This is a genomic window from Mycobacterium simulans (assembly GCF_900232995.1).
In the GTDB taxonomy this organism is placed as follows: Bacteria; Actinomycetota; Actinomycetes; order Mycobacteriales; family Mycobacteriaceae; genus Mycobacterium; species Mycobacterium simulans.
This window is the reverse complement of record NZ_OCVX01000003.1, coordinates 656,412-714,082: the sequence shown is the minus strand read 5'-3', so window position 1 is coordinate 714,082 and position 57,671 is coordinate 656,412. Positions and strand designations below refer to the sequence as shown.

Genomic DNA, 57,671 nt, shown 5'->3' with positions numbered 1-57,671 from the left:
TCCAGCAGCACCGGGTCGGCTTTCATTGCTTGAGTGCTCGCATCGAGCTGCGCGAGGGCGACCACCCGCTCGACGGGCAGATGCCCGTAGGGGGTCATCGCGGCCTGCCAGCCGTCGTCGACGACGGTGGTCGCGTTGGCCTCAGCGATGATGGCCGGGCCGGTCACGGTATGCCCAGTCTTCATCCGATCTCGATGGCGCAGCGGGGCTTCGCGCCACGATCCGCCCGCGTAGACCCGCACCGTTTCCGGTGAGTCGGGGTCGTCGGCGCCCCGGTCGCCGAGATGGGATAGGTCGGGTTGCTCGGTGAGCCCGGTTGCCTCGACTGAGACCGCTCCGGCGATCAGCGGACGGTCCATCAGGAAGGAATACGTCGCATGGTGACTCGCCTCGAACGCCGCTGTCATTGCGTCGAGGTCTGCAAGTTGGACAGGGACCGCTGTGTCGGTTCCGTCGTAGCGTAGGTGCACTCGGCGAACGACCCGGATCCGCTCAGCCGGGATGCCCTCATCGACCAGCTCGGTACGAGCTGTCTGCTCGAGGGAATCCGCGACGGCGGCCAACCTCTCCAAGGCGGCGGATTCGAGCCGGATCTCGACGGACTGCTCGCGCATCGCGGTCGTGTCTGCCAGACCGATCCCCAATGCGGAAAGCACACCAGCCATGGGCGGGACGAGCACCGTGCGGATACCCAGCGCATCCGCAACCGCGCACGCGTGTTGCCCGCCGGCGCCGCCGAATGTGGTCAGCACGTACCGCGTCACGTCGTGTCCCTTTTGGACGGAGATTTTCTTGACCGCGTTGGCCATGTTCGCCACCGCGATCCGCAGAAACCCCTCGGCGACCTGCTCCGGCGACCGGTCGTCACCCGTGCGCGCCCGGATGTCGGCACCCAGTTCGGCGAAGCGGCGCCGCACGATCTCCGCATCCAGCGGCTGGTCGCCGCCGGGACCGAACACGGCCGGGAAGTGCGCGGGCTGGATGCGGCCGAGTATCACGTTGGCATCGGTGACGGTGAGTGGACCGCCGCCGCGGTAACAAGCCGGGCCGGGGTCGGCCCCCGCCGAGTCCGGGCCGACCCGGTATCGGCTGCCGTCGAAATGCAGGATCGACCCGCCGCCCGCGGCCACCGTGTGGATGTCCAGCATGGGAGCGCGCAACCGGACCCCAGCCACTTGCGCGGTGAACACACGCTCGTACTCGCCGGCATAATGCGACACGTCGGTGGAGGTGCCGCCCATGTCGAAGCCGATGACGTGATCGAATCCGGCCAGGGCTGACATCCGCACCATGCCGACTATGCCGCCGGCCGGGCCGGACAGAATAGCGTCCTTGCCGCGGAAATGCCCGGCCTCGGCGAGGCCTCCGTTGGACTGCATGAACATCAGTCGCACGCCAAGCATCTGGTCTGCCACCTGGTTGACGTAGCGGCGCAGCACCGGGGACAAGTACGCGTCGACCACGGTGGTGTCCCCGCGCGGGACCAGCTTCATCAACGGGCTGACCTCGGACGACAGCGAGATGTGGGCAAAGCCGATCTGCTCGGCCAGCTCGCCGATCTCTCGTTCGTGTGTCGGGTACAGGTAACTGTGCGCGCACACCACCGCGACCGAACTGATCCCATCGGCATGGGCCTGCCGCAGTTGCGCGCCCAGTGCCTTGAGATCGGCTCCCCGCAGCACTGTGCCGTCGGCGGTGATCCGCTCGTCGACCTCGACGACGCGCTCGTACAGCATCTCGGGCAGCACGATGTGTCGGTCGAAGATGCGTGGCCGATTCTGGTAGGCGATGCGCAGCGCGTCGTGGAAACCGCGGGTTATCACCAGCAGCGTGCGCTCACCCTTACGCTCCAGCAGGGCGTTGGTTGCGACGGTGGTGCCCATCCGCACCGCGTTGACTTGTGCGACCGAACCGGGCACGCCCTCGGCGGTTCCGAGCAGCTGACGGATTCCGGCCACCGCTGCGTCGCGGTAGCGTGCCGGGTTCTCCGAGAGCAGCTTGTGCGTAAGCAAGCGTCCGTCCGGTCGGCGCGCCACGATGTCGGTGAACGTGCCGCCCCGGTCGACCCAGAACTGCCATCCCGCAACAGCCACCCGCACTCCCTTTCCCGGCTCCTCACGCTACGTTAGGAGGCTCCTGTAGGTGTTAGCGGTGGACGCTGCCGGTGAGCATGACTGGGCCAAGCACGGTCATGTCGCGTTTGCGCGGGTTGATGGCGTCAGCGGGAGTCGAACAGAGCGCCTGCCAGCTTCCAAGTGAAGGCCATCATCGCTGCCCCGCAGCTCGGACACGCCGTGTGACGATTCAGGGCGCGGAGAAAGTTTAGTGCTCAATGCCCCGCGGCTCAGCTCGCGTTACCTCGGCCACGGGCTGTAATCGGCGATCAACTCCTCCTGCGGCGGACGCTCGCCGGCCGGTACGTGCTGCAGATTGATCCTGATCCGGTACCAGATCGAACTCGGCCCACGCATGCCGTCGACGAGGACATCGGCGGGCTGCAGCCGATCGGCCACGGCGGGGTAGCGGTCGCGCCAGGTGTCCAGCGCCGCCATCGCCTCGTCCTTGGTCTTGGTGCGGGCGATCTCGATGAGCGGCATCTTGGATTGGCGGCGTCCGGTCTTTGGGCCGGCTCCTCTGGGAGCCTTTTCAGGCGGACCCATTTCCTCGGCGAGGGTCAGCAACCGATCAAGTTCACCGACGGCGTCATCCATCCCGTCCCAGGGGTCACCCATTTCGGCGAACCGAGAGGGCACGGTGGCGATGGTGAACGCCTCCGGACTGCAGTCGGCGACCTCATCCCAATGCAGCGGTGTGGATACTCGCGCATCCGGGGTGGCGCGCACCGAGTAGGCGGATGCGACGGTGCGATCTTTGGCGTTCTGATTGAAGTCGACAAACACCCCTTCGCGTTCTTCTTTCCACCAGCGGCTGGTTGCCGCGTCGGGCAGGCGCCGCTCGACCTCACGTGCAACGGTTTGGGCGGCCAGCCGCACCTGGCGGAACGACCAGCGCGGAGCGATCCGGGCATAGACGTGAAAGCCTCGTGAGCCGGAGGTCTTGGGCCACGCGACCAGCCCGTAGTCTTCCAGCACCTCGCGGGCTACCAGCGCGACCTCGATGATCCGCTGCCAGGTGACCCCGGGCATCGGGTCCAAGTCGATCCGCAGTTCGTCGGGGTGGTCGAGGTCGCTGGCGAGCACCGGATGCGGATTGAGGTCGACGCACCCCAGGTTGATCACCCACGCCAGTCCGGCCGCGTCATGGATGACGGCCTCTTTGGCCGATGTGCCGGATGCGTACCGCAGTTCGGCAACGTCCACCCAAGCGGGCCGTTTCTCCGGTGCGCGCTTCTGAAACACCGCCTCTTCCGAGATGCCCTTGACGAAGCGCTTCAAAATCATCGGCCGGCCGGATACGCCGCGCAGCGCCCCGTCGGCGACGGACAGGTAGTACCGGACCAGGTCCAGCTTGGTTCGACCGGCCCGGCCGTGGCCACCACCTGGATTGGGAGCGGCGGGGAAAATCACCTTGTCCGGATGGGTAACCGTGACCTCGCGTCCGGCCACCTCCAGTGACACCGGATCGGACATAGGAGTCCATCGTAATTCCGGGGACACTTCCTGACCGCATTGCGACGGCCGTCACATATTGTGTGGCTATGCCTAACCTCAGTGACCTGCCCGGGCAAACTGTCGCCAAGATTCAGCAGTATGTCGAACGTGGCGCCGCCGAACTGCACTATCTGCGCAAGATCATCGAATCGGGCGCGGTCGGGGTGGAACCGCCGCTGAACTACGCCGCGATGGCAGCCGATATGCGCAAGTGGGGCGAGTTCGGCATGCTGCCGGCGCACAACGCCAGGCGCAACCCCGACGGCTTGGCTCTCATCGATGAAGAGGGCACGCTCACCTACAAGGAGTTCGACGACGCCGCCCACGCGTTGGCCAATGGCCTTCTTGCCAAGGGCGTTCGCGGCGGCGACGGCGTCGCCATCCTGGCACGTAACCACCGCTGGTTCATCATCGCCAACTATGGCGCCGCCCGGGTTGGCGCCCGCATCATCTTGCTCAACAGCGAATTCTCCGGCCCGCAAATCAAAGAGGTCGCCGAGCGCGAGGGCGCCAAGGTGATCATCTACGACGATGAGTACACCGACGCCGTCAGCAAAGCCGAGCCGAAGCTGGGTAAGCTGCGGGCGCTTGGCGTCAACCCCGACGCCGACCAGCCGTCCGGCAGTACCGATGAAACGCTGGCCGAGCTGATCGCGCGCAGCAGTAGCGCACCCGCCCCGAAAGCCAGCAAGCACGCGTCGATCATCATCCTGACCAGCGGCACGACCGGCACGCCGAAGGGTGCTAACCGCAGCACCCCGCCGACGCTGGCGCCGATCGGCGGAATCCTGTCGCACGTTCCGTTCAAGGCCGGCGAGGTGACGTCGCTGCCGTCGCCGATGTTCCACGCACTGGGTTATCTGCATGCCACGCTCGCGATCTTCCTGGGTTCGACGCTGGTGCTGCGGCGCAGGTTCAAGCCGCCGCTGGTGATTGAAGACATCGAGAAGCACAAGGCGACCTCCATAGTGGTGGTGCCGGTGATGCTGTCGCGAATCCTCGACGCGGTCGAGAAGATGAAGAAGAAGCCCGATCTGTCCAGCCTGAAGATCGTGTTTGTATCCGGATCGCAATTGGGCGCCGAGCTGGCTACCCGCGCGCTCAAAGATATAGGCCCGGTCGTCTACAACATGTACGGCTCGACCGAGATCGCCTTCGCCACCATCGCCGGGCCCAAAGACCTGCAGCTCAACGCCGCGACGGTCGGACCGGTCGTCAAAGGTGTCAAAGTCAAGATCCTCGACGACAACGGCAAGGAGCTCCCGCAAGGGGAGGTCGGCCGGATCTTCGTCGGCAACGCCTTCCCGTTCGAGGGCTATACCGGCGGTGGTCACAAGCAGATCATCGACGGGCTGATGTCGTCGGGTGATGTCGGCTACTTCGATGAGCACGGCCTGCTATACGTCAGTGGCCGCGACGACGAGATGATCGTCTCCGGCGGTGAGAATGTGTTCCCGGCCGAGGTCGAGGACCTGATCAGCGGGCATCCCGACGTGGTCGAGGCCACCGCGATCGGTGTTGACGACAAGGAGTGGGGTGCCCGGCTGCGGGCATTCGTGGTCAAGAAGAAGGGCGCCAGCATCGATGAGGACACGGTTAAGCAGTACGTGCGCGATCACCTGGCCCGCTACAAGGTGCCGCGGGAAGTGATTTTCCTCGACGAGCTGCCGCGTAACCCTACCGGCAAGATCCTGAAGCGCGAGCTTCGCGAGATCGACGTCGACTAGCGCTCGGCAATTTGCTGTACATGCGCAAATAGCATCTGCTGATCATAAAGTTTGGCGTTGACTGCATACTGTAATCAGAGCGTACTGACATACGCAAATTTGTATATCAGTACAGCAGTATATGCGCTTTATCGTCGTAATACTGAGACACGCAGCTACTGAATGCAGTATCTCCTGGTTTTTGATCTGCCTAGAATTATTGTGCGCATATATCGCGCATTACTAGACGGATTAAAGGGGCTACTCTAGTAGCTATGAATGCTATTCTTGGATAGAGGATTATTGGAATTAGTGACCATTGCTTTCGAGTCGGTTTCAACATCGTGGAAGGGAGCTGGCACATGTTGATTTCACTGTCTTCGGTTCGTAGCGCGGCAGCTGCTGCGGTGAGCGCCGGCGTGCTGACGGGAGCGGCCCTGTTCGGCGCCGTCCCTGTGGCGCAGGCTGCCCAGCCGCCTACGCCGGCGCCGGGGGTCGCAGCGACCGAGACGCCTACTGGCGCGCCGGTCGTCCCCGCCGTGCTCCCGACCGATCCACAGCACCCGGCCGACCTCGGGCGAGTCGCCGCAATGGACGACTGGTGGGGTCCCTGGGGGCCGAAGTGGCCCAATTGGCCCAATTGGCCCAACTGGCCGAAGTGGCCCGGATGGCATGGTGGCCCCGGATGGCATGGTGGCCCAGGTTGGCACGGCGGGCCCGGTTGGCATGGTGGCCCTGGGTGGCATGGCGGCCACGGGGGCCATGGACGCTGAGCTGATGCGCGGCCTGCGGCTAGGGATCGCGCGGCAGGCCCAGTAGCCGTTCGGCGATGATGTTCAGCTGCACCTCTGACGTGCCGCCGTAGATGGTGGTGGCGCGGCTGGCCAGCAGGTACTCGCCCCACTTGCCCGGCAATTGGTCGGTGTCACCGATCGCGGCGTCGGTGCCGAACGAGGACACTGCGAACTCGGCGTAACCCTGGCCGGTGCGCATCGACAAAAGCTTTGAGATCGCTGCCGACGGCATCGCCCGATCTTTTGGACCACCGGCCAGCGTCAGCAGCGTGGAGCGCAGGTTGAGCAATTTCGCGGCGTGCCCCTCGGCTATCAAATGGCCGGCGCGATGTTGCGCGACCTGGTCGAACTGGCCGTCCCGAACGAACTCGACGAACTCGGGCAGGGTGGCGAGGAAGTTCGAGTCGCTGCTACCGATCGATACGCGTTCGGCCGTCAGGGTGTTGCGGCTGACCTCCCAGCCCCGGTTCACCTCGCCGAGCACGTACTCGTCAGGGACGAACACGTCGTCGATGTAGACCGTGTTGAACATCTCGTGACCGGTTAGCTCACGCAGCGGCTTTACCTGTACGCCTGCGCTTTTCATGTCGAGCAGGAAGTACGTGATGCCGTTGTGTTTCGGAGCGCTCGGGTCGGTTCGCGCCAGCAGTGCACCCCATTGGGAGTACTGCGCCGCCGTCGTCCAGATCTTCTGGCCGGTGATGCGCCAACCCCCATCAACTCGGGTCGCCTTCGTGGTCAGCCCTGCCAGGTCGGAGCCGGCGCCCGGCTCGGAGAACAGTTGGCACCAGAAGATGTCGCCACGAAAGGTCGGCGGCAGGAAGCGCTGTTTCTGTTCCTCGGTACCGAACGCCACTATCGACGGCACGATCCATGCCGCGATCGCGATCTGCGGCCGCTTGACGCGCCCGGTGGTGAACTCCTGGGCGATGATGATCTGCTCGACCGGGCTGGCCGCGCGCCCCCAGGGCTTGGGTAGATAGGGCAGCACCCAACCCCCTTCGGCGATGGCGACCTTGCGCTGTTCGCGCGGAATCGCCTTCAGCGCGGCCACCTCGGCCCGAATCTCGGCCCGCAGCTTCTCGCTCTCTGGGTCCAGGTCGATGTCCACCGCGCGCATGCCGGTGCTCGTGGCGGTGTCCACCACGCGCTGTGGGTGCTCGGAGGCGCGGCCGAAGCACGCGGCCAGCAGCAGCGCCCGTCGGTAGTAGACGTTCGTGTCGTGTTCCCAGGTGAAACCGATGCCGCCATGTACCTGAATGCAGTCCTGCACGCATCGCTGGGCGGCGGTCGGCGCCAGCGTCGCCGCCACAGCTGCGGCGAACTCGACATCGGCGCTGGCCTCGTCGATCGCGCGCGCGGCGTCCCATACCGCAGCGGTGGCGCGCTCGGTGTCGGCGATCATCTCCGCGCACTTGTGCTTGATCGCCTGGAACTGGCCGATCGGCCTGCCGAACTGTTCGCGGATCTTCGCGTATGCCGACGCGGTGTCGGTCGCCCAGCGCGCCACGCCGACGGCCTCGGCCGACAGCAGGGTGAACATCAGGGCGTGGGCGGTTGTCATGCTCAGGTTGGTCAATACGGCGTCGTCGCCGACCTCGACGGCATTGGCCCGAACGTGAGCGATCGGCCGCAGTGGATCCAGGCTGGCGATCGGCTCGATCTCGAGCTGGTCGGCCCGCAGCACAACCCACTCCTCGCCGCTGTCGATGGCCACCGGCAGCACCAGCACGGATGCCTGAGCCGCCGCGGGAACGGCGCGGACCTCTCCGCGGATCACCAGTGCTTCTTCCCTTGGGCCATGCCGGGTCGCGGTCAGCCCGGAATCCAGCGCGTAGGCGGCGATGGCCGACCCGGACGCCAGTTCGGCGAGCACTTTGGCGTCGGCGTCATGCGCGGAGATCAGCGCGCTGGCGATCGCCGACGGCACGAACGGCCCGGGTACCGCGCCGTAGCCGAATTCGGCCAGCACCACGGCCAGTTCAAGAATGCCGAATCCTTGTCCGCCGACGGACTCGGCCAGATGCACGCCCTGCAGGCCTTGCTCGGCCGCCGCCTGCCAGTACGGCGGTGGGTTAGTGACCTGCGTCTCCATCGCCTCGTGCAATACCTCGGACGGCGCTACCCGCGCCACCAGGGATCGCACCGAATCGGCGAGGTCTTGATGTTCAGGGGTAATCGCGATCGGCATTGGTCGCCTTCCCTTGCTACTGCTCGGTTCACACCCAAGCTAACAACCGGCCGGTTGGTTAACCACCGGGGTCACGGCCACCGCTCGGCTATCCAGCTGACGATGGTGTCGGCCTGCTCGTCGCGCGCGCCGGGCGTGGTGAAGTAGTGGTCGGTGTCGATCGAGGCTTGCCGCTTGTCGGTGCTCGCTAACCCGTCGTAGATCCGTTGGGCGTCAGAAGGGAACACTCCGGTATCGGCCTCGGCGTTGATCACCAGTGCCGGGCAGCTGATGCGGGCCAGGTGCGGCTCGGCCCGGGTTTGAGCGACCCGCAGGCTCCACATGCCCAGCCAGTTGCGCAGCGTGCAGGCCGCCGCGATGCCGTGCGCGGATCGGTTCGCCTTGGCAGGCGTTCCGGCATAGCACTGGTTGGGCGCCCGCTTGGTCGGTTCGATGCTGGCGTCGACCATGCGCGGATCGGCCCAGGTGCGCATCACGCTGAATGGGCGGTCCGAAAAGCCAGCAGCGCGAACGCGTTTGAGCTCAGCTGCGGCCCAGTCCGTGATGGCGTGGTTGCGCGCGACCTGAGCGGTGCGGTAGCGGCCGACGAACTCCGATGAGTACGGCGGTCCGTTTGTCTCGTTGAACAGGTCAAGGTCGGGATCGGTTGCCAGCGGGTCGTTTTCGTCGACAACGGCGGCGTCCATCCAGGAGGTGAGTACGTCCGGGCGCCCCGGATGAGCGGCGGTGACGACATATCCGTCGGCGGCGAGCAACTCCGTCACGCCAGCGGCGGGCCGCATGCCTTCCAAGGGGGTCACGTTCGGGGCGACGGCCCGCGACTGATAAGCGGCCATCAATGAACCGCCTCCCGAATTACCCAGCAGCACAATCGTTTCTACACCTTGAACCTCACGCAGCCAGCGGACCCCAACACCGATGTCGACCAGTGCGTGGTCGAGCAGGAAGCTGCTTTCGAATCCGCGAAATCTGGTATTCCAGCCAAGAAAACCGACGCCGCGGATGGCAATGTAGTCGGCGAGATAGTGCTCAGAAAAGTCGATCTGGTAGTGGGTGGCGATCATCGCTACCTTCGGTTTGCGTCCGGCGCCATGATGGTAGAGCCCCTGGCAAGGGTGCCCGCCGGCACCGGCGCGCCCGGCCGTTGGCGAAGGCAGCCCGACAAACTCTCGAGCAACCCCAGGCGCTGCAGCATGACCAGTCAATTTGAGCGGTCCTCCTCGTTGTAGATGGCCCGGTAGTAGATGTTGGCCAGTGTCTGGATGCAGGCCTGGTCGTCTGGCTCGCGTCCCCCGCTGAGCTGGATGTAGCAGAACTGGTTGAACATCGCCACGATCGCTTCGGCGATCAGCTGCGGGTTGTCGCCAGGGCAGTAGCCCTGCGCTTGGGCGCGTCGAACCGTATCGGCGATGAAAGAAATTGGACCCGAGCACATTTCGGCCCAATGTCGTGCAAAGTCGTCGTTGACCATGGCCAACTGCGACACGCTGATCACCTCCGCGAGGCGGTGGCGGTAGGTGTGCCAGTGCGCGGCCGCGGCCTCATACGCTCGTTCGCGATTGGACAGGCCGTGCCTGGTAACCGAAAGCGCGCGCTGGTTGGCCTCATTGCGAAAGCGCAACGCCCACTGGCGGACCATCGCCTCTTTGGAGTCGTAGTAGTTGTAAAAGGATGCCGCCGAGCGGCCGGCCTCGGCGGTGATGTCGGCGATGGTGGTCGCCAGGATGCCCTTGCGCGCGATGACGGTTCGCGCTGCGATATCGATCGCGGCCTGCGTCCGCCGGCCGCGATGGGTAGGGCACTCGGATGCGGTCGACACATTGCACCTCCTGGAACAAAACTGAATCTGATGTTAGATTCAGATTCAGATCCTGGCCAGTACCTGGGATCGATGGGAGTCAACGAATGATCAAGCCGCACAACACCAACAACGAGTTCGAGCTAAGTGGGATCAACCACGTGGCCCTGGTGTGTTCGGATATGGAGCGCACCGTGGACTTCTACAGCAACATCCTCGGCATGCCCCTGATCAAATCGCTGGACCTTCCCGGCGGGCAGGGGCAGCACTTCTTCTTCGACGCTGGCAACGGCGACTGCGTCGCGTTCTTCTGGTTCGCCGACGCACCCGACCGGGTGCCGGGCATCTCGTCGCCGGATGCCATTCCTGGCATCGGGGACATCACCAGCGCGGTGAGCACCATGAACCACTTGGCGTTTCACGTGCCGGCCGAGAAGTTCGACGCCTACCGGAAGCGGCTGAAAGAAAAAGGAGTTCGGGTCGGCCCGGTGCTCAACCATGACGAGAGCGAAATGCAGGTGTCCGCGACCGTGCATCCCGGGGTATACGTGCGTTCGTTCTACTTCCAGGACCCCGATGGCGTAACCTTGGAATTCGCTTGCTGGGTAAAGGAATTCACCGATGACGACACTCGGGCCGTACCCAAGACCGCGGCCGATCGACGACCTCCGGTGGGCGCGGGTCGCTAGCTCCCAAAGCGAATCGTGACCGAAGGCATTCTGACCGACGAGCAGATCGCGGCGCTTACTCCAGCGCAGCGGCGAGAACTGATTACCCGGCTGGAGCAGCCGTTGCACGACTTGGTTGACCCAGTGTCGCTCGCCCGGATGCGCCGCCTCCGTCTAGGCCTCATCATCGCCGGCTCGATTGGGCTGATCCCTTGGATCGGATACCTCGCGTTGACGTTGCCGCAAGACTACGTTGCCCACAACTGGACGGCCACCTGGGTCGGCTTCGACCTTCTCTTGGTCGGATTCATGGCGGCAACGGCCGTGCTGGGATGCCTACGCCGCCAGCTGCTGCTGCTCACCGCATTCACCAGCGGCGTGTTGCTGATCTGCGACGCTTGGTTTGACCTGATGACCGCCGGGCCCAATGACTTTTGGTTGTCGGTGAGCTCAGCGCTGCTGGTCGAGGTGCCGTTGGCGTTGCTGATGATCACCGGCGCGCAGCGCATCTTGCGCATCACCCTGATGCGCCTGTGGCTGCTGCATCCGGGTATGCGGCTGTGGCAGATCCCGCTGCTGCCGTGATGCGCGAGCCGTACAGGCTTGGGTCGGTGAGTTCGTCGAGCAGCGACGCCAGTAGATCGACGAGCTGCTCTGGTTCCATGCGCACATCCCCGGCCAGCCAGGCGCTGATGGTCTGCCCTACGCCGCCGACCGCGAAGTGGGCGGCCGCCTTGATGCGGTCGTTTGCCGGTGCCCGCAATACGTCGACGGCATATTGGCCGGACAACATGGCGAACAGTCCGCTGGATTCCGCGCGCTTGCGCACGATAACCGGGTTTGCCAGCTGTGTGCTGAATAGCAGGCGTCCGATGCGGACGTCGCCGGCGATGGTACGCACGACGTTGGCCATTCCGGCGCGGCTTTGCTCGTGCGCCGGGACCGCCGCCACGGCCGCCTGCGTGGTAGCGGCCAGCTCGGCCACCACCCAATCGAAGACGCCGCTGACGAATTCGTCCTTGTCGGTGAAGCTTTCGTAGAAGTAGCGGGAAGCCAGGCCGGCGTGGCGGCAAATCCCGCGGACGGTTAGCTCGGAGAGGTCGGGCCGGTCAGACCCCAACAGGTCCAGGCCGGCGGCTAGCAGCCGGCCGCGACGCTCGGCCAGCCGCTCGGCGGCCTCGACGCCGCGGTACCGACGCACGCTGCGGGTTTCGCTAGGACTCATGCCACCACCTTGACACCAGAGCAGGATACCGCCAGAATCAGGAAACAAGTGTTCTCACAATTAGCCGGCGAGCGCTGAACCGGTGCTGGGGGAGTCCAACGATGGCAATTGACGAGACGATCCGCTCGCGCCTTCCTCATGTCGAGCGCCCGATCTCCGACCCGGCTCGTCCGCAGCGGGTCAGGCGCCGGCTACCGGTTGGCAGTGACGGCGAGCTGATGGGCGTGGCGCTGCTTGCCGGTCCGGCCAACGTGATCATGGAGTTGGCGCGTCCCGGCGTTGGCCATGGCGTGATGGAAAGTCGCGTGGAGAGCGGCCGCATTGACCGTCATCCCATTAAGCGGGCGCGCACCACCTTTACCTACATCGCGGTGGCGGCTGCCGGTACCGATGCCCAGAAGGCGGCCTTCCGCCGTGCCGTGGACCGAGTGCACGCGCAGGTGTACTCGACGCCCGATAGCCCGGTGGCGTACAACGCGTTTGATCCCGAGCTGCAGCTGTGGGTGGCGGCCTGCATCTATAAGGGCGGCGTCGATATCTACCGCACCTTCGTCGGCGAGATACCCGAGGAGGACGCCGAGCGTCTTTACCGCGAGGGCATGTCGATAGGCACCACGCTGCAGGTGCCGCCGGAGATGTGGCCGCCGGATCGGGCGGCGTTCGACCGGTATTGGCGGGAGTCGCTGGAGAAGGTGCACATCGACGACGCCGTCCGCGAATACCTGTATCCCATCGCCGTGTCCCGAATTCGGGGTGTGCGTCTGCCGCAATGGCTACGCAACCGATCGGAGAGTTTTAATCTCCTGATCACCACGGGCTTTCTGCCGCAACGGTTTCGCGACGAGATGGGGTTGCCGTGGGACGCGACCAAACAACGGCGCTTCGACCGGCTGATGGTGGTGTTTCGCACGGTGAATCGCCTGCTGCCGCGGATTGTCCGGCAGTTCCCGTTCAACTTCATGCTTTGGGATTTGGACCGACGGATCAGGACGGGTCGCCCATTGGTCTAGCCGCAACGTGCAATATTGAAAATGGTTTTCACGTTCAGTAAGCTCCGAAGCTAGCGAATCGCCAGCGGAGGAGTTGCGTTGTATGACGTCGGTGTGGATGGCGTCGCCGCCTGAGGTGCATTCGGCGTTGCTCAGCAGTGGCCCGGGGCCCGGGTCGCTGCTGTCGGCCGGGGCTGCGTGGTCGTCGTTAAACACTGAGTACGCCGCGGTGGCGGACGAACTCATCGCGCTGCTGGGTGCGGTGCAGGGAGGGGCCTGGGAGGGGCCCAGTGCGGAGGGGCCCGGGGGGGGCCCAGTGCCGAGCAGTACGTGGCCGCCCACGCGCCATATCTGGCGTGGTTGATGCACGCCAGCTCGGCCAGCGCGGAGGCGGCGGCGCGGCACGAGGCCGTGGCCGCGGCCTACAGCGCGGCGCTGGCGGCCATGCCAACATTGCCCGAGCTGGCGGCGAACCACATCATCCACGGGGTGTTGGTGGCGACGAATTTCTTTGGCATCAACACGATTCCGATTGCGATTAACGAGGCCGACTACGTGCGGATGTGGATTCAGGCCGCGACCACGATGGCGACCTACGAAGCGGCCTCCGGCGCGGCGGTGGGGTCGACACCACAGACCACCCCTGCGCCTCAGATCGTGACAGCCGAAGCGGCCGACGACGACCACGAGGACGACCATGACCACGAACATGGGGGCAACCCGACCCCAATCGATTACCTCGTTGCGGAGCTGTTGCGCATCATCAGTGGTGGCCGCCTGATCTGGGATCCCGCCGAAGGCACAATGAATGGGATCCCCTTCGAGGACTATACGAACGCGGCCGAGCCGATCTGGTGGGTTGTTCGTGCCCTCGAATTCAGTCAGGACTTTGAAACATTTGTCCAGGAACTGTTTACAAATCCGGTGGAGGCTTTCCAGGCCTATTTTGAACTTCTGTTGTTCGACTACCCGACACACCTACTGCAGATCGTTCAAGCGCTAAGCCAGTCCCCGCAATTGCTTGCGGTCGCACTCGGCTCGGCCATCTCCAACTTGGGAGCGGTGACCGGCTTCGCGGGGCTGGCGGGTCTGGCGGGCATTCACCCCGCGGCAATCCCCGCGGTGGCGCCGCCAGCGGCCCCGCCCGCAATGTTGCCGGCGGTCGCGATGGCACCGATTGCCGCAGCACCGGCCGCGCCCGTGTCGACGGTGGCTCCCGCGCCCGCGCCCGCGGCGAGCGCTGTCGCCAGTGCGCCGACACCGCCGCCGACGACCGTCAGCAGCGTCGCGGGCTTCGGCTACCCGTACGCCGTCGGTCCTCCCGGCATCGGATTGGGCTCGGGTATGGGCTCCAGCGCAAGTGCCAGCGCTAAGAAGAAAGCGCCGGAGCCCGATAGCGCCGCACTGGCGGCCGCGGCCGCCGCACGAGAGCAAGCACGGGCGCGGCGGCGACGCCGCGCCACGCGGCGGGGCTACGGCGACGAGTTTATGGATATGAACGTCGACGTTGACCCCGACTGGGGCGTGCCGCGGGGCAGTGAGCCAGATGTGTCGGCCTCCGATCAGGGTGTCAGAAATCTGGGCTTCGCGGGCACGGCACACAAGGAAACGAGCGGCGCAGCCGCGGGCTTGACCACACTGGCCGGTGACGAGTTCGGTAGCGGCCCAACGCTGCCGATGATCCCGGGCACGTGGAACCCGGACGAGACCGGCGAGCACCCGGCGTAGTGTCGTTTGGGTGCGTAGTGAAGGTGACACCTGGGACATCACAACGAGTGTCGGATCGACGGCGCTCTTCGTAGCGACCGCGCGGGCGTTGGAAGCCCAAAAACCCGACCCGCTGGCCGTCGACCCGTATGCGGAGCTGTTCTGCCGAGCCGTCGGCGGTTCCTGGGCTGATGTGCTGGACGGCAACGCTCCCGACCACCAGCTGCTGACCGACGATTTCGGCAAGCATTTCGTCAACTTCCAGGGTGCCCGCACCAGGTACTTCGACTCATACTTCCGTCGGGCCGCCGATGCCGGCACCCGTCAGGTTGTCATCCTGGCGGCGGGACTGGACTCGCGCGCCTATCGGCTGCCGTGGCCGGACCGGACCACCGTTTTCGAGTTGGACCGGCCGCAGGTTCTCGATTTCAAGCGCGAGGCCCTCAGCGGCCATGGCACCCAACCGCGCGCCGAGCGTCGCGAGATCGCCGTCGATCTCCGCGACGATTGGTCACAAGCATTGCGAGACGAGGGTTTTGATTCCGGCCAGCCCTCGGCTTGGATTGCCGAGGGCCTATTGATCTATCTGCCGGCAAGCGCTCAGGAACAACTGTTCACGGGCATCGACGCCCTCGCCAGCCCCGGCAGCCACGTCGCGGTTGAGGACGGTGCTCCGCTTCCTGCGGACGAATTTGCCGCCAAAGTCGACGAGGAACGTGCCGCCGTCGCCGAAGGCTCCCAGGGCCTGTTTTTCCAACTGGTCTACAACGAGCAATGCGCGCCAGCCACTGAGTGGTTTGGTCGGCGAGGCTGGATGGCGGTCGGCACGCCGTTGAACGACTTTCTCCGCGAGGTCGGACGGCCGATACCCGGGCCTGAATCCGAGGCGGCCCCGATGTTTGCTCGGAACACGCTCGTCAGTGCCACCAAGACGGCGCAGTAGGGCCATATTTGAGAGACATTTGAATATAGTCTGCGTCGGCCCGGAACTTTTGCCGGCGGAGCCCGACTACTAGTTACGTGCTGGGTGCGTCGCCCACTAGCGAGGCACGACGCGTATGACCGCGCCGGTGTGGATGGCTATGCCTCCGGAGATCCACTCGGCCCAGCTCAGCAGCGGTCCGGGGCCCGGCGGTTTGTTGGCCGCGGCGGATGGCTGGGGTTCGCTGAGTGCCGCATACGCCTCGGTGGCAGACGAACTCGGCGGAATATTGGCGGCGGTGCAAGCCGGGGCATGGGACGGGCCAACCGCCGCGCGATATGTGGCCTCACACGTGCCCTACCTGGCGTGGCTGATCCGGGCGAGCGCAAATAGCGCGGAGGTGGCTTCCCAGCACGAGATTGCTGCGGCGGCCTTCAGCTCGGCCTTGGCGGCGATGCCGACCTTGGCGGAGCTAGCCGCCAACCATGCGATCCATGCGGCTTTGGTCGCGACGAACCTCTTTGGGATCAACACCATCCCTATCGCGCTCAACGAGGCCGATTATGTCCGGATGTGGGTCCAGGCGGCCACCACCATGGCCACCTATCAGGCGGTCTCTTCGACGGCGGTGGCGTCAGCGCCGCGCGCCGACGCGGCACCGGAAATCGAGACAGCCCACGCCGACCACGTCGACCACGGTGACTATGACGGCGATGGTGGCGGCAGTGATAGTGACGGGGGAATCATCGACGACGACAGCGGCGATCCGACGCAATTGAGTTGGTGGGTAAACCGATTCACTGAGATTTTCCAAACCGTAGGTAGAGACCTGGCGGAATTTCCGGAGAATCCAATCGGGGCGATCGAGCAGTTGCAGTCACACATCCCCCTGCTTGTAGCCGACGAGGTCGAGCACCTGGGTGAAGCGATCAATACGTTCAGCCCGCAATTGCAGGCCCTCACGCTCGCCCTACCGGCCACCAACCTCGGGTTGGCGAGCGGCACCGCGGGGCTAACCGGGCTGGCTGGAGTTCAGCACGGGATAGTCCCGGCAGCACCGGCTCAGATCGCTGCCGCCCCCGAACCCCGCCAGCACGCCGTCGGGAGTTCACTGGTCGCGGGGGCGCCGGCGTCGGCGCCTCCCGGCCCGGCCTCAGCGTCGGCGCTGGCCGCTACGCCAGCCCCGACAGCGGCGAGCGGAGTCCCACCGCCGCCAGCCGCGGGTGTGGAAGGTGCCGCCTACCCTTATCTGGTCGGTGGTCCCGGCGCCGGGTTCGGCTCGGGGATGAGTGCCGGTGCACAACGCAAGGCGCCGGAGCCTGATCTGGTAGCGACCCAAACGGCGGCTGTCGGGTCGGCGCGTGACAAGCAGCGCGCTCCTCGCCGTCGCCGCGGGGCGTTGCACGACCTGGGGTACCGCCATGAATTCCTGAGCCTGGATTCTGATATGAATGCCGATCCCGCTGTGGCGGTGTCGGACCGAGGTGCCGACACGGTGGGTCTCGCTGGAACGGCGCGCCGAGACGATGTAGGCGAGGCGTCCGGGCTGGCCACACTGGCCGGCGACCGGTTCGGTGATGGACCGGTAGTGCCCATGGTGCCCGGCACTTGGGACCCCGAGGTCGATAATGAAAATCATATTCAGTAAGCTGTGCGGCCTAGAGATCCCTGGCTGTGGAGGTGCTGTGTGCTATGACGTTGCAGTCGTGTCCGCAAACCCGGCTCGCGGCCGTAATGCCCAGGTCAATGCCGCTAAATTGGGAGCGCAGCGACGAATCGACTTGGATCGGCCGTCTCGACAGTTAGCTTATGCAATGCTAACTTCGGGGCTAACTTCAGGCGGTATATGCCAATGGCAGTGTTGAGTGCAGGAGACGGCGGGGGCGTGGAAAGCGTTGAAACTGGCATGCTTGCGGCTCAACCCGCTCCGGTCGGGGCAACTAGCAAGGTAGACGCGGACGTCGTCAGCCGGTTTGCCACTTGCTGCCGGGCCCTGGGCATCGCTGTCTATCAGCGTCAACGCCCGGCCGACTTGGCGGCCGCCCGGTCGGGGTTCAGTGCGCTTGCCCGCATCGCCCATGGCGAATGTGACGCGTGGACCGGGTTGGCCGCCGCGGGCGATCAGTCCATCGGGGTGCTCGAAGCGGTTTCGCGGACCTCGGCCACGGCTGGCGTCTTGCAGCGTCAGGTCGAACTTGCGCCGAAAGCTCTGGGGTTCCATTACGACACCGGCCTGTACCTGCGGTTTCGCGCGACCGACGCGGACGATTTCCACCTCGCGTATGCAGCGGCGCTGGCTTGCACCGGGGATTCCGGGGCCTTTGCCAAGGCCAACCACATTGTCACGGATATCGCGGGCCGCCGACCGAGCTGGCGCGAAGCCCGTTGGGTGGCGGTCGTCATCAATTACCGCGCCGAGCGCTGGTCGGACGTCGTCAAGCTACTCACGCCGATCGTCAACGATCCCCAGCTCGACGAGGCCTTCGCGCACGCGGCGAAGATCACGCTGGGAACGGCGCTAGCTCGGTTGGGCATGTTCGCGCCGGCATTGTCGTATCTCGAAGAGCCCGAGGGCCCCGTCCCCGTCGCGGCCGTCGACGGTGCTTTGGCCAAGGCTTTAGTGTTGCGGGTGCATGTCGACGAGGAGTCGGCAAGCGAAGTGCTGCAGGACCTGTATGCGGCCAACCCCGAGAACGAGCAGGTCGAGCACGCGCTGTCCGACACCAGCTTCGGGATTGCGACCACGACCGCGGCTCGCATTGACGCCCGCACCGATCCGTGGGATCCGGCTACCGAGCCCAGCGCGGACGACTTCATTGACCCAGCCGCTCACGAACGCAAGGCCACGCTGCTGCACGAGGCGGAGCGCCAGCTCGCCGAGTTCATCGGACTGGACGAGGTCAAGAACCAGGTGTCGCGGCTAAAGAGTTCGGTGGCAATGGAATTGGTGCGTAAGCAGCGTGGGCTCACGGTGGCCCAGCGCACCCACCATCTGATCTTTGCCGGACCGCCCGGAACCGGCAAGACCACCATCGCCCGGGTCGTCGCCAAAATCTATTGCGGCCTAGGCCTTTTGAAGCGGGAAAACATCAGAGAGGTACACCGCGCAGACCTCATCGGCCAGCACATTGGCGAGACCGAGGCCAAAACCAACGCCATCATCGACAGCGCACTCGACGGCGTGCTGTTCCTCGACGAGGCCTACGCCCTGGTGGCCACCGGCGCCAAGAACGACTTCGGGTTGGTGGCTATCGACACGTTGCTGGCCCGCATGGAGAACGACCGTGACCGGCTGGTGGTGATCATCGCCGGTTACCGCGCCGATCTGGACAAGTTCCTGGACACCAACGAGGGTTTGCGGTCGCGGTTCACTCGCAGCATCGACTTCCCGTCGTACACGTCACACGAGTTAGTGGAGATCGCCCACAAGATGGCCGAACAGCGCGACAGTGTCTTTGAACAGTCCGCCCTCGGGGATTTGGAGGCATTGTTCGCGAAGTTGGCGGCGGCGTCGACACCCGACTCCAACGGAATCTCGCGACGCAGCCTCGACATTGCTGGCAACGGCCGGTTCGTCCGTAACATCGTCGAACGCTCGGAAGAAGAACGTGAGTTCCGGCTGGACCATTCGGAGCATGCGGGAACCGGTGAGTTTAGCGACGAGGAGCTGATGACCATCACGGCCGAGGACGTTGGCAGATCGGTAGACCCGCTACTGCGTGGCCTCGGGCTCTCGGTGCCGGCATGACCAAGTATGAGGCCGACGGCGAATGGGGCCCCGAAAGCGACGGCGCGCGGCGTTCGTTCGCTTCCCGCACCCCCGTCAATGACAACCCTGACAAGGTGGTCTACCGCCGCGGATTCGTCACCCGACACCAGGTGACCGGTTGGCGGTTCGTGATGCGCCGGATCGCCGCCGGTATCGCGTTACACGACACTCGGATGCTCGTGGACCCATTGCGCACTCAATCACGCGCGATCCTGATGGGTGTGCTGCTGCTGATCACTGGAGTGGTTGGCTGCTTCGTGTTCTCACTCATCCGCCCCAACGGGCAGGCGGGCAACAATGCGGTGCTCGCCGATCGGTCCACCGCTGCACTGTACGTGCGCGTGGGCGACGAACTGCACCCCGTGCTCAACCTGACGTCGGCCCGGCTGATCGCCGGTCGGCCGGTTAACCCGGTGACAGTGAAAAGTGCTGAGCTGGACCGATTTCCGCGCGGAAACCTGATCGGCATCCCGGGCGCACCGGAGCGCATGGTGCAGAGCACTTCCCACGACGCGAACTGGACGGTCTGCGACACCCTTAGCGGAACCGGGCGTGCCGTCCACAGCATGGGGGTCACGGTCATCGCGGGTTTGCCGGACAGCACCGGCGCCCGGGCGGCCACGCTCGGCTCCGGGCAGGCGGTCCTGGTCGATGATGGCACCAGCACTTGGCTGCTGTGGGAGGGCAAGCGTAGCCGGATCGATCTGACAGACCACGCGGTCACCAGCGCCCTCGGCTTGGAGGCTGAGATACCCGCACCGCGGCCCATCGCTTCGGGGCTGTTCAACGCGATACCCGAGGCGCCGGCACTGACGGCACCGGCCATCCCGCGCGCCGGCAGCCCGGCGGATTTCGCCGTCCCGGCGCCGATCGGGGCGGTCGTGACGGCGTACTCCCTGGACAGGACACCATCCGACACCGTGTATTACGCGGTGCTGCCGGACGGCTTGCAGCCGATCTCGCCGGTGCTGGCCGCCGTTCTGCGCAACACCAATTCCTATGGGCTGCAACAGCCTCCGCGGCTCGGGGCCGACGAGGTGGCCAAGCTGCCGGTGTCGCGGTTGCTGGACACCGCGGGTTTTCCCGTCCTGCCGGTCAATCTCGTTGACGTGTCCCGCGATCCCGTCACCTGCGCGTACTGGAGTAAGCCGGCCGGAGCGGCCACTAGTTCACTGAGCTTGTTGTCCGGTTCCGCGCTTCCGGTGCCCGACGCGGTGCGCACGGTCGAGTTGGTCGGCGGTGGCTCACCGGGAGTGGCCACCCGCGTAGCGCTGGCACCGGGCACGGGCTACTTCACCCAGACCGTCGGTGGCGGCGCGACGGCACCTGCGACCGGGTCGCTGTTCTGGGTCTCCGACACCGGCGTGCGCTACGGCATTGACACCGAGGCTGAAGCGGGTTCGGGAGCTAGCGGCCACGGCAAAACGATTGAGGCCCTTGGCCTGACCTGGCCGCCGCTCTCGGTTCCGTGGTCGATGCTGTCACTGTTTGCGCCCGGCCCGACGCTGTCGCGCGCCGACGCACTGCTGGCACACGACGGGCTGCCGCCGGACAGCAAACCCGGTCGCCAGGTAGCGAGCGGGGGAGAGCCGCGATGAGCAGACTGATCTTCGAGGCTCGGCGGCGGTTGGCGCCGCCCAGCACCCGCAAGGGCACTATCACCATCGAGGCACCTCCCGAGCTGCCGCGGGTGATTCCACCGTCGCTGCTCCGGCGCGCGCTGCCGTATCTGATCGGGATCCTTATCGTCGGCATGATCGTCGCGCTGGTCGCCACCGGGATGCGGCTGGTCTCCCCGCAGACCCTGTTTTTCCCGTTCGTGCTGTTGTTGGCGGCAACCGCGCTCTACCGCGGCGACGGCAAGAAGATGCGCACCGAGGAGGTGGACGCAGAGCGGGCCGACTATCTGCGCTACCTGTCGGTGATCCGGGACAACATCCGCGCCGCCGCGGCCGAACAGCGCGCGGCCGCGCAATGGTCCCACCCCGACCCGGCGGCTCTGGCAGCTGTGCCGGGGTCGCGTCGCCAGTGGGAGCGTGACCCGCACGACCCCGACTTTCTGGTGGTGCGGGCCGGCCGGCATACGGCACCCCTGGCCATTGCGCTACGGGTCAACGACATCGCTGACGAGATTGACCTGGAACCGGTGTGTCACAGCGCATTACGCAGCTTGTTGGACACCCAGCGCACCGTCCGCGACGTGCCGACCGGAATCGACCTGACCAAGGTTTCGCGGATAACTGTCGGGGGAGACCCGGCCGCGGTGCGCGCCACGTTGCGCGCCTGGGTGGCTCAGGCGGTGACCTGGCACGACCCGACGGTTCTCGGGGTGGCACTGGCCACCCGCGAACTGGAGGGCCGCGACTGGTCCTGGTTGAAGTGGTTGCCCCATGTGGACATTCCCGGACAGGTCGACGGTGTCGGCCCAGCGCGTTACCTCTGCGCCGACCCCGATGAGCTGGTCGAGCGGCTTGGTCCGGCTCTCGTCGACCGTCCCGCGTTCACTGGTGCGCCCGCAGATGCGTTGCGGCACTTGTTGATTGTCGTTGACGACCCCAACTTCGACATGCAGGCCTCGGCACTGGCGGTGGGTCGGGCGGGTGTCACCGTGGTGCACTATTGCGCCACACCGCCGCATCGCGAGCAGTATTCGGATCCGGAAAAGCCGATCCTACGTGTCGCCGATGGTGCCATCGAACGGTGGCAGACCGGCGGCTGGCAGCCCTACATCGACGATGCTGACCAATTCGGCGCAGACGAGGCCGCTCACTTGGCTCGGCGACTGTCGCGGTGGGACTCCAACCCGACGCACGCCGGACTACGCTCAGCGGCTACCCGCGGCGCGAGTTTCACTACGTTGCTGGGCATCCCGGATGCCTCCCGACTGGATGTGCCCGCGCTGTGGGCGCCGCGACGTCGTGACGACGAGTTGCGGGTCCCGATCGGTGTCACCGCCACCGGTGAGCCCCTGTTCTTCGACCTCAAGGACGAAGCTGAGGGCGGGATGGGTCCGCACGGCCTGATGATCGGTATGACCGGTTCTGGCAAGTCGCAGACCCTGATGGCGATCCTGTTGTCGCTATTGACCACTCACTCCGCGGACCGGCTGATCGTCATCTATGCCGACTTCAAGGGTGAGGCCGGCGCCGACAGCTTCCGGAACTTCCCGCAGGTTGTCGCGGTGATCTCGAATATGGCCGAAAAGAAGTCGCTCGCCGATCGCTTCGCCGACACGCTGCGCGGCGAGGTGGCCCGGCGCGAGATGCTGCTGCGCGAGGCCGGACGCCGGATCCAGGGCAGTGCCTTCAACTCGGTGACGGAGTACGAGAACGCTCAGGCGGCCGGACACGACTTACCCTCGATCCCAACGCTATTCGTGGTTGCCGACGAGTTCACGCTGATGCTGGCCGATCACCCGGAATACGCGGAACTGTTCGATTACGTGGCACGCAAGGGCCGCTCGTTCCGCATCCACATCCTGTTCGCGTCCCAGACGCTGGACGTCGGCAAGATCAAAGACATCGACAAGAACACCTCCTACCGGATCGGTTTGAAGGTGGCCAGCCCCAGCGTTTCTCGCCAGATCATCGGCGTGGAGGACGCGTACCACATTGAGTCGGGCAAAGAACACAAGGGCGTGGGCTTCTTGGTGCCTGCGCCCGGTGCGTCCCCGATCAAGTTCCGCAGCACTTACGTCGACGGCATCTACGAACCTCCGCAGAGAGCTAAATCCCTTGTGGTGCAGTCTGTTCCAGAACCCAAGATGTTCACGGCCGCTGCGGTGGAGTCGGATCCGGCCACCGTGATCGCCAGTGCTGACGAGGAAGAACCGGTCGGTCCGTCCCGAAAGCTGATCGCGACCATCGGCGAACAGCTGGCATGCTACGGGCCGCGCGCGCCCCAGCTGTGGTTGCCGCCGCTGGACGAGCCGATCCCGCTGAGCGCCGTGCTGGCGCACGCGGGAGTGCCGGGACGGCAGTGGCGCTGGCCGCTCGGCGAGATCGACAAGCCCTTCGAGATGCGCCGCGACCCGCTGGTGTTCGACGCCACGTCGTCGGCCGGGAACATGGTTATCCACGGTGGCCCCAAATCCGGCAAATCCACCGCGCTGCAGACATTTATCCTGTCGGCCGCCAGCCTGCACTCACCGCGTGACGTCACGTTCTACTGCCTTGATTACGGAGGTGGGCAGCTACGCGCGCTGGCGCATCTCGCACACGTTGGCAGTGTCGCCTCGGCGGTGGAACCCGAACGTATCCGTCGCACCTTCGGTGAGCTGGAGCAGCTGCTGCTGTCCCGGCAGCAACGAGAAGCGTTCCGTGACCGGACGACAAACGGTTCCGGCAATGGTGCTGCTGCGGGCTCGCCCGCAGATGACGGCTTCGGCGAGGTGTTCCTGGTCATCGACAACCTGTATGCCTTCGGCCGCGACAACACTGACCAGTTCAACACCCGCAATCCGTTGCTGGCCAAGGTAACCGAGCTTGTCAACGTTGGGTTGGCGTACGGCATCCACGTGATCATCACCACGCCCAGTTGGCTGGAGGTACCGCTGGCGATGCGTGACGGGCTCGGTCTGCGCCTCGAGCTCAAGCTGCACGACCCGCGCGACAGCAACGTGCGGGTGGTTGGTGCGCTGCGCCGCCCGGCCGAAGCCGTCCCGCACGACCAGCCTGGGCGCGGATTGACCATGGCCGCACAGCATTTCCTGTTCGCGAGCCCCGCGTTGGACTCCGAACCAAACACAGTGGCCGCAATCAACGCCCGCCACCCCGGCGTGACCGCTCCACCGGTGCGGTTGCTGCCCACCAACCTCGCGCCCGAAGCCGTCGGCGCGCTCCACCGTGGCCCAGGACAAGTCGTGATCGGCCAGCGTGAAGAAGACCTGGCTCCGGTGGTGCTCGACTTCGCCGAGAACCCGCTGCTGATGGTGTTCGGAGACAGCAAGTCCGGAAAGACCACGCTGCTGCGCCACATCATCCGGACGATCCGTGAGCACTCCACGCCCGACCAGGTGGCGTTCACCGTTCTCGACCGGCGGCTGCACCTCGTCGACGAACCGTTGTTCTCCGACAACGAGTACACGGCCAACATCGACCGGATCATCCCCGCGATGCTCGGGCTGGCCAACCTGATCGAGTCGCGGCAGCCGCCGGCGGGCATGTCGACGGCCGAGTTGTCCCGCTGGACCTATGACGGCCATACCCATTACCTGATCATCGATGATGTCGATCAGATACCGGATTCGCCGGCAATCGGTGGCCCGTACATCGGTCAGCGACCATGGACCCCCCTTATTGGTCTGCTGGCGCAGGCAGGCGACTTGGGGCTGCGGGTAATCATCACGGCGCGCGCCTCCGGGTCCGCGCACGGATTGATGACCAGCCCGTTGCTGCGCCGCTTCAACGACTTGCAGGCGACCACGTTGATGCTGGCGGGTAACCCGGCCGACAGCGGAAAGATTAGGGGCCACCGATTCGCCCGGTTGCCCGCGGGTCGGGCGATGCTGCTGGGCGACAGTGACACCCCGACCTATGTACAGCTGGTCAACCCGTTGGTCGGGGAGGCCGCGATATCCGGTGAAACGCAACAGGAGGGAAGTTAGTCATGACGTTGCGAGTGGTTCCCGAGGGACTGGCCGCGACCAGCGCGGCGGTGGAGGCGCTGACGGCGCGGTTGGCGGCAGCGCAGGCGAGCGCGGCGCCGTTGATTACCGCGGTGGTTCCGCCGGCGGCCGATCCGGTGTCGCTGCAGACCGCGGCGGGGTTCAGCGCCCAGGGGCAGGAACATGCCGTCGTCGCCGCCCAAGGTGTTGAAGAATTGGGGCGCGCCGGTGTGGGGGTGGGTGATTCCGGCGCCAGCTATCTCGCCGGTGACGCGGCGGCCGCGGCTACCTACGGGATCGCGGGCGCCTGAGAATGACTTCCCCCCTTGGGCCCATCTGGATCGCTTCGCCGCCGGAGGTGCATTCGGCACTGCTGAGCAGCGGACCGGGTCCGGGGTCGCTATTGGCGGCTGCCGGAGCCTGGAACGCGCTCAGCGCCGAATATGCTTCCACGGCAGCCGAACTCAGTGGGCTCCTGGGGACCGTTCAAGCCGGGGCATGGCAGGGTCCGAGTGCCGAGCAGTACGTGGCCGCGCACGTGCCCTACATGGCGTGGCTGCTGCAAGCCAGCGCCGATGCCGCAGGCGTAGCGGCACAGCACGAAGCCGCGGCGGCAGCGTACACGGCCGCGTTGGCGGCAATGCCGACGCTGGCCGAGTTGGCCACCAACCACGTCATCCATGGCGTATTGGTGGCGACGAATTTCTTTGGAATCAACACGATTCCGATTGCGCTCAATGAGGCCGACTACGTGCGGATGTGGATGCAGGCCGCCGCCACCATGAGCCTTTATCAGGCGGCCTCGGGTGCGGCGCTGGCGTCGGCGCCGCGCACGACCCCGGCACCGACGGTGGTCAATCCCGGTGGTGGTGTCACTGAACTCGCGGCCAACGCGGCCCAGGTGCAAGCCGGCGAAGCGGCGGCGGCCGCAGACCCCTGGCAGTGGCTCTTGCAGCTGCTCCAGCAGCTGTGGAGCGCATACATCAATTCCTTCGCCTGGATGTATGAACTTATCTTCGAGTTCCTGCAGGATCCGATTGGCAACACGATAAAGATCATCATCGCCTTCCTGACGAATCCGGTGCAGGCGCTGATCACCTACGGACCGCTGCTGTTCGCGCTGGGTTATCAGATTTTTTTCAACCTGGTCGGTTGGCCGACCTGGGGCATGGTGTTGAGTTCTCCGTTCCTGTTGCCGATCGGGCTCAGCCTGGGTCTTAGCGCTATAACGTTGCTGCCTGCTCAACTCGGACCGCTTGCGGTGCCCTTGTTCGGGGCGGCGCCAGTAGTTGCCGCCGCCGCCAGCTCCGTGTGGCCGGTGGCCGGTGTAGCGCCAACGGTTGCCAGCCCCGCCGGGGCGCCGGCAGGAGCGGGTGCGGGTGCGTCGGCGGGGGCCGCGCCGGCGGCGACGGCTCCGGCCACCGCGAGCGTCGCCTATGCGGTGGGCGGTGGTGGTGATTGGGGGCCCGAGTTCGGGCCGACGCTGGGGCCCCGCAGTGGCGTGAAGGCGCCGGCGGCGACGATTCCAGCGGCTGGTGCGGCCGCGGTCAGTCGTGCCCAGGCCCGGGCTAAGCGGCGACGGCGGGCCGAATTGCGCGACTACAGTGACGAATTCTTGGATATGGACTCCGATATTGGTGTCACACCGGATTACGGGGCGCAGGCTTCGGATTCGGGGGCCGGCTCGTTGGGGTTTGCCGGGACGGCACCCAAAGAGACCTTGTTGCGGGCGGCGGGGTTGACGGCGTTGGCCGGTGACGAGTTTGGTGGCGGTCCGAAAATGCCAATGGTGCCGGGGACCTGGGACCACGGTTCAGAGGAAGGGGGCCACGAAAGTTAGCGAGACGGCCTACAGCGTGACAAACCCGAAAGTGTTGAAAGGAGAGATGCTATGAGTCTTTTGGATGCGCATATTCCGCAGTTGGTGGCCTCGCAAGCGGCGTTCGGCGCCAAGGCGGGGTTGATGCGGCACACGATTGGTCAGGCCGAGCAGGCAGCGATGTCCGCGCAGGCGTTCCACCAGGGTGAGTCCGCGGCGGCGTTTCAGGCTTCGCATGCTCGTTTTGTGGAGGTAGCGGCCAGGGTCAACGCCCTGCTGGATATCGCCCAGGCGAACTTGGGCGACGCGGCCGGCACCTATGTGGCCACCGACGCCGCGGCCGCGTCGACTTACACCGGGTTCTGATCCGCTTCCCGAATTCTTAGAAAGGACTTGTGATGTCGCAAATCATGTACAACTACCCGGCGATGCTGGGGCATGCCGGGGAGATGGCGGGCTACGCCGGCACGATGCAGGGGCTGGGCGCGGATATCGCCGCCGAGCAGGCTGCCTTGTCGAACGCCTGGCAGGGCGATACCGGGATGACGTACCAGACGTGGCAGGCGCAGTGGAACCAGGCCATGGAGGACCTGGTGCGGGCCTATCAGTCCATGGCCAGCACGCACGAAGCCAACACTATGGCCATGATGGCTCGGGATGGGGCCGAAGCCGCCAAATGGGGCGGCTAGCCACTTAGATGCGTTCGGAGCCCAATGCCGTCGAGCTGACGGTCGACCACGCCTGGTTCATCGCGGAAACCATTGGGGCGGGCAGCTTCCCGTGGGTGCTCGCGATAACCACGCCCTACTGTGATGCCGCCCAGCGGACCGCGTTCTTCGACCGACAGAAGGATGAACTGACCCGGATGGGTCTGTTGTCGGAAGCCGGCGTCATCAACCCGGCGGTCGCCGACTGGATCAAAGCGGTGTGCTTTCCCGACCGGTGGCTCGACCTGCGCTATGTGGGGCCGACCTCGGCCGACGGCCCGGACGAGTTGTTGCGCGGCATTGTCGCGCAATGCGATGGCACCTCCCCGCGATCGACCACCGAAAAGACCGTGGTGGCGTTGCGCAGCGCGCAGTTGATCACCTTCACCGCAATGGACATCGACGATCCCCGGGCGCTGGTTCCCGTCCTCGACGTCGGGCTAGCGCAACGGCCGCCGGCCCGGTTCGAGGAGTTCAGCATGCCTACGCGGGTCGGTGCCCGGGCCGACGAGCGCCTGCGGGCCGGCATTCCGCTCGCGGAAGTCATTGACTACCTGGGTATCCCGGCATCGGCACGACCGGTGGTGGAGTCTGTCTTTTCCGGACCGCGCAGCTACGTCGAGATCGTCGCCGGCTGCAACCGTGACGGCCGCCACACCACCACCGAGGTCGGGGTGAGCATTGTCGACACGACAGCGGGCCGGGTGTTGGTCAGTCCGTCCCAGGCGTTCGACGGCGAGTGGGTCTCGACGTTTTGCCCCGGAACGCCGTTTGCGATCGCCAGAGCGCTCGAACAGCTGACGGCCTGCTTGCCGGACGGGCACTGGTTCCCCGGCCAGCGGATGTCCCGAGATTTCTCCGCCGCCCAGTAACAGAAAGCAGAAAGAGAGCACGATGTACCAGCGCCAACACCTTTCGAGGTCGCAGTGACGTCCGGAACCGTCATGCCGATCGTCCGCGTCGCGATACTCGCGGACAGCAGGCTGACGGAGATGGCCCTGCCCGCAGAGTTGCCGTTACGCGAAATCCTGCCCGCGGTACAGCGTTTGGTGGTTCCTGCGACCCAAAACGGTGATGCTGGGGAGGCCGATTCCGGTGCGGCCGTGCACGTGAGCCTGGCGCCCATTGGAGGCGCACCGTTCAGCCTGGACGCCAGCCTGGACACGGTCGGAGTCGTCGACGGTGATCTGCTTGCGTTGCAGCCGGTTCCCGCCGGACCGGCCGCGCCGGGCATCGTAGAAGACATCGCCGACGCCGCCATGATCTTCTCCAACTCTCGCCTAAAGCCCTGGGGGGCAACGCATATCCAGCGGGGCGCGCTGGCGGCGATGATCGGTGTGGCCATCGTGGCAACTGGCCTGGCGGTCAGCTACCGGGTGGCCACCGGTGCGCTGGCCGGCCTGCTGGCGGTCGGCGGGATTGCGGCTGTCGTTGCGTTGGCCGGTCTGCTGATCACGCCCCGTGCAGCCCGCACGGGTGTCGCGCTGTCGATCGCAGCGCTGGTGCCCATCGGCGCTTCCTTGGCACTAGCGGTGCCCGGGAGATTCGGACCGGCCCAGGTGTTACTGGGCGCTGCCGGTGTAACCGCGTGGTCGCTGATCGCACTGATGATCCCCAGCGCTGAACGTGAGCGCGTGGTCGCTTTCTTCACCGCGGTGGCAGTGGTCGGGGCCGGGGTGCTGGCGGCAGCCGGTGCGCTGTTGCTTTGGCGGCTGCCGATGCTGAGCATCGGCTGCGGGCTGGTTGTGGCCGCGTTATTGGTCACCATCCAGGCGGCCCAGCTTTCCGCGCTGTGGGCACGCTTCCCGTTGCCGGTCATCCCGGCTCCGGGGGATCCCACTCCGTCGGCTCCTTCGCTACGGGTGCTCGAGGACCTGCCGCGGCGGGTGCGTGTCAGCGACGCCCACCAAAGCGGTTTCATCGCTGCCGCAGTGCTGCTCAGTGTCCTGGGGTCGGTGGCAATAGGGGTGCGCCCCGAGGCGCTCAGCGGTGTTGGCTGGTACGTCGTGGCGGCGACCGCGGCCACCGCCATGCTGCGTGCTCGGGTGTGGGATTCCGCGGTGTGCAAAGCCTGGCTGCTCGCTCAGCCGTACCTGGTGGCCGGAATCCTGTTGGTGGTCTACACCTCGACCGGACATTACGGCGCCGCCTTCGGTGCGGTGTTGGTCCTCACCGGGCTCACCCTGGCATGGCTTGGGGTCGCGCTGAATCCGGGAATCGCCTCGCCGGAGAGCTATTCGCTGCCGCTGCGCCGGTTGCTGGGTTTCGTTGCCGCGGGTTTGGATGCGTCACTGATTCCCGTGATGGCCTACCTGGTCGGCCTGTTCAGCTGGGTGCTCAATCGATGATGCGTGCCGCATCGGCGTGCTGCACCGCGACTCTGGCTGTCGCAGTGTGGGCCGCTCCACCGGCATCGGCGATCAGCCCGCCGGTAGTCGATGCCGCCGCGCAACCACCGAGCGGAACGCCCGGGCCGGTGCAGCCGATGGAACAACGGGGTCAATGCAGCGTTTCCGGAGTCATGGCGGGCACCGATCCAGGCGTCCCGTCGCCGAGCCAGACAATGCTGAATCTGCCTGCGGCATGGGAGTTTTCTCGCGGTGAAGGCCAGTTGGTGGCGATCATCGACACCGGGGTGCGGCCAGGCCCGCGCCTGCCCAACGTCGATCCCGGTGGTGACTTCGTCGAATCGACCGACGGCCTGACCGATTGCGACGGCCATGGCACCCTGGTCGCCGGGCTCGTCGCCGGCCAGCCGGGCCCGCCCGGTCGGGACGACGGCTTCTCGGGCGTCGCGCCCGCTGCGCGACTGCTGTCCATCAGGGTGACGTCTGCCAAGTTCTCGCCTCGAACACCGGGAAACGATCCGCTGCTGGCGCGCGCGTCCCTCGACATCGCGGCGCTGGGCCGGGCGATCGTCCATGCGGCCGACCTTGGCGCCCGGGTGATCAACATCTCCGCGATAACCTGCCTGCCGGCTGACCGAACGGTCGACCAGGCTGCGCTCGGAGCGGCGATCCGGTATGCGGCGGTGGACAAGGATGCGGTGATCGTGGCGGCCGCCGGCAATAGCGGACCGACCGGATCGGTGGCCGGCGGAACGTCCTGTGACTCCAATCCGCTCACCGATCTGAGCCGTCCGGACGATCCGCGTAATTGGGCGGCTGTCACGTCGGTCTCCGTCCCGTCGTGGTGGCAGCCGTATGTGTTGTCGGTGGGCTCACTGGCTGCCGACGGGCGGCCGTCGAAATTCACCATGGCCGGGCCGTGGGTCGGAATTGCAGCGCCCGGCGAAAACATCGCGTCGGTCAGTAATGCCGACGGCGGCGGGCTGGCCAACGGTCTGCCCGACGAGCATCAGCAACTGGTCGCTCTCAGCGGCACTAGCTACGCGGCCGGCTACGTTTCCGGCGTCGCCGCGCTGGTGCGCAGCAGGTATCCCGGGCTGGCCGCGACCGAGGTGGTGCGCCGCATCACCGCGACCGCACACAACGGCGCGCGGGATCCCTCCAACGTCGTCGGCGCCGGCGTCCTGGACCCGGTGGCGGCCCTGACCTGGCAACTGCCTTCCGGCGACCAACCCGCTACGGCGCAGGCAAAGCCGGTCGCAATCCCCCCGGCACCGGCACCTAAAGACACCACACCGCGCAATGTCGCATTCGCCGGTGCGGCCGCCCTGACTTTGCTCGTCGCCGCCACCGCAGCGGTAGTGGCGATCGTGCGTCGACGAAAGGAGCCCACCCCGTGAGCATCCCGCGTCCCGGAACCGGCCGAGTCACATTGGCGCTTTTGGCCGTGATCCCCGTCGCGCTGGCCTACCCCTGGCAGTCGCCACGCGACTATTGGTTGCTCGGTATCGCCGCCGCCGTGGTGGTCCTGCTGTTCGGTTGGTGGCGCGGGCTGTACTTCACAACGATCCTGCGCCGCGGGCTTGCGATCCTCGGCCGTCGGCGGCGTCGCGTCCCCGGGCCCGGAACCGACACGCGCGCGACGGAGCTGTTGCGGGTCGGGCCGCCGCCGTCCGACTCCGGCGTGCTTCCGCTGCCGCTGATCGCCCGCTACCTCAACTGCTACGGCATTCGTGCCGACAAGATCCGAATCACCAGCCGCGACACCGGGGCCGACGAACTTCAGACCTGGATCGGGCTGACGGTGGCGGCCACCCATAACCTAGCGGCGCTGCAGGCGCGCTCATCACGTATCCCGCTACACGAGACCGCCCAGGTCGCCGCCCGCCGGCTCGCCGACCACCTCCGCGAAATCGGCTGGGAAGCGAGCACCGTTGCGCCCGAAGACATCCCGCGGCCGGTTGCGCAGGAATCCCGCGAGACGTGGAACGGCGTGCGGCAAGGTGACTCGGATTACGTTGCGGCATACCGGGTCAGCGCCGATAGGTCGTTGCCCGAGACCATGAACGCAATCCGGTCGTATCCGGCACGGGAGACCTGGACGGTACTGGAGATCGCCGGTGACCCACACCATTACACGGTTGCCGCGGCGTGCGCCTTCCGGACGGATACGCGACCCGGGGGCGGCGCGCCGCTGGACGGTCTGACTTCGCAACGCGGAAGCCAACTTCCGGCACTGTTGGCGTTGGATCCGGTGGCCACGCAACCGCTTGACGGGCATACCGATGCACCCGCCGACTTGCTGACCGGACTGACCTGGCCCGCGCCCGCAGCGCTTAGCCGAACATAAAGCCGTGTAGGAACGGCGTCATCCGCCGCAGATAATCCAACTGACTCACATGTAGGACATGGTTGCCTGGGAACCAGTGCAGTGCACACTTGTCCCAATGTTCCCAAAGTTTCACGGCGTGGTCCGGCGGAGCCATCCGATCGCCGAGACCGGTGATGATCATCCGGCGCTCTTTGGGCAGTAGCGGCCGATAGTTCAGCGGGCTGTGGTAGGACAGCCCGCCCTCCAACTCATCGCGGCTGATGTTGGACAGCCGCAGTCCCAGCCGGACGAGCTTGTTGGCCGGGAACCATTCGTCGAATAGCTTCGCGGGGCTGACGACGGGGCAGTTGGGGATGACAGCCTCGAGCCGGTTTTCAACCGAGGCCACCAACGCCGACGTGTAACCTCCCAACGATATTCCGGTCAGCGCGATGTGCTCGACGCCAATGCGGCGCAGATAGTCAACGAGAGAACGAAAGTCGTGAACCGCCTGTGCCATCGACTCAGCGAAGCCGCTGAGCCCGCTAGCGAAGAAGCCGAAACCGCTGTACGGCGAATGTCTTTCGGCCCGCTTGCCGTGAAATGGCAATGTGTACAACAGGACGTCGTAGCCGGATTGGTAATACCACGGCAGCGCGAAGAACAGCCCATTTAGCCAGTAGGACGAACCCATGAAGCCATGGATGACGCACAGCGTGGGTCGCGGCCCGTCGTCGTGGCGCCAGTGCTGCGCGCGCACGATGTTGTTGGCACTCAGCGCGCTCCATTGTTTGCGCAGGTTGGGGTTAATCGCCCGGAAGCTGCTGGCGAATGAGATGTTGTCGACGGTGCCGTGCGCGATCCATTCCGCGAGCGGACTTGCCGGCCGCGACGAAATCTTGGGAGGCGTGGTTGGCGTCGGAAACGACTTCGCCGGATCACGTTCGGCCGCAAGTTCGGCGTAAAAGTTCAGGTTGCCGCGCTCGCCACCGGAACCCGCGCGGCGCAGCACGCTGACGATGACGGCCGGCGCTACCGTCGTGGAGAGTACCGATGCGGCGGCAGTACGCATCGCGATATCTCCGATCGCCGAGGATTCGACGACCAGGCGCTGCCGGACCGACAGCGCCGAGAGCGGGGGTAACCCCTCGGCGCCGGCGTCGGCGCCGGCGACATCGGGAATGGGTACCGGCGGATCGATCGGATCGGCTGGCCAAGTCCCCCCCATATCTGCTGCCCCCGATACCCCCGAGATCTGCGACATCGCGTCGATCGTATCGTCCAACCTGCTGACCGATCGCCAAATTCGACAGTATCGTCAATTTTTCCAGCGGTTCAGGGCGCGCGCACCGGAGTTTCCGGTAATACGTTTGTCTGTATAGCCCGACTAGCGACGGCGTTGATCAGGAGGACAGATATGTGGGATCCCGATGTCTACCTGGCCTTTGCGGATCATCGAAGCCGTCCGTTCTACGAGTTGCTGTCGCGGGTGGGTGCCGAGCGGGCGCGCCGGGTAGTTGACCTCGGTTGTGGCCCCGGCCACCTGACGAAATATTTGGCGCGGCGATGGCCCGGTGCGGTGATCGAGGCATTGGACAGCTCACCGGAGATGGTCGCCGCCGCCCGGGAACGCGGCATCGACGCCACGACCGGCGACCTGCGGACGTGGAAGCCGCGGCCGGACACTGACGTGGTGGTTAGCAATGCGGCCCTGCACTGGGTGCCCGAGCACTCCGACCTGCTGCTGCGATGGGTCGGCGAACTCGCGTCGGGATCGTGGATCGCCGTGCAGATCCCGGCTAATTTCGAGACACCGTCGCACGCCGCGGTGCGGGCGTTGGCCCGTCGAGAGCCCTACGCGAAGCTCATGCGCGACATACCGTTTCGCGTGGGCGCGGTGGTCCACCCGCCCGCGTACTACGCTGACCTGCTGATGGACGCCGGATGCAAGGTGGATGTCTGGGAGACGACCTACCTGCACCAGCTCACGGGTGAGCACCCGGTGTTGGACTGGATCACCGGCACCGCGCTGGTCCCGGTGCGCGAGCGGCTCGACGACGCGGGCTGGGAACAGTTCCGCCAGGAACTCATCCCGCTGCTGGATGACGCCTACCCGCGCCGGACCGACGGCACGACCATCTTCCCGTTCCGGCGGGTGTTCATCGTGGCTGAGGTAGGTGGGGCGCGCCGCTCAGGTGGGTAACTCGATACCGCGGTCGGCGGCGATCGCCGACCTGCTGGTCGGCGTCATGTGATGGATTTGTAGGTACGTTTCGGTATAGCGCTGCGCGATGCGGGTACCGGCGAACTCCGACGGTATGACGTCGTTGGTGCGCTGGCGCCAATCGTTTAGTCGGACAGCGAGATCGGCCGCGATCGCATCGAAGTCTCGGGTGTCGTCACCGGCCAGCAGGTTGTTGCTCTCGGTGGGGTCTGCCCGCAAATCGTAGAGCTCACGTTCCGGCCGGGGCGCGGTGACCAGTGGCGCGACGGCCTGACCGGAGGGGCTTGCCTCGATATCCCACGGCAAGTCCAGCAGTGGCCGTGGGACGTAGTTTTCGATGTAGCTGTACTCCTTTGTGCGAATTGCCCGAATGGGATCGGACGAGTCGTGATAGGTCTTGGTGGTGTACACGTGGTTGCGCACCGGATCGTTTTGTGCATCCGGCGCAATGATGGCCTGCGCATGCGAAACCCCCTCGATGTCGGCGGGGATGTCGAGACCGAGCAGGCCCAACAGCGTCGGAACCAGATCCACCCCGCTGAACAGTTCGTCATAGATGCGCGGGGCCACCGCTCGGCGGGTGGGCGGACGAATGATCAGCGCAATGCCGGTTCCGGCGTCGTACAAAGTCGATTTCGCTCGTGGGAAGGCCGCGCCGTGATCGGTAACGAACACCACCCACGTGCTGGCATCCAGCCCGGTCTCGGCCAGCGTGTCCAGTAGCTGGCCCACCGCGGAGTCCGCCTTGGCGATGGAGCCATAAAAATCTGCCAGATCCTGGCGCACCTCGGCGGTATCGGGCAGGTGGTCCGGCGGGTCGACCGCCGTGCTGTCGGCGGGTTCGTAACGGTCACGCGGATAGGGCCGGTGGGTTTCGAAGAACCCCGCCGTTAACAGGAATGGTTGCCCGGCAAGGGCCGGGGCACTGTCGCGCAGCCATTCCTGGGCCTTGTCGACGACGTACTCGCAGTAGGAGTTCGACACATCGAATTCGTCGAACCCCAGCCGCTTCGGGTACGACGTCTCGTGTTGCATACCGAAAAGCGCTGAGTACCAACCTGATTCGGCTAACAACTGGGGAAGTGTCCGGACGCCGGTGCGATACTCCCAGCCATGATGGGCCAGGCCGACCAACCCGTTGCTCTGCGGGTAGCGACCGGTGAACAATGATCCTCGCGACGGCGAGCACAACGGCGCCGTGGCATGGGCCTTGGTGAGCAGGATCCCCTCGGCGGCAAGCTGATCCATCCGCGGGCTGGAAACGTCTGAGTGTCCGTAGGCGCCCAGATAGCGCCCCAGATCGTGCCAGTGCACGATCAACACATTGTCTGCGCGCTCACCCGCCATCGTGTGTCACCTCTCCAACATGCCTTACGCGACCGGCGACGCCGAGACAGCGCCATGAAGCCACCGCGGCGACGATACCGGGCCGCTGACCGACCCGTCAGCGCACGCCCCAGGCGCCGGAACGCTACTCGTCCGAATTGCCGACAGGCAGCGATTGCGGCGCTCGACCCCATCGGTTTTCGGAAACAAATTCGGCAAGCGGACGCGCGAAGGCCCAGCCGTCCAGCTCGAGTGCGGGCCGGTCGGGAAACTCGGGCACCGGGCCGAGACACAGGATTGCCACCGGTTCGGCGTCCGCGGGTATCTGCAGCAGGGCCGCCAATCGGTTCGGATCGAACAGGGACACCCAGCCCATTCCTAGGCCTTCGGAGCGAGCCGCCAGCCACAGGTTTTGGATTGCGCATGACACCGACGCCAGATCCATCTGCGGCAGCGTGCGCCGGCCGAAGACGTGCGCCGCACGGTTGTCGCACAGCGTCACCACCAGTAGCTCGGCGCACTCGAGGATTCCCTCGACCTTCAGAGCCAGAAATTCGGTGGCTCGTCGTCCCAGGGCCCGGGCAGTCAGCACGCGCTCCTCGTCGACGAGCGCGTGGATACATTCCCGCAGCTGGCCGTCCGTGATCCGAATGAAGCGCCATGGCTGCATCAGGCCGACGCTGGGTGCGGCATGCGCGGCTTGCAGCAGGCGTGCCAGCACATTCTCGGGCACCACGCTGCCGGGCACGAAGCGGCGCATGTCTCGGCGTTCGGAGATCACGCGATACACGGCCTGCCGCTCTTGCGGGGTGAACGCATGATCCACGATCACGGACTATAGGTGACGCCCACCGCGCGGAATACGTATTCGGGTGGCACATCGAAGGCGAGCGATCGTCGCGGCAGTCGGCTGAGCACGTCGTCGTCGATGTCGGCCTTGAAATGCAGCGAGAGTTCGCCGTGGAACTTTGCATCGACGTGGCCGATATCGAGGTCGAGTTGCAGACCCGTTTCTGAAATCTCGGCCGTCGCGGCTCCGGTCTGCTGCGCATCCCAGCGCACATCGATGACGCGGCCGGCTAGCTTCGGCACCACCGACAGCGTTCCCAACACCCGCTGCGAGGTGAAGGCCAGCGAACCCACGTAGCTGGCGATGCTGCCCGCTGATCGCACACCCGGGATTGTGCCGCTGAACCGCCGGGTGACCGCGACGTACTCGGCAAGATAGAGGATCCCTTCGGATTCGATCTGCGCCCGCAGATCGGCGGGCAGCTTGCCGACGCCGAACAGCCTCCGAACGATCACCGCCATGACGCCAGTATGGGGCCGTTTCGTTGTCGGTGCACCGATGCTGGTATCGCTTTAGCCATGACCCGCCCCAGATACGCATCCGATTTGGTACCTGTGTCGCTCGCCGTTCTTCTCGGCATAGCCGGGGTGGTGGTCTACGCCGTGCTATGGGTGGGGCATAGCCACCATTGGGGCTGGCTGTACGACGCCGATTGGTCGTTGCTGACTCCGGCACACGACGTTGGGATCAAGCATCCGGGGTGGGTGCGATTCTGGGATGTCGTGTCCGTTGTCCTGGGTCCGTTCGTGCTGCGGCCGTTGGGTTTGTTGGCTGCGGTGATCGCCCTGGTGATGCGCAAGGTCCGGGTGGGGTTGTTGCTGTTGGCCTGTGCGCCGCTCGACGGATTGGTGACGACGGTTGCCAAGGATCTGGCCGGTCGTCCTCGACCGGCGACCGCGCTGGTATTCGCACCCTCAACGGCGTTCCCGTCGGGGCACGCACTGGAAGCGATGGCCAGTTTGCTGGCGCTGTTGGTCTTTCTGCTGCCGATGATGAAAGCCCAGGCGATGCGTGTCGCCGCGGTCGCGGTGGCCGCGGTGAGTGTGGTGACCGTCGGTGTTGCCAGAGTCGCGTTGAACGTGCACCATCCTTCGGACGTGATCGCCGGTTGGGCGCTGGGCTACGTCTATTTCCTGTTGTGCCTGTGGGTATTTCGGCCTGTCCCGATTGCAGGCCCAAAAGGTCCGGGGCGCTCCGCTTTGTCACGGCGCAGTGACCCAACCGGGTCTAAAGCTTTACTTGACCCTGAGGTCTAGCTCGGCTGACGATAAAGCGATGCGCCGACTGGTAGGTCTGCTGTGTGCTGCGGTGTGCATCGCCGGTGTTGCGGTGATGTTTGCCCCGGTGACCGTCGCGGCCGGCAATCCGTGGTTTGCGAACTCCGTCGGCAATGCCACGCAGGTGGTTTCGGTGGTGTCGACCGGCGGCTCGAACGCGAAGATGGACGTCTACCAGCGCACTGCCGCCGGCTGGCAGGCCCTCAAGACCGGCATCCCCACTCACGTTGGCTCGGCGGGGATGGCGCCGCAGGCCAAGAGGGGGTACCCGGCCACTCCCATGGGGGTCTACAGCCTTGACTCCGCCTTCGGTACCGCGCCGAATCCCGGTGGCGGGCTGCCATATACCCAAGTGGGACCCAATCACTGGTGGAGCGGGGACGACCACAGCCCCACCTTCAACAGCATGCAGGTGTGCCAGAAGTCCCAGTGCCCATTCAATACGGCGGAAAGTGAGAACCTGCAGATCCCGCAGTACAAGCATTCGGTCGTCATGGGCGTCAACAAGAACAAAGTTCCCGGCGGCGGTTCCGCATTCTTCTTTCACACGACCGATGGTGGCGCCACCGCCGGTTGCGTGGCGATCGACGATGCCACCCTGGTACAGGTCATCCGCTGGCTGAAGCCCGGTGCGGTGATCGCCATCGCAAAATAATCAATCCAGCGCACGGCCGGCTTTGACCTTGAAATTAAGGCCCTTCAACGACATCGTCGCGTCATATGTTCGGTCGTAGCCGGTGGCGCTGATCTTCCAACCGTCGCCGGTGCGCCGGTACTGGTCGCGGTAGAACGCCGCACCGATCAGCATGAAATCGAAATCGGCGGCGATGACCCGGTCTTGCAGATACCAGCTGCCCGTTGCGGTGTCGCCGGTAACGATGATTTCCGGGTGGGTCACCCGGTGTTCGGTGAGGATGGCCGGGCCCAGCGCCGAGCGCATGTAGTCCACCAGGTCGGTGCGGTTCGTGAAGTGCAACTCCTCGCCGATCGATGGCCCATAATCGCCGCGGACGTCTTCGGTGAGGGTGTTGGCGAAGTCGTCCCAGTGCTTGGTGTCCAGCGCACGCAGGTAGCGGTACTTGACCTGCTTGATCGCTTCGACATCGGCGGCAAGATCGTGAGGGCTCATCACGCCATTGCAGCACATCGGGTACGGCGCGGCCCCGATGGCTAGACCCCGGGCTTACCCGACAGCTAGACCGTTCACTAGCTTGGAGGAATGAGCCAATCCCGGTATGCGGGGTTGTCCCGCAGCGAACTGGCAATCCTGGTGCCCGAACTGCTCCTGATCGGGCACATGATCGACCGCTCCGGCATGGCCTGGTGCATCGAGGCGTTCGGCCGCGAGGAAATGCTGCAGATCGCCATCGAGGAGTGGGCGGGTGCCAGCCCGGTCTATGCCAAGCGGATGCAGCGGGCGCTGAACTTCGAGGGCAACGACGTGCCGACCATCTTCAAGGGCCTGCAACTCGACATCGGCGCTCCGCCGCAGTTCATGGATTTCCGGTATACGGTGCACGACCGTTGGAACGGCGAGTTTCAGCTCGACCATTGCGGAGCGCTGCTCGATGTCGAGCCGATGGGGGACGCGTACGTCTTCGGAATGTGCCACACCATCGAGGATCCGACCTTCGATGCCACGGCGGTGGCGACTAATCCTCACGCGCAGATGCGTCCCATCCACCGGCCGCCGCGAGTACCGTCGGACCGGCATCCGCATTGCGCGTGGACGGTCAAGATCGATGAGTCCTACCCGGTCGTCAAGGGCATACCCGCACTGGATTTGGTTCGCAAAACCCGCGCTGCCAGTTGGGAATTGGCCGCCGTCGAGCCCTCCGGCGAGGGGCTGGCCGATTACTCGGGTCCGCTGCTATCCGATCTCGACTTCGGTGCGTTCTCGCACTCGGCGCTGGTCAGAATGGCCGACGAAGTGTGTCTACAGATGCACCTGCTGTATCTGTCGTTTGCTATCGCGGTGGCCGAAAGGTCCGGCGCCGATACCGAACTGGCTCGCTTGGTGAGTACTCGCCAGCTGATCGGCGTGGCCGGGCTTGGCGCCGAACGCATTCACCGCGCATTGGGGTTGCCCGGCGGAATCGAAGGCACGCTGCGTGTGCTCGAGTTGCATCCTCTGCTCAACCCCGCCGGTTATGTTGAGGCCGAAACGGCCGGGGACCGTTTGCTGGTGCGCCGGTCACCCGCTCATGACGACCGCGCCTGGCTTTCGCTGTGCACACCGGAATCTGTGCAGCCGCTGCAGGCGATCGCGACGGCCGTGGACCCACATGTCCGGGTTGAAGTCAGTGGGACGGACGCCGACTGGACCGCTGAGCTGGTGCAAACCGATGCCGCAGCGACCGAGTTGCCAGAGGTGTCGGTGGCCAAAGTCAGTCGGGGGTCGGCATTTCAGTTCGAGCCGAGGCGTTCGCTGCCGCTCACCGTGGTGTGAGACGACGCAGTCTGTCAAGGCGGCGGATATACCACTTCGGTGACGACACGGCATCGACCGCATACCAATGACGTTGTGACCCAACCGCGTACGGGGCGTCCGCGGCTATGGTTAACGCTGGCCAAAGACCCCTATCGACGAAAGTATCCGCTCTATGTACGACCCACTTGGGTTGTCGATCGGGACCACTAACCTGGTTGCGGCATCTAACGGAAAAGCTCCGGTTAGTCGTCGCGCTGTCCTGACGCTGTATCCGCATTGTGCACCGAAAGTCGGTGTGCGCGCGGAAAACCCGAACCTAACCGAGTCCGGCACGCTGATGAGCGGCTTCGTGGAGCGCATCGGAGATTCGGTGGCGCTGGTGTCTCCCGATGGGTCGGCTCACGACCCAGACCTATTGATGGTCGAGGCACTCGACGCCATGGTGGTCACCGTCGGTGCCGACGTGAGTTCGTCGGAGATCTCGATAGCTGTTCCGGCGCACTGGAAACCCGCGACGGTGCAGGCGCTGCGCAGCGGATTACGCACACACGTCGGCTTCATCCGCAGCGGCATGGCGCCGCGTCTGGTACCGGACGCGATCGCGGCGTTGACAGCCGTGAAGTCCGAATTGGGGCTTCCCGCAGGCGGTGTGGTGGGGCTGCTAGATTTCGGTGGCTCCGGAACCTATGTCACCCTGGTGGACACCAAATCCGATTTCGAGCCCGTCAGCGCCACAATGCGTTACGAGGATTTCTCCGGCAGCCAGATAGACCAGGCACTGTTGCTGCACGTCATCGACGAGCTGGGCCACGGTGACGTCGATCCGGAAAGCACCACCGCCGTGGGCCAACTCGGCGAACTCAGGGAACAGTGCCGGGAAGCCAAGGAGCGCTTGTCCACCGACGCGGTCACCCAATTGGCCGCCGAGCTTCGCGGATCCAGCTTCGTCATTGAAGTGAATCGAGACGAGTTTGAAAGTCTGATACAGGATCGGCTCACTGGTTTCATCTACGCGTTCGACGACATGCTGGCGCGCAACAACGCGACCTGGGCCGACCTCGCGGCTGTGGTCACGGTCGGCGGTGGTGCCAGCATTCCGCTTGTCACTCAACGTCTTACAATGCACACTCGCCGACCGATCCTGACCGTGTCGCAACCCGCGTGCGCTGCCGCGATGGGCGCGTTGCTGCTGGCCACGCGGGGGGAAGAAATTGATCTGCGGACGCGGACGTCCATAGGTCTGGTGGCGGCGGCCGGGGCTTCGAGGGCGTCCGGTACCAGCGTGATCGAACTGCCGGCCGGCGACGTCATGGTAATCGACCAGGACGCGCTGACAGACCGCGAGCTGGCCTGGTCGCAGACCGACTTCCCCAGCGAAGTACCGGTGCGTTTCGATGGCGATTCCTACAGCGAAGACGGTCCCTGCTGGTCGATGCGGCTGAATGTGATCGATCCGCCGAAGGAACCGCCGTGGCGCCGATTCCGGGTGTCACAGTTGCTCATCGGGTTCAGCGCCCTGGTGGCCATGACCGCGATCGGCGGTGTGGCATTTACGCTGACGGCCGTCGAGCGGCACCCGGCGCCCGTGGTTCCCAGTGTCGCACCCCCACGGCCCAGCTCCATGCCGCCCAGGGTCATCGTGCCCAGCCCCCATTCGCCCAGTCCTATCCCGCCGGCCAGCGTCACGCCGATTCCCAGCGCCGCGCCCGCCCCAACCAGCGTCGCGCCGCCGCCGCCGCCACCGCCACCGTCGCCGACACCGTCGGCGGTGGTGACGACCACCAAGGCGCCGCCGCCCACCACCACGACGACGACCACGCCGGCCACGACCCAGCCAACAACCACAACCACCACCCCGACGACCACGACCGAGGCGGAGGCCACCGCGAGCGAGCCGCCCACCACGACATCGACGGTGAGGATGACGACGTCGTGGTTGCACGTCCCGCTGTTGCCCATCCCGATACCGATACAGGTGCCGGCGAATCAGGGCCCCCAGGCCCCGGCTCCGCAGGACCAGGGCCCGCAGAACCCCTTCGCCAGCCCGGGCTCCCCGTGAGCGCCACCGCGCGCATAGTCCGCATAGTCGTCGCGTTTGAGCTTGCCCTGAATTGATCCGCGTCTGCGTGCACGCGAGTAGGGTTTGAGCTGGCAAGAACTTCGACGGCGGCCCGCGCGGTGCGCTCGTCCGCCAAGACCCCTTTGGAGGGGTTATGGACATCGTGCTTGGGGTATCGATGGAGCCCACGGCGGTCCGGTTACTGCTGATCGAGGGCGAGAACGCCGACGGCGTCATCGTCGAAGAAGACAACATCGAAGTCGTGGCGGGTAACTGCGCGGCGACCTCTGACGCGGCCGCTCAGGTCATCGCCGCGATTACCGGCACCCGCGAAGGCGCGGCCGAGAGCGGCTACCAGCTGACATCCACAGGTGTGACGTGGACGGACCCTGCCGGGGTTGCGGCGCTGCGCGCCGAGCTCGCCGCGCGCGACGTCGGCAGCGTCATGCTGGTCTCCCCGCTGCTCGCCGCGGCCGCCTTGGCACAGACGATCGGCGGTGCGCTCGACTACCGCCACATCGCGATGTTGTTCGTCGAAGCCGGCAGCGCGACGCTTGCCGTTGTCGATGTGGCGGACGGGTCGATCGTCGATCTGCACCGGCAGCCCTTCGAGGCGGCTCACGAGTTGGCGACGATGGTCGTCGGTCTCGACGCCCCGGGCTCGCGGTCGGATGGCGTGTTCGTCATTGGCTGTGGGGTCGACATCGTCGGAATCAAGCCCTTGCTGGAGGCTGCGACGTCGCTTGCGGTGACCGGCCCTGAGGAACCGCACATGGCCCTGGCCCGCGGGGCGGCGCTGGCGTCGGCAAACGCGCCGCTGTTCGCGTCTTCGACGGCCGCGCTGGCCTACGCACTGGATCCGGGCACCGGCGAGGTCAATCCCGGCGCGCTCAATCCGACCTACCTCGACCTTTGCGCCAATGCCGATCCGGGGCAGGGGGCGCTGGCCTATAGCGCCCTAGACGACGAACCCGACGCAGACGACAGCATCCTGCCCCGCAGGCCCTTGGTGTTGACCGGTGGTGCGATGGCGGGGGTCGCCGCCCTCGCGGCCGGGGTGCTGATCGTCTCGCTGACATCCGATGTTCGCCCGACGGCAGCCAAAGACCCCAGCCCACAGGAAAGCGTCGTCACCCCGGTGAGTCCGGCGCCAACGGTTTCCCCGCATGTGCAATTTCCTATTTCCAGCTTGTTGCCGCCGCCGCCGGCCACGCCCGTCGCCGAAGCGGCTCCGCCGCCCGCACCGCCACCAGTTGTACGCACCCCGCCGCCTACGGCGGCGAATATGGCGCCCGCCACCCAGCCCCTGCCTCTTCTACACCTCTGACGCTGTTCACCCCCCCCCCCCGCCGCCGCCCGGCCCGCCGGAGCCGGGGCCCTAGAGCCGTAGCGGATCGTGCCGAAAAGGGCGCACACTGTGCAGTAACGGTATGAACTGCGAGGAGGTCGCGTGGGCGACAGTGGACCGTTCGGGTTTGATCCCGAAGACTTTGATCGGGTGATCAGAGAGGGGACCGAGGGACTGCGCGACGTGTTCGAGCGCGTCGGCAGGTTCGTGACCGGTCCTGGCGGTCGGAGCGGTTGGTCGGTGATGTTCGAGGACCTGGCGCGGCGTTCGCGTCCGGCGCCCGAAACCACCGGAGAGGCCGGTGACGGCGTGTGGGCCATCTACACCGTGGACCCCGACGGCGGCGCCCGCGTCGAGCAGGTCCATGCGACCGAACTCGACGCGCTGCGTGCGAACAAGGACAACACCGACCCGAAGCGGAAAGTCCGCTTCCTCCCGTACGGCATCGCGGTGAGCGTCCTCGACGATCCGTCGGACGAGCCGACATAGATTTGGCGACCACGTCGTCCGTCTGTCACGTGTGTGGCTCAGAGCCGCGCCAGGGAGCACGGTTCTGCGATGCGTGCGGTTCGCCGCTGACACTGGTCGTTGATCCGGCCGAATACAAGCAAGTGACAGTGCTGTTCGCCGACGTTGTGCGCTCGATGGATATTGCCGCGGCTGTTGGCGCCGAGCGGCTGCGCGAGGTGATGACCGAGCTGGTCGATCGATCCGCGGCCGTGGTGCAGCGGTACGGCGGTACCGTGGACAAATTCACCGGCGACGGGATCATGGCCCTGTTTGGGGCACCAATCACGTTGGAAGATCACGCGTTTCGAGCATGCCTCGCCGCGCTGGATATTCAGCAGGGTGCTCAGCGGTTGGCGGTTGAGGTGGCCCGCCGCGACGGGGTCGACCTGCGGCTGCGGGTCGGCTTGAATTCCGGCCGGGTGATCGCCGGCGAAGTCGGGGCTACGCACCTGGGTTACACCGCGGTCGGTGCACAGGTGGGCATGGCGCAGCGGATGGAAGCGGTGGCTCCGCCGGGCGGTGTCATGCTCAGCGAGTCGACCGCGCGGCTCGTCGAGGATCGAGTGGTTCTGGGAGAGCACGAGACTGTGCGCATTAAGGGTGCGGACAACCCCGTGCCGGCGCGCCGGTTGCTGGCCGCAGACGGCGAACATCTCAAGAAAGTACGCAAGCCCCGCCATGAATCCCGGCTGGTCGGACGCCAGCTGGAGAAGGACGCCGTCGCGGCGTTGCTCGACCAGGCCCATCGCGGCAACGGAACCGTCGTCACGGTGACCGGTCGGCCTGGGGTGGGCAAGACCCGGTTGGCCCGAGAGTCGGTAGCGACAGCGCGAGGGCGTGGTTTCGAGGTGTTTGTCACCTACTGCGAATCACATACTCGTGAAATCGCATTCCATGTCATCTCGCGGCTGTTGCGCGCGGTTTTTGACATCGGTGGCCTCGCTGCTGAGCAGGCACAGACCCGAGTCCGTAGCGAGATGCCTTACGCCAGTGCGGAGGATCTTCTTCTGCTCGATGACCTGCTTGGCGTGCGCGACAACGAGGTGCAGTTGCCCGATATCAGTCCGGACGCCCGACGCCGCCGTCTCGTCGACCTGATCAACACTGTCGCGCTGGCGCGCCCGCGGCCCGCGGTCTATGTCATCGAGGACGCCCAGTGGATCGACACTGTCAGCGAGTCAATGCTCGCCGAGTTTGCGGCAACGGTGCCAAGAATGCGGGCGACGCTGCTCATCATGTATCGGCCCGAATATCAGGGACCACTGGCCAGCATCCCCGCCGCACACCCCTTTACGCTTGCACCCCTTGATGATTCGCATATCACGGAGTTGGTTAGAGAGCTGCTGGGTGAGCATCCTTCGGTACTGGGACTCTCTACAGTGATCGCCGAACGAGCGGCGGGCCTACCGTTCTGTGCCGAAGAGATCGTGCGTGACCTGGTCGAGCGGGGCGAACTCGAGGGCGCTCCGGGCGCCTACGTGTGCGTCCGGGAGGTGCGCGATATCCATGTGCCGGCCAGCGTGCAAGCGGTCATCGGAGCTCGGATCGACCGACTCACCGCTACGGCGAAGCGCGCGTTGCACGCCGCGGCCGTCATCGGTGCGCAGTTCGATATCGAATTGTTGGCGCTGCTGCTGGACTCGGCCCCGGAGGCAACGGATCTGACGCCGTTGATCGTGGCGGAACTCGTAGAGCCCGTGACACGCGCGCGGCAGGGCACATACGCGTTTTGCCATCCGCTGATTCAGGCAGTGGCATACGAATCCCAATTGAAGGCTGGACGCTCGGAACTGCACCGTCGGGTTGCCGCAGTGATGCAACGAACCCGCGGTGGGTTCACCGGTGAGGAAGCCGCCATGGTCGCCACGCAGTATGCGGCCGCCGGCGACCTGAGGGATGCATTCGACTGGCACATGGACGCGGCGACTTGGTATGGCGCACGCGACATCCGGGCGGCCCGACAGAGTTGGCAGCTGGCGCAGCGAGTCGCCGACCGGCTGCCCGCCGACGAACCCGATCTGTTGGCCATGCGGATAGCACCACGAGCTCTACTGTGCGGCAGCGCTTTTCAGGTGGGCGGTACACCTGCCGACACCGGCTTCGAGGAATTGCGGGAGCTGACCACCGCCGCAGGTGACAAGAAATCACTCGCCATCGGGATGGCGGGGCACCTTACCACGCTCACGTTCAACTCACGTCATCGCGAAGCCGCCGACATGGCATCGGAATTCGCCACGCTTGTCGAGTCGATCGGCGATCCGGCGATGACGGTCGGGCTGTTCTATGCAGCCGCACAAGCCAAGTGGGAAGCCGGTGAAGCGACCGAGAGTTTGCGGTTGGCTCAGCGGGTGATCGACCTTTCCGGCGGCGACCCCACCATGGGCAACTTAGTGATCGGATCCCCTCTGGCATGGGCGCTCACCGTAAAAGGAGCGGCCGGAATGTTCCTAGGGCGCAAGGGATGGCGAGAGGACCTGCGGGCAGGCATAGTTCTGGCTCGATCGGTGGATGCGGCCGCCCGGTCCTTTGTGCAGTTGTACAAGTACGCGGCCGCCATACAGAACGGCGCCGTGCGGCCCAGTACGCGCGACGTGGCACTGGCGGCCGAGTCGTTGGAAGTTGCCCAGCAGTCGGGAGACAACGCCGGCCTCGCCTACGCGCTGCTCAATCGTGCTATTGCCTTGCTCCACAACGACTCTGAAGCCGGCGGCATGGAGTTTCTGGTAAGGGCGAAAGAGATGTTCGAGCATGAACAGCTCACCATGACGCTGCGGCGGATGTGCGATATCGAATTTGCGCGTGAGCGTGCACGATCGAATGACCTTGACGGCGCGATCGAGCTGGCGACGAGCGTTCTCGCTGAGCAGTTCGCCACCGGGGAGATGCTCTTCCGCGGCCCCGCGACGAGCGTGCTGGTCGAGGCGCTGTTGGCGCGCGGCTCCAGCGCCGATATCGCGGATGCGGCACGTGCGGTGGAGCGGCTTGCCGCCGTGCCCGTGGAGCCCGGGTTCGTCCTGCACGAGCTTCCGCTGCTGCGGCTGCGGGCCCTGCTCGCCCGGGCACATGGCGATGAGGCGGGCTATGCGCGATTCCGGGACCGCTTCCGGGCCAAGGCAAAAGAGGCCCAATTCGAGGGCTACCTGGCGCAGGCCGAAGCGATGGGTTAGCGCCGGGAGCCGTCAGCCCTGCTCTACGACGTTCGCGTCGCCGGATTTGGTGATCTTCGGTGAGCCGGAGTGATACGTGATGCGATTGTCGAAGCCGGAGGCGTCGATGGTGTCGGCGGCGTCGACGGTGACGGTGTTCTGCAAACCGGACACGGTAAGCCGCGCGCAGTGGCCGGTGATGACGACCTTGTTGGAAATTCCGCTGACGGTGACGACGCTGTCGTTACAGGCGACCGTCTTGTTCTCGTTGACACCAGTGACGATGAGGCTGCCGCCCGGCGGTGGGGCGGGTGATGTCGAGGGAGTCGGGCTGCGCGGGGTGGTCCGAGGCGAAGTGTTGATCGGGGAAGTGCTTTCTGGGGCTGGGCTTTCGGTGCTCTCTGAGGGCGACAAGACGACGAAGTCGCTCCTGTGCAGTTGGCGCGACGCGTACACCGCAATGCCTCCTACCAGGCCGAGGATGCCAATGACGAAGAGCGCGGCCAAGATCCAGAAGATGCGGATACCCGAGGACGACCGCGGGGTGCCCCCGGGATACGGCGCGGTGTAGCCGTACGAGGGCGGTGCGGGTGGCACCTGGAAAGCCGGTGGCACCGGGTCGGACGGCGGTGGCGGGTACGCCTGGTATGCCGAGTCGCCGAGCGGCGGTGGGGCACCCAGTTCGGACGCGCGTGCCGCGTCGGCCAGCGGGCGCTCCAGCTCGCGGATCCGGGCCTCCGGGTCATCCTCGGGGTTCATGACACAGATGCTCCCACACCGAGATCCCGGCGAATAGGCTCGGCGTCGTGCCCGACTTGCCGAACCGTCAGATTCTGTTGCGCCGCCGTCCCACCGGGCTCGTCCAGCCCGGGGAGACTGAGCTGATCACCGCGCTCGCCCCCGAGCCTGCCGACGGCGAGGCACTGCTGCGCACCACCTACGTGGGTATCGATGCCGCCGCCCGGACCTGGCTCGACGACCAGCCGGGCTATCTTCCGCCGGTGCAGCTGGGCGAGGTCATCCGGGCGGCCGGGATCGGTCAGGTGGTCGCGTCGCGGTGCGACGCCTACGCCGTCGGCGACGTGGTCACCACACTGACTGGCTTTCAGGAGTACGTGATCATCCGCGACGATGTGTTCAGCACACCGATCCCGGGCGAGGACGATCAACTGGCGATCATGTCGGTGTACGGCCCGACCGGGGCCACCGCGTACTTCGGCATGACCGACATCGGCCGGCCGCAGCCTGGGGAGACGGTGGTGGTCTCGGCGGCGGCGGGTGCCACCGGGTCGGTGGCCGGACAGATCGCCAAGATCGCCGGAGCCCGAGGGGTGGGCATCGCGGGGGGGCCCCGGAAGTGCCGGGCGGTGGTCGAAGACTTCGGGTTCGACGCGTGCATCGACTACAAGGCGGGCGATCTGGCGGCAGAGCTCAAAGAGCACTGTCCCCGACGAGTCGACGTCTACTTCGACAACGTCGGCGGGCCGATCCTTGACGCGGTGCTTGGCCGGCTGGCCCCCAAGGCGCGGGTCGTGCTCTGCGGCGTCATCTCCAGCTACCTGACCGGCGAGCACCCAGGACCGGCCAACTACGTGAACCTGCTGGCCAAAACCGCTCTCATGCAAGGATTCAACGCGCTCGACCAGTGGGGCCGCTTCGACGAGGCCTTTGCCAACCTGCGCCAGTGGGAGGCCGAAGGCCGGCTCAAGCATCGGCAGACCATCTTCGAGGGCATAGAGTCGTGTGTCGACGCTCTCAACGGGTTGTTCACCGGCGCCAACATCGGCAAGACGCTGGTCAAAATCAGCGAACCCACACCCTGCTGCTAGGGTCGCCTGCTTATGCCCGAGATGGACCGCCGCCAGATGATCATGATGGCAGGCTTCGGCGCGCTGGCGGCAGCAATGCCCGCCCCGAATGCCCTGGCCAACCCGTCCCGACCGGCTGCGCCGGTGGGTCCGGTGCCCGTGCCTGCCGCGCCGGCAGCGGGGCCTACCGGTGGGCTGCTGTGGCACGACGAGTTCGACGGCCCTGCCGGTTCGGCACCCGATCCGTCGAAGTGGGCAGTGTCCAATCACCGGACGCCGATCCGGAACCCGGTCGGGTTCGATCAGCCGCAGTTTTGGGGGCAGTACCGCGACAGTCGTCAGAACGTGTTCCTCGACGGCAACTCCAATCTCGTGCTGCGCGCCACCCATGACGGCAACAGCTACTTCGGCGGCCTGGTCCACGGCCTGTGGCGGGGCGGTATTGGAACCACCTGGGAAGCCCGGATCAAGTTCAACTGCCTAGCACCCGGCATGTGGCCCGCCTGGTGGTTGTCCAATGACGATCCCGGCCGCAGCGGCGAAATCGACCTCATCGAGTGGTACGGCAACGGGACCTGGCCGTCGGGAACCACCGTCCACGCCAACCCGGACGGCACGGCCTTCGAGACGTGCCCCATCGGCGTGGACGGCGGCTGGCACAACTGGCGGGGGCGCTGGGATACGACCGGCATGTACTTCTGGCTCGACTACGCCGACGGCATGGAACCGGACTTCTCGGTTCCCGCGACCGGTATCGAAGATTTGAACGATCCCATTCGCGAATGGCCGTTCAACGACCCCGACTACACGGTGTTCCCGGTCCTGAATCTTGCGGTTGGTGGTTCCGGTGGTGGAGATCCCGCGGCGGGTTCGTATCCGCAGGAGATGCTCGTCGACTGGGTGCGAGTCTTCTAAGCGCGTAGCAAAGCATGTGCCGCGATGTTCAGCGTGGGCGGCGCGTGTTTCACGCGTGGATGCGCCTCGTAGCAAAGGGATCGACGTTTCCCGGATCAACCGCGGATGAGGTGTTTCGTCGTGGCGCGGGATGCATACCCTCCGACCGCGTGGTTTCATAACACCGTTTGCGGATGTTGCTCGGGGGATTGCGTGATGTCCCGCGCCTACTGATTGGTGGTATCTGAGATGGATCGACGCAGCATGTTGTTGACCACGGGACTTGGCATGCTGGCGGCCGCAGCCTCGCTCCCCGTGCCCGAGGTCCAGGCGTACCCGTCGGCCCCGACCGCACCGGCGTCCGGGGCGGGCGGACCCTACATTTTCTCCGACGAGTTCGACGGGCCGGCGGGCTCAGGTCCCGATCCGGGGAAGTGGACGGTGCAGACCTGGCAGGACGACGTGTCCCCGCCGGTCGAGGGGATCTACCGCGACGATCGCCGCAACGTGTTCCTCGACGGCAACTCCAATTTGGTCCTGTGCGCCACCCAGGAAATGGGCCAGTACTACACCGGCAAACTGCGCGGCAACTTTCGCAGCATGATCAACCAAACCTGGGAAGCGCGGATAAAGCTCGACTGTCTGTTCCCCGGCCTTTGGGCCGCGTACTGGGGTGTCAACGAGGATCCCCAGCCAGACGGTGAGGTCGACATTTTCGAGTGGTACGGCAACGGCAACTGGCCGCCGGGAACCACGGTCCACGCGGCGTCCAACGGCAAAACCTGGGAAGGCAAATCGATTCCCGGCTTGGTGGACGGCGGCTGGCACACCTGGCAAATGCATTGGGGTGAGGACGGTTTCGCCTTCTCGCGCGACGGCGCGCCGTACTTCAGTGTTCCGCCGAAGCCGATCCACGTCGCCGGCAACCCTCCCGAGGACATGCGGTGGCCGTTCAACAATCCGGGCTATTGGATGACTCCGATGTTTACCCTTGCGGTCGGTGGGGTTGGCGCCGGCGACCCTGCGCTAGGTACCTTCCCGGCGGCGATGCTCGTCGACTACATACGTATCTGGTGAGTGTCATCGCTCCGCTTTGATGACCTGAACCAGGTTGAACTGCCAGCGCTCGACGAGCCGGAAGCCCAGGCCGCGCGGAACCGCGAAGGCGGGGGTTGCCCCGTAGCGTGGGCCTGGCGGGAGCGCCGATCCCTGCTCGTGAGCGGGCATCGACTCGTCGGCTTGGGTGATGATCCAGACGACACCGCAGTGGCTTAACGGCTGCGCGACGACCTCCGGAATCAGGTTGGTGTCGAACACGTCGTTGCGGTCGGTCGCGCGTTGCCAAAGGGTGAGGTCGACCAGCTTCCGATAAGCATCGGGGCGCGCCGCCATCAAGGGTCGCATCGGTGCGGGCATGAAAGTCACTGTGTCATTTACCAGCAAGCAATCGCCCGGCGCGGCCTCGGCCGTGATCAGATCGGCCACTTGGCTATAGTCCATCCCGTATTTGGCATACGGATTGCGTTGCACCCAAACATAATTCGGCGCGGCGACGACGGCGAAAAGAGCAACGATCGCCACCGCCACCCACGGTTTGACCGCCAATGCGCCAATGCAGACGCCGAGGACCAGCGCCATCGCCGGTGCGGTGAAACACAAATAACGCGGCGTGTAGATCGAGTGCACCAACGCCGACCAAACGACGATCAAGGTGGTCGGGATCACGAGCCAGGCGGCCGCCAATGCCAGCAGTTGCCGATCTGTCGCATCCAGTTTCGCGGATGTATAGCGCCACAAAGCAATAGCGGTCACTATGACAACTGCCGACAAGGCCGCGAACAGGGGGCATCTTTCGAAGTATTGCTGTACCGTCACATCCTCGATCGTTCGATGGCCAATCGGAGCGATCCAACTGATCTGATGCGCTTGACCGATGACCGCGACCACAAACGGCGTCACAACGCACCCCGCCGCAACCGAGGCAATGGCGAACCGCTTTACGACGGTTCGACTTCGCCGGAAGAAACAGACCAAGGCGGCGTGCGCCAACAACAACAGCGCGAGATAGATGTCGAGCACAATCGAAATCGCTTGGGCGATGCCATAACACAGCCAGACCCGGGCGTTGTCACGCCGAGCGGCGTAAACGAGCAGTATCGTCAGCCACACGGCGGCCATCATCGAAACGGCATATGGGCGAGCCTCGACGCCCGCCCACGTCGACCTCGGCAAGATCGCGCAGACGACTCCGGACGTCACTGCAACGGTGCGAGACGAGAGCTGCTTGCCCAGCACCACAACGCCGGCCGCGGCGCCTCCGACGGCCAGACCGCTCGGCGCGCGGGACCAGAACTCCGTGGGCGGGACGAGCTGGAACCAGCAGTGCATGAGCAGGTAGTACAGGCCATGGACGGCATCGACGTTGCCCAACATCTGCCATAACTGGCCCAGCGAACGACTGTATGAGGCCGAAATGGTCGCGGCCTCGTCGTACCAGAAGGACGGCAGCCCGGCGCCGCCCAGACTCACTGCGGCCGCCAGCACGCAGGCGACCAACGGGTCCAGCCAAGTTGGCGACAATGCCGATAGGGCGCCGCGAAGCGGACCACGGTGAGGCCGCGTCTCACCGTTATAGGAGGCGCTCACCGAGCCGCCAAGCACGTCGCCTCGCTGAACACACCGCTATGTTGCCAGAAGCGGACCAGGGTCTTCGCGCTGGTCGAATCCGACCGTCAGGTATTTCCGGCTCGATTACGCTGACGGCATGCATCCGGGTGCGCGTCTTTTGACGACGGCTGACAGTGACCGGTGACGGGCCCTCGGGCGAACAGATCGATGCCGTCCTGCGGGCATCCCGGGCGATGGTGGGCATTGCTGCGGCGTCCATCGCCCAGGTCGACGACAGTGTGACCGTGCCGCAGTTGCGGGTGCTGGTGATGGTGTACACGCGAGGTCCGCTCAATCTCGCGGCGGTGGCGGCTGGGCTGGGCGTCAACCCGTCAAACGCCAGCCGGATCTGCGAACGGCTCATCAGGGCCGGGCTGCTTGACCGCCAAGCATCGCCGAACGATCGACGCAACATTGTATTGAGCCTCACCGACGCCGGACGAGGGCTGATCAACAAGGTGACCCGACATCGGCGCACTGCGATCGCGGGGTTGCTGCGGAGCATGGATCCGTCGGATCGCGAACTGCTCACGACGGCCCTCGACCGGTTTGCCAACGCTGCCGGTGAACCCGTGCCTGACGACGTCGTGACGACGATTTGGCCTGGCGGGAGCTGAATTCCCCACTGCCGATTGCGCGATGTCCTATAATTGCGTCGACGCAAACATTGCTGCCAACAACTAATAGTAGAAAGCGGTTGGATCGCCCCTGTGACTTCGCAGCGCCCCGCGCCGATCACGATCCCTGATGTACGAGGACATGACGGCGACAAAGCTCGGAGGATTCTGGAAAAGCTCGGCCTCACCGACGTGCGTATGTGCTCGACAAATCCCGCGTATGGCGTCGTCATGTTGGAGTCGTGCTGGACGGCGGTGAGCATCGATCCACCACCGGGAACCGTGGTCGGCGCGAATGACCCCGTCGTGGTCAACGTGTACAAGGACTAAACCAGCGCCCCACTAGGGTGGACCGAGTGAGCTGGCGGCCCTGGCAACGCGCGCGCGCTGTCAAACAGATCACCCGAGGTCTGGGCGCCCTCGATCGGGAACTGTTCGAGGCGGTCGCCGTGACTCCCACGCCGCTGCTGGATACGGTGATGCCGCCGTTGACCCGAGCGGCTGACCATTCCAAGCTGTGGTTCGCGATCGCTGCGGCACTGATCGCGGCGGGAAAGAACTCGGCCCAGCGCGGCGCGATACGCGGCGTTATGACGCTCGGAGTCGCCAGCTTATTCACCAATCAGGTGGCCAAGCGAATCCGTCAACGCCCGCGTCCGCTCTACGACTCGGTGCCCCTTATACGACGCGCTCGGCGCGTCCCCACGTCCAACTCGCTGCCGTCCGGACACTCCGCCAGCGCCGCCGCCTTCGCCGTGGGCGTGGGCCTGGAGAATCCGTCGCTGGGTTTCGGGCTGGCTTTGCTGGCCGGAATGGTGGGATTGTCGCGGGTGGCAACCGGCGTGCATTATCCGGGCGATGTGGTGGCCGGGTTCGGCATCGGCGCCGGCGTCGCCGTCTTGGGCAGCCGCCTTGTCCCGCCGATCGTCGAAACCGCGTTACCACGAACGGAACCGCTGTGGGTCGAGACGCCGAAACGGCCCGACGGTTCCGGTGTGGTTGTCGTGGTTAACCCGGCGTCGGGCAGTGGCATCGGGTCGAGCGTCGCCGACGTGGTGCGGGCCGAGCTACCAAGGGCAGAGATCGTCGAACTGGGCCGCGACGACGACCCGGTCCAGGTGCTGCGCAGCGCCGCCGAACGCGCCGAGGTCCTCGCCGTGGGCGGGGGCGATGGCACCGTGTCTACCGCCGCCGCGGTGGCCACCGACGCCGGGGTGCCGTTGGCAGTCTTTCCGGCCGGAACGTTCAACCACTTCGCGAAAGACATTGGTTGCGACACCGTGGACAAGACCGTTGACGCAATCCGACGGGGCAGCGTTGCCCGCGTTGATCTGGTGCGGCTCAACGAAACTCGGATGGTCGTCAACACCGCGAGCATCGGCGCGTACCCCGCGTTCGTCCAGCAGCGTGAAAGGCTCGAGAAGCGCATCGGCAAGCCGCTGGCCGGGATCTACGCGATGCTGCACATACTGCGCAACGGCGGTCAGACAGTGCGCATCCGCTACGACAACAAGACGGTGCTGACATCGCTGTTCTTTCTGGGCAATTCGTTGTATCTCCCCGCAGGCTTCGCCCCATCGCGACGTACTCGCATGGATGATGGCCTGATCGACGTGCGCATCCTGGAAGCAGGTCGCCGGTTGGCGACGACCAGGATCCTGCTTGCGATGGCCCTGGGGCGTCTGGAGCGCAGTCCGCTATACCACGCGATGCAGGTGCCGGAATTCAGCTTCACCGCCGTCGACGGCCCGACGGTCATCGCACACGACGGCGAGGTCGGCGAGGAGTATGACAAAGCCAGCTTCACCGCGATGTACCGGGCGTTGCGGGTGTTTCGGCCGCTTGCCTGACCCGAGCGGCGCTATTTCACACCTTCCGCACGTTCGCATTCGACCCGCTTCCCTACAGCGTCGATGAAGCCCGGCTTCAACGTTCGCGTGTTCAACGAAGTGACTCTGGATACACGCCTTCGGCCACGTGCCGATCGAGACGATCACATCGCCGGGTTCGGCGCCAAGGCCAAGCGCCGCTGCGGCGTTGTCCCCCAGGCCCGCGGCGAATATCCTTGCACCGCTTTCGGTTCGACCCGATGGCCCGAGGACCCGCGGCAGCTCGGGGCATCGGCCGCGCAGGGCCAGCTCGAGAAGGTCGACGCGGTAGTCGCCGCTTGCCGCGTCGAAGTAACCCGTTCCACTGGCGTCGCTGCGATCGGTGGTCAGCGTGGCGATGTCGGTTTCGCCGCGCAGCCGCCATGTCAACCAGTCATGCGGCAGGCAGACCGCCGCCGTGCGATCGGCATTCGGTGATTCATTGTCGGCGAGCCAGCGCAGTTTCGCGACCGTGACGGCGGCCAGCGGCACGACACCGACGGCATGCGCCCATGCGCTCGCTCCACCGAGCTCGTCGACCAGCGTCCGTGCCGCATCGGCGGAACGCACGTCGTTCCACAACAGCGCCGGCCGCACGATCTGGCCAGCCCCGTCGAGGCACACCATCCCGTGTTGCTGCGCACCGACCGCGACCGCGTCGACGTCGTCGAGCCCACCGGCCACGTCGATAGCGTGTTGTGCAGCGGATTCCCATGCGGCCGGGTCGACTTCGGTGCCGTCAGGGTGGCCCGCGCGGCCCTCGCGGACCACTTCGCCCGTGTCGGCGTCACACACCAACACCTTGCACGACTGGGTCGACGAGTCGATGCCCGCGACCAGGGTCACGATTCGTTTCCGCGGAGCAGCATGGTTAGTGTCGCACGGGCGCCGTTGTGGTGCAGCGAGTCGAGGGTCCACAGATATGGCTCGACGAAGCGCGGCTGGTCAACGAGATCGCCGAAGACCAAGCGGTTTTCCAGAAATGCGATCGGGTCGTCGCGCTGGGATCGGGCGATCGGGACCAGTGTGTCCGCGAGCCGGTCCACCACTTCGATGGGTTGGCCGTCTTCGTCGATTCCTTCGGCGTAGCGTGCCCAGCTCGCCACGATCGCCGCCGACAACCGCACCGGGCCTGCGGACTGGAGATTGTCACGAACCACGGGCAGCAGCCACTTCGGGATACGGTCGGAGGATTCGGCACACAACCGGGCCACCGTATCGCGGACGTGCGCGTTGGCGAAGCGGGGGAGCAGGCCGTCCTTGAACTCGGTCAGGCCCGGAATCACGGTAAGCGTGGGCATTGCCTCGGAATCCAAGTAACGCGAAAGGAATTCGGCAAGCAACGGGTCTTGGGCGGCTTCGTGCACTAGCCGGTACCCGGCCAAGTATGCGAAGTAACACAGGCCCTGATGGCCGGCGTTGAGGAGGCGTAACTTCATCGCCTCATACGGCGACACGTCGTCGACAAGCTGAACGCCGGCTCTTTGCAGTGGTGGCCGGCCGTCGGCGAAATCGTCCTCCAGAACCCACATGCCGAACGGTTCCGCGGCGACCGGCCACGCGTCCTGGACGCCGAATTCGGAGTACAGTCGCTCGACCACCTCCGGCGTGGTCACCGGTGTAATCCGGTCGACCATCGAGTTGGGAAACTTGGTGTTGTCGCGCATCCATTGCGCGAGTGCGGGATTAGATGCTGCAGCATATGATGTGAACGCGTCCCGCGCCACCTCGCCGTTGGCGACGATGTTGTCACACGACACGATTGTCGGGGATGGGAGGCCTCGTTCGCGTCGTCGGTTGAGCGCCGCTGTGACCAGGTCGAAAACGGCGCTTAGCGGTTGGTTGTAGCCGCCCTCGGTGATGGTGAGCGAGATGATCCGGGTGGCCGGATCGGCGAGCAGGTCTACCACTGCCTCGGGATCGTCAGGCGCATAACGGAAATCGACAATAGAGCCGATGACTCGCGGTTGCCGGGTGCCGTCGGGGTGTTGGAGGACCAGCGTGTAGAGGTAGTCCTGGCTGCGCAGCACGTCGCGCATGCGCCGGTCACCCGGCAGCACACCGACACCGCAGATTCCCCAGTCCCGCGCAACTCCCCGGTTCAGCAGCTCGTCGAGGTAGCCGGCTTGATGAGACCGGTGAAAGCCGCCGACACCGAAATGCACAATGCCGATGCGGATTTGGCTGCGATCGTAGCGCGGGACGGGAATCTTGAGGGCGTCCAAATTTTGAGAGTTCAGCTTCACTGGGCCGCCTCACGCATCGACTCGTCCGATCCCGATCAGCACAGCATGCCCGGTGGCCGGACCACGACGCTCAGCGGTGCCCGTGTGGTGTGTCAATTGGTTCCTAGTGTCCTGAGTCATTAATTCGTTTGCAGTAGTTGGCGACTGATTCGAGGATCTGGTCGGCGGTCTTGGTCCAGACGTAGGGCTTGGGATCGTCGTTCCAGTGCTCGATCCAGGCGCGGATGTCG

At 65.5% G+C, this 57,671-nt stretch carries 45 protein-coding genes and 4 pseudogenes (1 of these 49 only partly in view); 33 read left to right on the top strand and 16 right to left on the bottom strand.

What is annotated here, in order from left to right; translation table 11 throughout:
• Both MSIMFI_RS04040 and MSIMFI_RS04035 read right to left on the bottom strand, forming a co-directional pair.
• On the bottom strand, positions 1-2,093 hold the 5' portion of the coding sequence (locus MSIMFI_RS04040) for a hydantoinase B/oxoprolinase family protein (protein WP_191496226.1). The gene continues 1,513 nt to the left of window position 1, outside the view; the window shows 2,093 of its 3,606 coding nt (coding positions 1-2,093); the start codon lies at positions 2,091-2,093; its stop codon lies beyond the left edge, outside the window.
• A gap of 261 nt (positions 2,094-2,354) precedes the next feature.
• Entirely contained in the window at positions 2,355-3,590 is a 1,236-nt protein-coding gene (locus tag MSIMFI_RS04035) for a DNA polymerase domain-containing protein (protein ID WP_191496225.1), read from the bottom strand.
• Between the two features lie 68 nt (positions 3,591-3,658).
• Between MSIMFI_RS04035 and fadD2 the strand changes: the two genes are divergently transcribed.
• Positions 3,659-5,338: a long-chain-fatty-acid--CoA ligase FadD2 gene (gene fadD2 / locus MSIMFI_RS04030; protein WP_191496224.1), complete on the top strand. Its 1,680-nt coding sequence runs from the start codon at positions 3,659-3,661 to the stop codon at positions 5,336-5,338.
• A gap of 651 nt (positions 5,339-5,989) precedes the next feature.
• Positions 5,990-6,136, top strand: a complete 147-nt coding sequence (locus MSIMFI_RS04025) for a hypothetical protein (RefSeq protein ID WP_191496223.1) — start codon at positions 5,990-5,992, stop codon at positions 6,134-6,136.
• Here MSIMFI_RS04025 and MSIMFI_RS04020 read toward each other — a convergent pair.
• The 3 genes from MSIMFI_RS04020 to MSIMFI_RS04010 all read right to left on the bottom strand — a co-directional run bounded on the left by MSIMFI_RS04020 (position 6,110) and on the right by MSIMFI_RS04010 (position 10,121).
• Complete coding sequence (locus MSIMFI_RS04020; protein WP_191496222.1) at positions 6,110-8,302, bottom strand: acyl-CoA dehydrogenase; 2,193 nt, start codon at positions 8,300-8,302, stop codon at positions 6,110-6,112. The genes MSIMFI_RS04025 and MSIMFI_RS04020 overlap by 27 nt on opposite strands.
• Positions 8,303-8,373: 71 nt before the next feature.
• Positions 8,374-9,507: an alpha/beta fold hydrolase domain-containing protein gene (locus tag MSIMFI_RS04015; protein WP_191496221.1), complete on the bottom strand. Its 1,134-nt coding sequence runs from the start codon at positions 9,505-9,507 to the stop codon at positions 8,374-8,376.
• Positions 9,504-10,121, bottom strand: coding sequence for a TetR/AcrR family transcriptional regulator (locus MSIMFI_RS04010; protein ID WP_191496220.1), 618 nt, complete (start codon positions 10,119-10,121; stop codon positions 9,504-9,506). The genes MSIMFI_RS04015 and MSIMFI_RS04010 overlap by 4 nt, the downstream gene beginning before the upstream one ends.
• A gap of 86 nt (positions 10,122-10,207) precedes the next feature.
• Here MSIMFI_RS04010 and MSIMFI_RS04005 point away from each other — a divergent pair, with 86 nt between their 5' ends.
• Positions 10,208-10,789, top strand: coding sequence for a VOC family protein (locus MSIMFI_RS04005; protein ID WP_186241286.1), 582 nt, complete (start codon positions 10,208-10,210; stop codon positions 10,787-10,789).
• Between the two features lie 15 nt (positions 10,790-10,804).
• The gene (locus MSIMFI_RS04000) at positions 10,805-11,353 is read left to right on the top strand and encodes a hypothetical protein (protein ID WP_191496219.1); all 549 of its coding nucleotides are present in this window, start codon (positions 10,805-10,807) and stop codon (positions 11,351-11,353) included.
• Here the strand turns inward: MSIMFI_RS04000 and MSIMFI_RS03995 are convergent.
• Positions 11,286-11,993 carry a TetR/AcrR family transcriptional regulator gene (locus MSIMFI_RS03995; protein WP_191496218.1) on the bottom strand — a complete coding sequence of 236 codons (708 nt, stop codon included), beginning with the start codon at positions 11,991-11,993 and terminating at the stop codon, positions 11,286-11,288. The two genes, MSIMFI_RS04000 and MSIMFI_RS03995, sit on opposite strands and share 68 nt — an antisense overlap.
• A gap of 101 nt (positions 11,994-12,094) precedes the next feature.
• Here MSIMFI_RS03995 and MSIMFI_RS03990 point away from each other — a divergent pair, with 101 nt between their 5' ends.
• The 15 genes and pseudogenes from MSIMFI_RS03990 to eccE all read left to right on the top strand — a co-directional run bounded on the left by MSIMFI_RS03990 (position 12,095) and on the right by eccE (position 32,209).
• Entirely contained in the window at positions 12,095-13,003 is a 909-nt protein-coding gene (locus tag MSIMFI_RS03990; protein WP_191496217.1) for an oxygenase MpaB family protein, read from the top strand.
• 82 nt (positions 13,004-13,085) lie between these two features.
• Positions 13,086-14,710 (top strand): annotated as a pseudogene (locus MSIMFI_RS03985) (PPE domain-containing protein).
• A gap of 10 nt (positions 14,711-14,720) precedes the next feature.
• A complete protein-coding gene (locus MSIMFI_RS03980) occupies positions 14,721-15,632 on the top strand; it encodes a class I SAM-dependent methyltransferase (RefSeq protein ID WP_191496216.1) in 912 nt (303 codons plus the stop codon).
• A gap of 115 nt (positions 15,633-15,747) precedes the next feature.
• Complete coding sequence (locus MSIMFI_RS03975) at positions 15,748-17,259, top strand: PPE family protein (RefSeq protein WP_191496215.1); 1,512 nt, start codon at positions 15,748-15,750, stop codon at positions 17,257-17,259.
• 204 nt (positions 17,260-17,463) lie between these two features.
• Positions 17,464-19,359 (top strand): type VII secretion AAA-ATPase EccA, encoded by a 1,896-nt coding sequence (gene eccA, locus MSIMFI_RS03970; protein ID WP_396819391.1) that lies wholly within the window; start codon positions 17,464-17,466, stop codon positions 19,357-19,359.
• The gene (eccB, locus tag MSIMFI_RS03965; protein ID WP_191496214.1) at positions 19,356-20,978 is read left to right on the top strand and encodes a type VII secretion protein EccB; all 1,623 of its coding nucleotides are present in this window, start codon (positions 19,356-19,358) and stop codon (positions 20,976-20,978) included. Before eccA ends, eccB begins: the two co-directional genes overlap by 4 nt.
• The gene (gene eccCa, locus MSIMFI_RS03960) at positions 20,975-24,985 is read left to right on the top strand and encodes a type VII secretion protein EccCa (RefSeq protein ID WP_191496213.1); all 4,011 of its coding nucleotides are present in this window, start codon (positions 20,975-20,977) and stop codon (positions 24,983-24,985) included. Before eccB ends, eccCa begins: the two co-directional genes overlap by 4 nt.
• Positions 24,986-24,987: 2 nt before the next feature.
• Complete coding sequence (locus tag MSIMFI_RS03955; protein WP_186241295.1) at positions 24,988-25,296, top strand: PE family protein; 309 nt, start codon at positions 24,988-24,990, stop codon at positions 25,294-25,296.
• A 2-nt stretch (positions 25,297-25,298) separates the two neighbouring features.
• Positions 25,299-26,825, top strand: a complete 1,527-nt coding sequence (locus MSIMFI_RS03950) for a PPE family protein (RefSeq protein WP_191496212.1) — start codon at positions 25,299-25,301, stop codon at positions 26,823-26,825.
• Positions 26,826-26,876: 51 nt separating this feature from the next.
• Entirely contained in the window at positions 26,877-27,170 is a 294-nt protein-coding gene (gene esxG, locus MSIMFI_RS03945; protein WP_186241297.1) for a type VII secretion system protein EsxG, read from the top strand.
• Between the two features lie 32 nt (positions 27,171-27,202).
• Positions 27,203-27,493, top strand: coding sequence for a WXG100 family type VII secretion target (locus MSIMFI_RS03940; protein ID WP_186241298.1), 291 nt, complete (start codon positions 27,203-27,205; stop codon positions 27,491-27,493).
• 8 nt (positions 27,494-27,501) lie between these two features.
• Entirely contained in the window at positions 27,502-28,383 is an 882-nt protein-coding gene (locus MSIMFI_RS03935; protein ID WP_191496211.1) for an ESX secretion-associated protein EspG, read from the top strand.
• A gap of 72 nt (positions 28,384-28,455) precedes the next feature.
• Positions 28,456-29,859 (top strand): type VII secretion integral membrane protein EccD, encoded by a 1,404-nt coding sequence (eccD, locus tag MSIMFI_RS03930; protein WP_191498011.1) that lies wholly within the window; start codon positions 28,456-28,458, stop codon positions 29,857-29,859.
• On the top strand, positions 29,856-31,259 hold the full coding sequence (mycP, locus tag MSIMFI_RS03925; RefSeq protein ID WP_191496210.1) for a type VII secretion-associated serine protease mycosin: 1,404 nt from the start codon (positions 29,856-29,858) through the stop codon (positions 31,257-31,259). Before eccD ends, mycP begins: the two co-directional genes overlap by 4 nt.
• The gene (eccE, locus tag MSIMFI_RS03920; RefSeq protein WP_191496209.1) at positions 31,256-32,209 is read left to right on the top strand and encodes a type VII secretion protein EccE; all 954 of its coding nucleotides are present in this window, start codon (positions 31,256-31,258) and stop codon (positions 32,207-32,209) included. Before mycP ends, eccE begins: the two co-directional genes overlap by 4 nt.
• Here eccE and MSIMFI_RS03915 read toward each other — a convergent pair.
• On the bottom strand, positions 32,196-33,398 hold the full coding sequence (locus tag MSIMFI_RS03915) for an alpha/beta hydrolase family protein (RefSeq protein ID WP_191498010.1): 1,203 nt from the start codon (positions 33,396-33,398) through the stop codon (positions 32,196-32,198). The two genes, eccE and MSIMFI_RS03915, sit on opposite strands and share 14 nt — an antisense overlap.
• A 189-nt stretch (positions 33,399-33,587) precedes the next feature.
• Here MSIMFI_RS03915 and MSIMFI_RS03910 point away from each other — a divergent pair, with 189 nt between their 5' ends.
• Positions 33,588-34,373, top strand: a complete 786-nt coding sequence (locus MSIMFI_RS03910; protein WP_191496208.1) for a trans-aconitate 2-methyltransferase — start codon at positions 33,588-33,590, stop codon at positions 34,371-34,373.
• On the opposite strand, the gene MSIMFI_RS03905 is transcribed toward MSIMFI_RS03910, so the two are convergent.
• From MSIMFI_RS03905 to MSIMFI_RS03895, 3 genes are all read right to left on the bottom strand, one after another.
• Positions 34,362-35,741 (bottom strand): sulfatase family protein, encoded by a 1,380-nt coding sequence (locus MSIMFI_RS03905; RefSeq protein ID WP_191496207.1) that lies wholly within the window; start codon positions 35,739-35,741, stop codon positions 34,362-34,364. The genes MSIMFI_RS03910 and MSIMFI_RS03905 overlap by 12 nt on opposite strands.
• A gap of 124 nt (positions 35,742-35,865) precedes the next feature.
• Positions 35,866-36,549 carry a 5,6-dimethylbenzimidazole synthase gene (bluB, locus tag MSIMFI_RS03900; protein WP_186245527.1) on the bottom strand — a complete coding sequence of 228 codons (684 nt, stop codon included), beginning with the start codon at positions 36,547-36,549 and terminating at the stop codon, positions 35,866-35,868.
• Positions 36,549-37,031, bottom strand: coding sequence for a hypothetical protein (locus tag MSIMFI_RS03895; protein WP_191496206.1), 483 nt, complete (start codon positions 37,029-37,031; stop codon positions 36,549-36,551). The genes bluB and MSIMFI_RS03895 overlap by 1 nt, the downstream gene beginning before the upstream one ends.
• 57 nt (positions 37,032-37,088) lie before the next feature.
• Here MSIMFI_RS03895 and MSIMFI_RS03890 point away from each other — a divergent pair, with 57 nt between their 5' ends.
• Positions 37,089-37,826: a phosphatase PAP2 family protein gene (locus MSIMFI_RS03890; RefSeq protein ID WP_191496205.1), complete on the top strand. Its 738-nt coding sequence runs from the start codon at positions 37,089-37,091 to the stop codon at positions 37,824-37,826.
• 19 nt (positions 37,827-37,845) lie between these two features.
• Positions 37,846-38,502, top strand: a complete 657-nt coding sequence (locus MSIMFI_RS03885) for a L,D-transpeptidase family protein (protein WP_191496204.1) — start codon at positions 37,846-37,848, stop codon at positions 38,500-38,502.
• On the opposite strand, the gene MSIMFI_RS03880 is transcribed toward MSIMFI_RS03885, so the two are convergent.
• A complete protein-coding gene (locus tag MSIMFI_RS03880) occupies positions 38,503-38,994 on the bottom strand; it encodes a nuclear transport factor 2 family protein (RefSeq protein ID WP_191496203.1) in 492 nt (163 codons plus the stop codon).
• A 72-nt stretch (positions 38,995-39,066) separates the two neighbouring features.
• Here MSIMFI_RS03880 and MSIMFI_RS03875 point away from each other — a divergent pair, with 72 nt between their 5' ends.
• The 5 genes and pseudogenes from MSIMFI_RS03875 (at position 39,067) to MSIMFI_RS03855 (ending at position 47,362) form a co-directional block, all read left to right on the top strand.
• Positions 39,067-40,296 carry a hypothetical protein gene (locus MSIMFI_RS03875; RefSeq protein WP_191496202.1) on the top strand — a complete coding sequence of 410 codons (1,230 nt, stop codon included), beginning with the start codon at positions 39,067-39,069 and terminating at the stop codon, positions 40,294-40,296.
• Positions 40,297-40,450: 154 nt separating this feature from the next.
• Positions 40,451-42,337 (top strand): Hsp70 family protein, encoded by a 1,887-nt coding sequence (locus MSIMFI_RS03870; protein WP_191496201.1) that lies wholly within the window; start codon positions 40,451-40,453, stop codon positions 42,335-42,337.
• Between the two features lie 154 nt (positions 42,338-42,491).
• Positions 42,492-43,716 (top strand): annotated as a pseudogene (locus MSIMFI_RS03865) (DUF7159 family protein); the annotation flags it as partial.
• A gap of 71 nt (positions 43,717-43,787) precedes the next feature.
• Positions 43,788-44,174, top strand: a complete 387-nt coding sequence (locus MSIMFI_RS03860) for a hypothetical protein (RefSeq protein WP_186241312.1) — start codon at positions 43,788-43,790, stop codon at positions 44,172-44,174.
• A gap of 29 nt (positions 44,175-44,203) precedes the next feature.
• Positions 44,204-47,362 (top strand): adenylate/guanylate cyclase domain-containing protein, encoded by a 3,159-nt coding sequence (locus tag MSIMFI_RS03855; RefSeq protein WP_263597328.1) that lies wholly within the window; start codon positions 44,204-44,206, stop codon positions 47,360-47,362.
• Between the two features lie 12 nt (positions 47,363-47,374).
• Here MSIMFI_RS03855 and MSIMFI_RS03850 read toward each other — a convergent pair whose 3' ends face one another.
• The gene (locus tag MSIMFI_RS03850; RefSeq protein ID WP_191496198.1) at positions 47,375-48,100 is read right to left on the bottom strand and encodes a DUF3060 domain-containing protein; all 726 of its coding nucleotides are present in this window, start codon (positions 48,098-48,100) and stop codon (positions 47,375-47,377) included.
• A 47-nt stretch (positions 48,101-48,147) separates the two neighbouring features.
• Here MSIMFI_RS03850 and MSIMFI_RS03845 point away from each other — a divergent pair, with 47 nt between their 5' ends.
• From MSIMFI_RS03845 to MSIMFI_RS03835, 3 genes are all read left to right on the top strand, one after another.
• Complete coding sequence (locus tag MSIMFI_RS03845; RefSeq protein ID WP_191496197.1) at positions 48,148-49,170, top strand: NADP-dependent oxidoreductase; 1,023 nt, start codon at positions 48,148-48,150, stop codon at positions 49,168-49,170.
• 6 nt (positions 49,171-49,176) lie between these two features.
• Positions 49,177-50,064, top strand: coding sequence for a glycoside hydrolase family 16 protein (locus tag MSIMFI_RS03840; protein WP_191498009.1), 888 nt, complete (start codon positions 49,177-49,179; stop codon positions 50,062-50,064).
• A 228-nt stretch (positions 50,065-50,292) separates the two neighbouring features.
• The gene (locus tag MSIMFI_RS03835) at positions 50,293-51,120 is read left to right on the top strand and encodes a glycoside hydrolase family 16 protein (protein WP_191496196.1); all 828 of its coding nucleotides are present in this window, start codon (positions 50,293-50,295) and stop codon (positions 51,118-51,120) included.
• 3 nt (positions 51,121-51,123) lie between these two features.
• Here the strand turns inward: MSIMFI_RS03835 and MSIMFI_RS03830 are convergent, their stop codons facing one another.
• Positions 51,124-52,623, bottom strand: coding sequence for a glycosyltransferase family 39 protein (locus tag MSIMFI_RS03830; RefSeq protein WP_191496195.1), 1,500 nt, complete (start codon positions 52,621-52,623; stop codon positions 51,124-51,126).
• Between the two features lie 281 nt (positions 52,624-52,904).
• On the opposite strand from MSIMFI_RS03830, the gene MSIMFI_RS03825 reads away from it, so the two are divergent.
• From MSIMFI_RS03825 to MSIMFI_RS03815, 3 genes are all read left to right on the top strand, one after another.
• Positions 52,905-53,327, top strand: coding sequence for a MarR family winged helix-turn-helix transcriptional regulator (locus tag MSIMFI_RS03825; RefSeq protein WP_186245530.1), 423 nt, complete (start codon positions 52,905-52,907; stop codon positions 53,325-53,327).
• 93 nt (positions 53,328-53,420) lie between these two features.
• Positions 53,421-53,657, top strand: a complete 237-nt coding sequence (locus MSIMFI_RS03820; RefSeq protein WP_186241317.1) for a PASTA domain-containing protein — start codon at positions 53,421-53,423, stop codon at positions 53,655-53,657.
• Positions 53,658-53,683: 26 nt separating this feature from the next.
• Entirely contained in the window at positions 53,684-55,177 is a 1,494-nt protein-coding gene (locus MSIMFI_RS03815) for a bifunctional phosphatase PAP2/diacylglycerol kinase family protein (protein WP_191496194.1), read from the top strand.
• Between the two features lie 126 nt (positions 55,178-55,303).
• Here MSIMFI_RS03815 and MSIMFI_RS03810 read toward each other — a convergent pair.
• From MSIMFI_RS03810 to MSIMFI_RS03800, 3 genes and pseudogenes are all read right to left on the bottom strand, one after another.
• A pseudogene (locus MSIMFI_RS03810) lies at positions 55,304-56,041 on the bottom strand (FGGY family carbohydrate kinase); the annotation flags it as partial.
• Positions 56,038-57,441: a mannitol dehydrogenase family protein gene (locus MSIMFI_RS03805; RefSeq protein WP_191496193.1), complete on the bottom strand. Its 1,404-nt coding sequence runs from the start codon at positions 57,439-57,441 to the stop codon at positions 56,038-56,040. The pseudogene MSIMFI_RS03810 and the gene MSIMFI_RS03805, both read right to left, overlap by 4 nt.
• A 103-nt stretch (positions 57,442-57,544) precedes the next feature.
• Positions 57,545-57,671, bottom strand: a pseudogene (locus tag MSIMFI_RS03800) (IS630 family transposase); the annotation flags it as partial.

Coding starts and splice junctions, on each gene's coding strand:
- MSIMFI_RS04035 (WP_191496225.1), bottom strand. CDS start 3,590: ATGTCCGATCCGGTGTCACTGGAGGTGGCCGGACGCGAGGTCACGGTT.
- fadD2 (WP_191496224.1), top strand. CDS start 3,659: ATGCCTAACCTCAGTGACCTGCCCGGGCAAACTGTCGCCAAGATTCAG.
- MSIMFI_RS04025 (WP_191496223.1), top strand. CDS start 5,990: ATGGTGGCCCCGGATGGCATGGTGGCCCAGGTTGGCACGGCGGGCCCG.
- MSIMFI_RS04020 (WP_191496222.1), bottom strand. CDS start 8,302: ATGCCGATCGCGATTACCCCTGAACATCAAGACCTCGCCGATTCGGTG.
- MSIMFI_RS04005 (WP_186241286.1), top strand. CDS start 10,208: ATGATCAAGCCGCACAACACCAACAACGAGTTCGAGCTAAGTGGGATC.
- MSIMFI_RS03995 (WP_191496218.1), bottom strand. CDS start 11,993: ATGAGTCCTAGCGAAACCCGCAGCGTGCGTCGGTACCGCGGCGTCGAG.
- MSIMFI_RS03990 (WP_191496217.1), top strand. CDS start 12,095: ATGGCAATTGACGAGACGATCCGCTCGCGCCTTCCTCATGTCGAGCGC.
- MSIMFI_RS03975 (WP_191496215.1), top strand. CDS start 15,748: ATGACCGCGCCGGTGTGGATGGCTATGCCTCCGGAGATCCACTCGGCC.
- eccA (WP_396819391.1), top strand. CDS start 17,464: ATGGCAGTGTTGAGTGCAGGAGACGGCGGGGGCGTGGAAAGCGTTGAA.
- eccB (WP_191496214.1), top strand. CDS start 19,356: ATGACCAAGTATGAGGCCGACGGCGAATGGGGCCCCGAAAGCGACGGC.
- eccCa (WP_191496213.1), top strand. CDS start 20,975: ATGAGCAGACTGATCTTCGAGGCTCGGCGGCGGTTGGCGCCGCCCAGC.
- MSIMFI_RS03955 (WP_186241295.1), top strand. CDS start 24,988: ATGACGTTGCGAGTGGTTCCCGAGGGACTGGCCGCGACCAGCGCGGCG.
- MSIMFI_RS03950 (WP_191496212.1), top strand. CDS start 25,299: ATGACTTCCCCCCTTGGGCCCATCTGGATCGCTTCGCCGCCGGAGGTG.
- esxG (WP_186241297.1), top strand. CDS start 26,877: ATGAGTCTTTTGGATGCGCATATTCCGCAGTTGGTGGCCTCGCAAGCG.
- MSIMFI_RS03940 (WP_186241298.1), top strand. CDS start 27,203: ATGTCGCAAATCATGTACAACTACCCGGCGATGCTGGGGCATGCCGGG.
- MSIMFI_RS03935 (WP_191496211.1), top strand. CDS start 27,502: ATGCGTTCGGAGCCCAATGCCGTCGAGCTGACGGTCGACCACGCCTGG.
- eccD (WP_191498011.1), top strand. CDS start 28,456: ATGCCGATCGTCCGCGTCGCGATACTCGCGGACAGCAGGCTGACGGAG.
- mycP (WP_191496210.1), top strand. CDS start 29,856: ATGATGCGTGCCGCATCGGCGTGCTGCACCGCGACTCTGGCTGTCGCA.
- MSIMFI_RS03915 (WP_191498010.1), bottom strand. CDS start 33,398: ATGGGGGGGACTTGGCCAGCCGATCCGATCGATCCGCCGGTACCCATT.
- MSIMFI_RS03910 (WP_191496208.1), top strand. CDS start 33,588: ATGTGGGATCCCGATGTCTACCTGGCCTTTGCGGATCATCGAAGCCGT.
- MSIMFI_RS03905 (WP_191496207.1), bottom strand. CDS start 35,741: ATGGCGGGTGAGCGCGCAGACAATGTGTTGATCGTGCACTGGCACGAT.
- MSIMFI_RS03895 (WP_191496206.1), bottom strand. CDS start 37,031: ATGGCGGTGATCGTTCGGAGGCTGTTCGGCGTCGGCAAGCTGCCCGCC.
- MSIMFI_RS03890 (WP_191496205.1), top strand. CDS start 37,089: ATGACCCGCCCCAGATACGCATCCGATTTGGTACCTGTGTCGCTCGCC.
- MSIMFI_RS03885 (WP_191496204.1), top strand. CDS start 37,846: ATGCGCCGACTGGTAGGTCTGCTGTGTGCTGCGGTGTGCATCGCCGGT.
- MSIMFI_RS03880 (WP_191496203.1), bottom strand. CDS start 38,994: ATGTGCTGCAATGGCGTGATGAGCCCTCACGATCTTGCCGCCGATGTC.
- MSIMFI_RS03875 (WP_191496202.1), top strand. CDS start 39,067: ATGAGCCAATCCCGGTATGCGGGGTTGTCCCGCAGCGAACTGGCAATC.
- MSIMFI_RS03870 (WP_191496201.1), top strand. CDS start 40,451: ATGTACGACCCACTTGGGTTGTCGATCGGGACCACTAACCTGGTTGCG.
- MSIMFI_RS03850 (WP_191496198.1), bottom strand. CDS start 48,100: ATGAACCCCGAGGATGACCCGGAGGCCCGGATCCGCGAGCTGGAGCGC.
- MSIMFI_RS03835 (WP_191496196.1), top strand. CDS start 50,293: ATGGATCGACGCAGCATGTTGTTGACCACGGGACTTGGCATGCTGGCG.
- MSIMFI_RS03825 (WP_186245530.1), top strand. CDS start 52,905: ATGGTGGGCATTGCTGCGGCGTCCATCGCCCAGGTCGACGACAGTGTG.